Origin of the sequence: Mycolicibacterium parafortuitum (assembly GCF_002086815.1) — a bacterium.
GTDB lineage: Bacteria > Actinomycetota > Actinomycetes > Mycobacteriales > Mycobacteriaceae > Mycobacterium > Mycobacterium parafortuitum.
On the sequence record NZ_MVID01000008.1, the window covers coordinates 54,330 to 112,000 of the forward strand.

Annotated in this window: 41 protein-coding genes (2 of these 41 cut by a window edge); 21 read left to right on the forward strand and 20 right to left on the reverse strand. The window is 69.9% G+C overall.

The window, feature by feature from the left end; all coding sequences use genetic code 11:
- A protein-coding gene (locus BST38_RS11640) for a rhodanese-like domain-containing protein (protein ID WP_083143451.1) crosses the window boundary here: on the forward strand, positions 1 to 409 show its 3' portion. It extends 8 nt beyond the left edge of the window; the window shows 409 of its 417 coding nt (coding positions 9-417); the start codon falls outside the window, past its left edge; the stop codon is at positions 407 to 409.
- A 58-nt stretch (positions 410 to 467) separates the two neighbouring features.
- Positions 468 to 629, forward strand: coding sequence for a hypothetical protein (locus BST38_RS29005; protein ID WP_104864526.1), 162 nt, complete (start codon positions 468 to 470; stop codon positions 627 to 629).
- 33 nt (positions 630 to 662) lie between these two features.
- On the opposite strand, the gene BST38_RS11645 is transcribed toward BST38_RS29005, so the two are convergent.
- A complete protein-coding gene (locus BST38_RS11645; RefSeq protein ID WP_083143452.1) occupies positions 663 to 1,163 on the reverse strand; it encodes a flavin reductase family protein in 501 nt (166 codons plus the stop codon).
- Positions 1,160 to 2,131: an isopenicillin N synthase family dioxygenase gene (locus BST38_RS11650; protein WP_237160761.1), complete on the reverse strand. Its 972-nt coding sequence runs from the start codon at positions 2,129 to 2,131 to the stop codon at positions 1,160 to 1,162. Before BST38_RS11650 ends, BST38_RS11645 begins: the two co-directional genes overlap by 4 nt.
- 100 nt (positions 2,132 to 2,231) lie before the next feature.
- On the opposite strand from BST38_RS11650, the gene BST38_RS11655 reads away from it, so the two are divergent.
- On the forward strand, positions 2,232 to 2,888 hold the full coding sequence (locus tag BST38_RS11655) for a GAP family protein (protein WP_083143454.1): 657 nt from the start codon (positions 2,232 to 2,234) through the stop codon (positions 2,886 to 2,888).
- 12 nt (positions 2,889 to 2,900) lie between these two features.
- On the opposite strand, the gene pe is transcribed toward BST38_RS11655, so the two are convergent.
- The 4 genes from pe to BST38_RS11675 form a co-directional block, all read right to left on the reverse strand.
- Positions 2,901 to 4,031, reverse strand: a complete 1,131-nt coding sequence (gene pe / locus BST38_RS11660; RefSeq protein WP_083143455.1) for an acyltransferase PE — start codon at positions 4,029 to 4,031, stop codon at positions 2,901 to 2,903.
- 24 nt (positions 4,032 to 4,055) lie between these two features.
- Complete coding sequence (locus BST38_RS11665; protein WP_083143456.1) at positions 4,056 to 5,801, reverse strand: AMP-binding protein; 1,746 nt, start codon at positions 5,799 to 5,801, stop codon at positions 4,056 to 4,058.
- Positions 5,802 to 5,878: 77 nt separating this feature from the next.
- Positions 5,879 to 8,884 carry an MMPL/RND family transporter gene (locus BST38_RS11670; RefSeq protein ID WP_083143457.1) on the reverse strand — a complete coding sequence of 1,002 codons (3,006 nt, stop codon included), beginning with the start codon at positions 8,882 to 8,884 and terminating at the stop codon, positions 5,879 to 5,881.
- 78 nt (positions 8,885 to 8,962) lie between these two features.
- On the reverse strand, positions 8,963 to 10,384 hold the full coding sequence (locus tag BST38_RS11675) for a condensation domain-containing protein (protein ID WP_083143458.1): 1,422 nt from the start codon (positions 10,382 to 10,384) through the stop codon (positions 8,963 to 8,965).
- 240 nt (positions 10,385 to 10,624) lie between these two features.
- On the opposite strand from BST38_RS11675, the gene BST38_RS11680 reads away from it, so the two are divergent.
- Together BST38_RS11680 and BST38_RS11685 are read left to right on the forward strand one after the other, a co-directional pair.
- Entirely contained in the window at positions 10,625 to 21,652 is an 11,028-nt protein-coding gene (locus BST38_RS11680) for a type I polyketide synthase (RefSeq protein WP_083143459.1), read from the forward strand.
- Between the two features lie 50 nt (positions 21,653 to 21,702).
- On the forward strand, positions 21,703 to 22,191 hold the full coding sequence (locus BST38_RS11685; RefSeq protein ID WP_083143460.1) for a TspO/MBR family protein: 489 nt from the start codon (positions 21,703 to 21,705) through the stop codon (positions 22,189 to 22,191).
- Between the two features lie 4 nt (positions 22,192 to 22,195).
- On the opposite strand, the gene BST38_RS11690 is transcribed toward BST38_RS11685, so the two are convergent.
- The gene (locus BST38_RS11690) at positions 22,196 to 23,272 is read right to left on the reverse strand and encodes an NAD(P)H-dependent amine dehydrogenase family protein (RefSeq protein ID WP_110781728.1); all 1,077 of its coding nucleotides are present in this window, start codon (positions 23,270 to 23,272) and stop codon (positions 22,196 to 22,198) included.
- Between the two features lie 251 nt (positions 23,273 to 23,523).
- Here BST38_RS11690 and BST38_RS11695 point away from each other — a divergent pair, with 251 nt between their 5' ends.
- Positions 23,524 to 25,359, forward strand: a complete 1,836-nt coding sequence (locus BST38_RS11695) for an acyl-CoA dehydrogenase (RefSeq protein ID WP_083143462.1) — start codon at positions 23,524 to 23,526, stop codon at positions 25,357 to 25,359.
- A 322-nt stretch (positions 25,360 to 25,681) separates the two neighbouring features.
- Here BST38_RS11695 and BST38_RS11700 read toward each other — a convergent pair whose 3' ends face one another.
- Together BST38_RS11700 and BST38_RS11705 are read right to left on the reverse strand one after the other, a co-directional pair.
- Positions 25,682 to 26,602: a TIGR03564 family F420-dependent LLM class oxidoreductase gene (locus BST38_RS11700; RefSeq protein ID WP_083143565.1), complete on the reverse strand. Its 921-nt coding sequence runs from the start codon at positions 26,600 to 26,602 to the stop codon at positions 25,682 to 25,684.
- A 185-nt stretch (positions 26,603 to 26,787) separates the two neighbouring features.
- Positions 26,788 to 28,089: an acetyl-CoA C-acetyltransferase gene (locus BST38_RS11705; protein ID WP_083143463.1), complete on the reverse strand. Its 1,302-nt coding sequence runs from the start codon at positions 28,087 to 28,089 to the stop codon at positions 26,788 to 26,790.
- A gap of 111 nt (positions 28,090 to 28,200) precedes the next feature.
- Here BST38_RS11705 and BST38_RS11710 point away from each other — a divergent pair, with 111 nt between their 5' ends.
- From BST38_RS11710 to BST38_RS11720, 3 genes are all read left to right on the forward strand, one after another.
- Entirely contained in the window at positions 28,201 to 29,610 is a 1,410-nt protein-coding gene (locus tag BST38_RS11710) for a 3-oxoacyl-ACP reductase (protein WP_181791986.1), read from the forward strand.
- Positions 29,611 to 29,612: 2 nt separating this feature from the next.
- A complete protein-coding gene (locus BST38_RS11715) occupies positions 29,613 to 30,461 on the forward strand; it encodes a MaoC/PaaZ C-terminal domain-containing protein (protein WP_083143464.1) in 849 nt (282 codons plus the stop codon).
- Positions 30,462 to 30,659: 198 nt separating this feature from the next.
- On the forward strand, positions 30,660 to 31,163 hold the full coding sequence (locus BST38_RS11720) for a PepSY domain-containing protein (RefSeq protein WP_165761582.1): 504 nt from the start codon (positions 30,660 to 30,662) through the stop codon (positions 31,161 to 31,163).
- Here BST38_RS11720 and BST38_RS11725 read toward each other — a convergent pair whose 3' ends face one another.
- On the reverse strand, positions 31,164 to 31,793 hold the full coding sequence (locus BST38_RS11725; protein ID WP_083143466.1) for a TetR/AcrR family transcriptional regulator: 630 nt from the start codon (positions 31,791 to 31,793) through the stop codon (positions 31,164 to 31,166). It abuts the gene before it with no gap.
- Between the two features lie 67 nt (positions 31,794 to 31,860).
- Complete coding sequence (locus tag BST38_RS11730) at positions 31,861 to 33,075, reverse strand: glycoside hydrolase family 3 N-terminal domain-containing protein (protein ID WP_083143467.1); 1,215 nt, start codon at positions 33,073 to 33,075, stop codon at positions 31,861 to 31,863.
- 148 nt (positions 33,076 to 33,223) lie between these two features.
- Between BST38_RS11730 and BST38_RS11735 the strand changes: the two genes are divergently transcribed.
- The 4 genes from BST38_RS11735 to BST38_RS11750 are packed head-to-tail and all read left to right on the forward strand — an operon-like array spanning position 33,224 to position 39,651.
- The gene (locus BST38_RS11735; protein WP_083143567.1) at positions 33,224 to 33,709 is read left to right on the forward strand and encodes a universal stress protein; all 486 of its coding nucleotides are present in this window, start codon (positions 33,224 to 33,226) and stop codon (positions 33,707 to 33,709) included.
- A gap of 24 nt (positions 33,710 to 33,733) precedes the next feature.
- On the forward strand, positions 33,734 to 33,907 hold the full coding sequence (locus BST38_RS11740; protein WP_003933939.1) for a DUF2613 domain-containing protein: 174 nt from the start codon (positions 33,734 to 33,736) through the stop codon (positions 33,905 to 33,907).
- Positions 33,908 to 33,938: 31 nt separating this feature from the next.
- Complete coding sequence (locus BST38_RS11745) at positions 33,939 to 38,168, forward strand: DUF3367 domain-containing protein (protein WP_083143468.1); 4,230 nt, start codon at positions 33,939 to 33,941, stop codon at positions 38,166 to 38,168.
- Position 38,169: 1 nt separating this feature from the next.
- The gene (locus BST38_RS11750) at positions 38,170 to 39,651 is read left to right on the forward strand and encodes an AMP-binding protein (RefSeq protein WP_083143568.1); all 1,482 of its coding nucleotides are present in this window, start codon (positions 38,170 to 38,172) and stop codon (positions 39,649 to 39,651) included.
- An 88-nt stretch (positions 39,652 to 39,739) separates the two neighbouring features.
- Here BST38_RS11750 and BST38_RS11755 read toward each other — a convergent pair whose 3' ends face one another.
- Positions 39,740 to 40,849: an acyltransferase family protein gene (locus tag BST38_RS11755; RefSeq protein WP_083143569.1), complete on the reverse strand. Its 1,110-nt coding sequence runs from the start codon at positions 40,847 to 40,849 to the stop codon at positions 39,740 to 39,742.
- A gap of 246 nt (positions 40,850 to 41,095) precedes the next feature.
- Between BST38_RS11755 and pgfA the strand changes: the two genes are divergently transcribed.
- Together pgfA and BST38_RS11765 are read left to right on the forward strand one after the other, a co-directional pair.
- Positions 41,096 to 42,301: a cell envelope lipid trafficking protein PgfA gene (gene pgfA / locus BST38_RS11760; protein WP_083143469.1), complete on the forward strand. Its 1,206-nt coding sequence runs from the start codon at positions 41,096 to 41,098 to the stop codon at positions 42,299 to 42,301.
- 23 nt (positions 42,302 to 42,324) lie between these two features.
- The gene (locus BST38_RS11765; RefSeq protein ID WP_237160747.1) at positions 42,325 to 44,025 is read left to right on the forward strand and encodes an MmpA family trehalose lipid delivery protein; all 1,701 of its coding nucleotides are present in this window, start codon (positions 42,325 to 42,327) and stop codon (positions 44,023 to 44,025) included.
- Here the strand turns inward: BST38_RS11765 and BST38_RS11770 are convergent.
- From BST38_RS11770 to BST38_RS11780, 3 genes are read right to left on the reverse strand one after another with little or no spacing between them, the layout of a single operon-like run.
- The gene (locus tag BST38_RS11770; RefSeq protein WP_336385741.1) at positions 43,966 to 44,235 is read right to left on the reverse strand and encodes a hypothetical protein; all 270 of its coding nucleotides are present in this window, start codon (positions 44,233 to 44,235) and stop codon (positions 43,966 to 43,968) included. The genes BST38_RS11765 and BST38_RS11770 overlap by 60 nt on opposite strands.
- Complete coding sequence (locus BST38_RS11775) at positions 44,232 to 45,089, reverse strand: oxygenase MpaB family protein (RefSeq protein ID WP_083143571.1); 858 nt, start codon at positions 45,087 to 45,089, stop codon at positions 44,232 to 44,234. The genes BST38_RS11770 and BST38_RS11775 overlap by 4 nt, the downstream gene beginning before the upstream one ends.
- The gene (locus BST38_RS11780) at positions 45,086 to 45,310 is read right to left on the reverse strand and encodes a hypothetical protein (RefSeq protein WP_237160748.1); all 225 of its coding nucleotides are present in this window, start codon (positions 45,308 to 45,310) and stop codon (positions 45,086 to 45,088) included. The genes BST38_RS11775 and BST38_RS11780 overlap by 4 nt, the downstream gene beginning before the upstream one ends.
- A gap of 106 nt (positions 45,311 to 45,416) precedes the next feature.
- Between BST38_RS11780 and BST38_RS11785 the strand changes: the two genes are divergently transcribed.
- On the forward strand, positions 45,417 to 46,634 hold the full coding sequence (locus BST38_RS11785; RefSeq protein WP_083143472.1) for a cytochrome P450: 1,218 nt from the start codon (positions 45,417 to 45,419) through the stop codon (positions 46,632 to 46,634).
- A gap of 4 nt (positions 46,635 to 46,638) precedes the next feature.
- Here the strand turns inward: BST38_RS11785 and BST38_RS11790 are convergent, their stop codons facing one another.
- Positions 46,639 to 47,820: a glycosyltransferase family 4 protein gene (locus BST38_RS11790; protein WP_083143473.1), complete on the reverse strand. Its 1,182-nt coding sequence runs from the start codon at positions 47,818 to 47,820 to the stop codon at positions 46,639 to 46,641.
- 38 nt (positions 47,821 to 47,858) lie between these two features.
- On the opposite strand from BST38_RS11790, the gene BST38_RS11795 reads away from it, so the two are divergent.
- Both BST38_RS11795 and BST38_RS11800 read left to right on the forward strand, forming a co-directional pair.
- Complete coding sequence (locus BST38_RS11795; protein ID WP_083143474.1) at positions 47,859 to 48,626, forward strand: class I SAM-dependent methyltransferase; 768 nt, start codon at positions 47,859 to 47,861, stop codon at positions 48,624 to 48,626.
- 54 nt (positions 48,627 to 48,680) lie between these two features.
- The gene (locus BST38_RS11800) at positions 48,681 to 50,159 is read left to right on the forward strand and encodes an aldehyde dehydrogenase (protein WP_083143475.1); all 1,479 of its coding nucleotides are present in this window, start codon (positions 48,681 to 48,683) and stop codon (positions 50,157 to 50,159) included.
- 152 nt (positions 50,160 to 50,311) lie between these two features.
- Here BST38_RS11800 and BST38_RS11805 read toward each other — a convergent pair whose 3' ends face one another.
- The 4 genes from BST38_RS11805 to BST38_RS11820 form a co-directional block, all read right to left on the reverse strand.
- On the reverse strand, positions 50,312 to 50,710 hold the full coding sequence (locus tag BST38_RS11805; protein WP_083143476.1) for a YybH family protein: 399 nt from the start codon (positions 50,708 to 50,710) through the stop codon (positions 50,312 to 50,314).
- A 112-nt stretch (positions 50,711 to 50,822) separates the two neighbouring features.
- The gene (locus BST38_RS11810) at positions 50,823 to 52,658 is read right to left on the reverse strand and encodes an acyl-CoA dehydrogenase (protein WP_083143477.1); all 1,836 of its coding nucleotides are present in this window, start codon (positions 52,656 to 52,658) and stop codon (positions 50,823 to 50,825) included.
- A 68-nt stretch (positions 52,659 to 52,726) separates the two neighbouring features.
- Entirely contained in the window at positions 52,727 to 53,248 is a 522-nt protein-coding gene (locus BST38_RS11815) for a dihydrofolate reductase family protein (protein WP_083143478.1), read from the reverse strand.
- The gene (locus BST38_RS11820) at positions 53,248 to 54,171 is read right to left on the reverse strand and encodes a helix-turn-helix domain-containing protein (protein ID WP_083143479.1); all 924 of its coding nucleotides are present in this window, start codon (positions 54,169 to 54,171) and stop codon (positions 53,248 to 53,250) included. The genes BST38_RS11815 and BST38_RS11820 overlap by 1 nt, the downstream gene beginning before the upstream one ends.
- A gap of 253 nt (positions 54,172 to 54,424) precedes the next feature.
- Here BST38_RS11820 and BST38_RS11825 point away from each other — a divergent pair, with 253 nt between their 5' ends.
- From BST38_RS11825 to fadD12, 3 genes are all read left to right on the forward strand, one after another.
- Entirely contained in the window at positions 54,425 to 55,123 is a 699-nt protein-coding gene (locus tag BST38_RS11825; protein ID WP_083143480.1) for an SDR family oxidoreductase, read from the forward strand.
- A 144-nt stretch (positions 55,124 to 55,267) separates the two neighbouring features.
- Positions 55,268 to 56,077: a 1-acyl-sn-glycerol-3-phosphate acyltransferase gene (locus BST38_RS11830; protein ID WP_083143481.1), complete on the forward strand. Its 810-nt coding sequence runs from the start codon at positions 55,268 to 55,270 to the stop codon at positions 56,075 to 56,077.
- A 4-nt stretch (positions 56,078 to 56,081) separates the two neighbouring features.
- A protein-coding gene (gene fadD12, locus BST38_RS11835; RefSeq protein WP_083143482.1) for an acyl-CoA ligase FadD12 crosses the window boundary here: on the forward strand, positions 56,082 to 57,671 show its 5' portion. 45 nt of this gene lie beyond the right edge of the window; 1,590 of the gene's 1,635 nt are visible here — the first part of the coding sequence; its start codon is at positions 56,082 to 56,084; the stop codon falls past the right edge of the window.

The following is a 57,671-nucleotide window of genomic DNA, read 5'->3' on the forward strand; positions in this document are numbered from 1 at the left end:
AGCCCGGGACTTCTTCGCCGCCAAACTCGCCTACGAGATCGACCCCGCCGACCTCGCCGCGGCCCGCGCGGCGGGACACTCCCCGATCGTCGTCGACACCCGCTCCGCCGAGGCCTTCGACCAGGGGCACCTGCCCGGCGCGCTGCACCTTCCCGGCGGCGAGCTCGCACAGCGTGCCCGCCGCGAACTGCCTGACCGCACCGCCGACGTCGTCGTCTACTGCTGGGGGCCGGGCTGCAACGGCGCGACCAAGGCCGCATACACGCTGAGCGACATGGGATATGACCGGGTCCGCGAACTTCTCGGCGGCTTCGAGTACTGGGCCAGGGAAGGACTGTCCGTCGTCACCGGAGACGGCCGGCGTCACCGCAGGCCGGCCGACGAACTGACCGCGGTCCGGCTCCCGTAGCCGTGCGCAGGCGTACGCTCGGACCCAGCAGCCAAGCCCGTGACGAAAGGCAGCTTTCATGGCGCTTCGACAGCCCCTCAGCATCAACGACATCCGCAGCGCTATCCGTGAATTGAGCGCACGCGCCGACCTGGCCCGCAAGGAGGGCAGGCCGGAGGATGCCGCCGAACTGGAGCAGCGAATCCGCGGCTACCGGGAAGAACTCACCGCCAGGCCCTAGCTTCTGCGGTCTCGCGAGGCGTCCGTCGGCGCGTCAGGCGCCGAGGCGGCGGAATGTGCTGCGATGGAACACGATCGGTGCGACATCCGGATGCACGGTGATATCGGTGACCCGCAGCACCACGATGGTGTGGTCACCGGCCGGCACCAGCTGTTCGATGCTGCTCTCCAGCCACACGCTGGTGCCGTGGATGAACACCGCCCCGCGCTCCGAGGAGGCGGTCTCCAGTCCCGCGAACCGGTCACCGGTCTTGGCGGCCAGTGTGCGCGCGGCCTCGTCGTGCGCCTCGCCGAGGACGCTGATCCCCAGGTACGGCAGGTCCTTCAGGCGCGGCCAGGTCGTCGACGAGTTCTGCACACAGAACGACACCAGCGGCGGATCCAGGGACACCGGGACGAACGTGCTGGCGGCCAGCCCGACGCGGGTGCCGTCCACCTCCGCCGCGATCGCGATGACGCCGGACGGGAAGTGCCCGAAGGCCTCCCGCAACGACGACGGCTCGAGGTTGATCCGCTGGCCCGCTGATCCGCTCATCGTCGCAATCCTTCCACGTACCCGTGTGCGGCGGCCACGTCCGGATGTGCCCGCAGCCTGCTCTTCCATGCGTTGCGACCGTACACGGGGAAGATCTGTTCGTTCGCAGGGTCCGTGCTGATCCCGCGGGCGTCGGCGGCGAGCTCGGCGGGCAGCGTCAGCACCGGCAGCCGCGCGTCCAGCCGGGGATTGAAGAAGTACGGCACCGAGATCCGTTCCCCGGCGTCGGCGAGGTTGACGCGGTGTTCGGTGGCGCGCAGGTAGCCGCCGGTCGCGATCTCCAGCATCTCGCCGATGTTGACGATGAACGCGCCGTCCACCGGGGGTACCTCGACCCATCCGGCGCCGGGGTCGCGCACTTCCAGCCCGTGGCTGCCCGGTTCGGCCAGCAGCAGCGTCAGCACGCCGGCGTCGCGGTGCGCGCCGACACCCTGCGGGCTCTGCGCGTGCCGCGGATACCGCACGACCTTGATCAGGGTGGCCGGTACCTCGGCGAACGCCGCGTCGAACACGTCTTCGGCGCTGCCCAGCGCTGCGGCCCACTGCCGCAACAGCTTCCGTCCGACCTGGGCCAGCGCGGCGTCCCACTCCGCGATGATCGCGGGAAGCTCGGGCAGGGCCGGCGGCCACTGGTTCGGCCCCTGCAGCCGCAGGTAGGGCTCCGCCGGGTCGGGAATCGGGGTGCGCTCGGGGCCGATGTCGATCTGCTCGCGCCAGTCGACCTGTCCGCCGGTCAGCTCGCCACCGAGGCGGGTGTAGCCGCGGAAGTGCGGGCTGCCCACCATCGCGACGGCGTCCTTGTCGGGCTGGGGCAGCGCGAAGAACCGGCGGGCCGCGTCGAGCAGCCGCCCGGTGAGGTCGTCGGAGACGCCGTGCCCGGTCAGGTAGAAGAACCCGACGTCCCGGGCGACCCGGCGCAGCCGGTCGCGTAACGCGGCCGGCTCCTCGCGGAGGTCGATGACGGGCAGCGCCGTCTGCACAGTGCTCACCGGGCCATCTTCGTCCCGCGGCTCTGATCCGGCCAGCGTCCGGATCGGCGTGAACCAAAGCCGGTAACGTGTCGCCATCATGTGGTTCACGCTCCTGGCCATGGCCGTGGCGGTCAGCCTGGAGCCGTTCCGGATCGGGATGACCGCGCTGATGGTCAACCGGCCCCGTCCCGCACTGCAGCTTTTCGCGTTCCTGTCCGGCGGCCTCGCGATGGGACTCGTGGTCGGCATGGTGGTGTTGTTCGCGCTGCGTCCTGCGCTGTCATCGGCACATTTCACGCTGCCCCGGGTGCAGATCGTGGTCGGGCTGGTGGTGTTGTGCACCGCGGCCGTCGTGGGTTCCGGGCTGGTGGGCCGTCCCCGTGACCCGGACCGCGGGCCGGGTTTCGTCGCGACGCACGCGCGGCGCCTCGTCGAGGGCCGATCCTTGTGGACCGCCGCGGCGGTGGGCCTGGGGACCGCGCTGCCGTCCGTCGACTACCTCGCCGCGCTGGCGCTGATCGCGGCCTCCGGAGCGGCGGCCGCCACGCAGTTCGGCGCGCTGCTGGCGTTCAACGCGGTGGCGTTCGCGCTGATCGAGATCCCGCTGCTGTGCTATCTGGTGAGCCCGGACCGGACCCGCACGGCGCTGGCGTCGCTGAACGCCTGGATCCGGGCGCGCGGCCGCTACGGCGTGTGCGCGCTGATGGCCGTGGTCGGCGCGGTGCTGCTGGCCATCGGCCTCGCCGGCCTGTAGCGCCCGGCGGGCTCAGCTCGGCGGGTTGTTCAGCACGTACTGCAGACCCGCGAGCAACTGCGACACCGGGTCGGTGCCACCGCCGAAGGCGGCCTGGGTGGCCGGCGCGGTGACCTCGGCCGGGTCGTAGCCGATGACGTGGTCGACGGTGACCGGCGCGGTGGCCGGATCGTCGTTGCGCGAGTACCCGGCGTCGACGTAGGGCTGCAGCACCCGGTCGAGTTCGATCAGCGTGTCCTTCGGAACCCCGAGGTATTTGAACGGCAGCACCAGCGGCAGATGCTCCTCGGGGATCATCACCGTCGTCGTCTTCGCGCCCCGCGAGTTCACGGTGGTGCGGATGTTGCCCGGTGGGACCATGCTCGGGTTGGTGAACGCGACGGCGGTGTGCCCGGTCGCGAGCCCGACGATCGCGTTGGCGACCGACAGCCAGTTGTCCGGGCGGTCCGGCCAGTCGGCGATGCTGTCGTAGGCCGAGACGAACTGATAGGTGTCGTACTGGCTTTCCACCGGCGCCGGGATGCGGTAGTCCAGCGACGGTACGACGCTGCCGACCGGGAAGTTCTGGGTCAGGAAGCTCTCGCCGAACGCGTGCTTGCCGACGGGGTTGCCGTAGGTGGCGAAGCTCAGCTGATCCGGTGGTGGCGCCGCCGGGTCGTAGGCCAGCCGGGCCTGCACCTCGTCGAGCACCGACGCACCCTCGGACAGGCCGATCGCGGTACCGCGGCCGCCCCGGCGGATCGCATCGATCAGGTTCGGGGCGCCGACGTCGATGGATTCGCCGTAGCTGGGGCCGTCGAGTCCGAGCCCGGGCATGATGCGGTCACCGAACGCCCCGATCCCCGGGAACAGCCGCTCCAGGGTGTGGCCCTGCACCTGACCGGCCGGATAGTCGACGATCTCGCGGTCCAGGCCGGGGAACCAGTCCGCGCCGGTGCGCATGATGTATTCGTCGTACGGGATGCCCAGCACGTGGGCGCCGCCGAGCGCGTACCCGCGGCCCGGGGTGCCCATCGGCATCGGCTGCTCCCCCGGGGTGACCGGGGGTGCGGGCTCGGGTTGGGCCGCGGCGACGCCGAATCCCAGCAGGCCCGCGGCGCCGAGTGTGCCCAGCGCGGTGGCGAATGCGATGTGCCGCCTCATGGTGTTGTCCTGCCTGCCATCTGATCAGGCGTCCAGCCGGTCGAACTGATCTTGGCGGTAGTGGTCGACGCAGGCGGAGCGGCGCACCTTGCCGCTCGTGGTGGTCGGGATCGAGCCGGGCGGCACGAGCACCAGGTCCTCGACGTTGAGACCGTGCGCGTTCGAGATCGCCGAGGTGACGTCGCTTTTCACCTCGTGGAGCCAGCGCGTCGCGTCCTCCCCGGAGTTCTTCTTCAACTCGATGACGGTGACGAGCTTCTCGGTGCTGTTCTCCGGCACCGAGATCGCGGCGACGCGGCCGCGGGTGATGCCGGAGACGGTGGCCTCGATGTCCTCGGGGTAGTGGTTGCGGCCTCGGATGATCAGCAGGTCCTTGATGCGCCCGACGATGAACAACTCGCCGTCGTGGACGAAGCCGAGATCACCGGTGCGCAGCCACGGGCCGTCGGGGGTGCCCGGGGACGGGTCGACGATGGACGCCCCGAAGCACTGCTGCTCATCCGCCGGCCTGCTCCAGTACCCGGACGCGACGTTCTCGCCGTGCACCCAGATCTCGCCGACCGCGTCGGGCGGGCATTCGGTGCGGGCATCCACGTCCACGATGCGCACCAGCGGGGACTGCGGCAGCGTGTAGCGGACCAGCGCGGTGCCCGACGCAGCGGTGCACGGCTTCACCCGGCGCGCGGACAGCTCGTCGCTGTCGAAGCGGGGCTGCGGGGCCGACTCGTCGTAGATGCCGCTGGCCACGAACACCGTCGCCTCGGCGAGCCCGTAGGACGGGCGCAGCATGTTGTCGCGGAAGTTGAAGTGCGCGAAGCGGTCTGCGAAGCGCTCCAGCGTCGCCGGGTTCACCCGCTCGGCGCCGTTGATGATGCCGAGCACGTCACCGAGGTCGAGGCCGGCCAGATCGCTGTCGGTGGTCTTGCGGGCCGCCAGCTCGAACGCGAAGTTCGGCGCCGCCGAGAACGCCTGCGGGTTCTGGGCCAGCGCCCTGACCCAGCGCGACGGTTTCTCCAGGAACGCGACCGGGCTGGTCAGCTTCGCCGGGTGGCCGCCGAGGATCGGCGCGCACACCCCGAGCACCAACCCCATGTCGTGGTAGAAGGGCAGCCACGACACGATCGTCAGGTTCGCCGTCGACTTGATGTGCGGCACCGCGAAGAAGCTGCGCATCAGCTGCTCGTAGTTCGACTGCAGGTTGCGGTGCGAGATCATCACGCCGGTGGGCAGCCGGGTCGACCCCGAGCTGTACTGCAGGTACGCGATGTCGGGTGCCTCGCCGCGCGGCAGCGGCTCGCCGGATGTCTGCGCGTCCAGATCCAGCGAATTCATCTGCAGGATCTTCGGCGCGACCTCCATGCGGGCCTGGTCGACGTAGTCGCCGACGTCCTGGGCGACCGCAGAGGCGGTCAGCACGACCGACGGGGTGGTGTCGGTGAACACCGCGCTGACCCGGTCGTGGTTGGAGCCGCGGTGCGGCAGCGGAAGCGGGACCGCGATCAGCCCGGCCTCCATCGCGCCGAGGAACGCGAGAATGTAGTCGAGACCCTGCGGAGCCAGGATCACCGCACGATCGCCGACGGCGCCGTGTTCGCGAATTGCGCGCGCCACGTTGATCGTTCGCCGGGACAGCTGCGACCAGGTCACGTCCTCGGCGACACCGGCCGGGTCGTCGGCGTATTCGGTGAACGTGAACGCGACGTCGTCGGGGCGCATGCTGGCGCGGCCGTGCAGCATCGAGAGAATCGTCGACTGGGGCGTAGCTGTCACATCACGTCCGTACTGAATCCTGGGAGGAACCCGCTGACCATTGCTCCTGACCCGCTCGTGTCGAAGTTTTGCATAGATCAGGTGTCCGCGCTAACCCGTTCGCGAGCCGGCGCCGCGACCCGCGACGGCCACCAGTTCGCCCGCCCCAGCAACGTCGCGACCGCGGGCACCAGGATGGTGCGCACGACGAAGGTGTCCAGCAGGATGCCGACGCCGATCACGAATCCGCCCTGCACGACGATCCCGATGCTGGAGAACAGCAGACCGGCCATCGACGCGGCGAAGATCAATCCGGCCGCGGTGATCACGCCGCCGGTCGAGCCGAGCGCGCGGATGATGCCGAACCGCACGCTGTGCGGGGAGTCGTCGCGCATCCGCGACACGAACAACATGTTGTAGTCGGCGCCGACGGCGACCAGCACCACGAACGCCAGCGGCGGCACACTCCAGTGCAGCTGCTGACCGAGCATCAGCTGGAACACCAGCACCCCGACACCGATCGCGGCGAAATAGGACACCACTACCGAACCGACCAGGTACAGCGGCGCGATCAGCGAGCGCAGCAACAGCATCAGCACCAGCGTCACGATGATCAGCGTCACGACGATGATGAACCGGATGTCGTGCTCGTAGTAGTCGCGGGTGTCGCGCAGCGCGGCGGGGAAGCCGCCCATCGAGATCGTCGCATCGGACAGCATGGTGTTGGGCTGCGCGCCGCGGGCGATGTCGCTGATCGTGTTGACCTGGTTCATCGCCTCCGGGCTGAACGGGTTGAGCTTGGTCTGCACCAGGTAGCGCACCGAATGCCCGTCCGGCGAGATGAACGCCTCGGCGGCCTTCTGGAACTCGACGGCGCCCAGCACCTCGGCCGGGATGCTGAAGCCCGCCATGTTCGAGCTCGCCGCGTCGTTGCGCATGGTCAGCAGGAACGCCGCGGCCTGGTCCAACCCGGCGGCCATCACCTTGATCTGCTCGACGAGCTGATCGACGCCGCCGGCGACCTGACGGCTGCCGTCGGCGAGCCGGTCGGCGCCGTCCTCAAGGTCGGCCAGGCCGGCCCGGGCCCCGGACGGGGTGTCGAGCCCCATCGCCGAGATCGCGTTGGTCAGCTTGGCCAGCGCGGAGTTCAGCTGGTTGACCGTCGCGGTCAGGCTCTGCCGGTCGTCGACGCCCTGGAGCTGGCCGGCGAGCTGGTTGATCTCGTCCACCCGGCCGTCCTCGCGGGCCGTCATCAGCTTCTCGAACTGCATCCGGGTGTCCACGCACGACGGATTGGCGTCGCAGACCCGGTTGCCCTGCAGCGCGGCCAGCACCGGGCCGATCCAGGCGAACATGTCCTTGACCGCGCGGAAGTTCAGGCCCATCGACAGCCCGAGTTTGTTGACGCTGTCGACGAGCTTGGCGGCGGTCGCGACGTCGCGCACCAGTTTGTCGCCGCCGTACTCGGTGCGCACCGACGAGAACGTCTCGATCAGCCCGCGCAGGCTCGGCGCGATCTCGTTGACCTGGGTGCGCACATCGCCGAGGCTGTCCGCCAACTCCGTCGCGCCGTCGGCCAGCGTGTTCAGGTCACCACGGCGTTCACCGATCTGGGCGGAGCCGGCGGCCAGCCGGTCCCCGACGATGCCGGCCTGGAAGGTGGCCCGGAACTCGGCCGGAACCTCCCCCAGCGGCCGGGTCACGCCGCTGACCAGCGCGACGTCCGGCAGCTGCGCGATCCGCGACGCCATCTGCTCCAGGTCGGCGAGGGCCTGCGGGTTGCGCAGATCCCTGGGCGACTGCACCAGGATGTACTGCGGGATCGACTGGCTGACCGGGAAATGCCGTTCCAGCGCGGCGTACCCGACCGAACTCGGCGCCGACGCCGACACGGCCTTGCGGTCGTCGTAGTTGTAGTTCGCGACGATCGCGAGGCTGCCGAGCAGCACCAGCACCAGCGCGCTGGCCACCAGATGCGGCACCGGCCGGCGCACGATCCGGATCCCGGAGCGCCGCCAGAACAGCGCGGTCAGCTCGCGGCGCGGTTTGATCCAGCCGCGCGGGCCCGCCAGCGTCAGGATCGCCGGCAGCAGCGTGATGCCGGCCAGGTAGGCGACGCCGATGCCGATCGCGGCCGACACCCCGATCGTGCGGAACACGCCCATCTTCGCGAAGCTCATCGCCAGGAACGTGATGCCGACGGTGGTCGCCGATGCGGTGATGACCTTGCCGATCGAGACCATCGCCGCCCGCACCGCGTCGTCCGACTGCGAGCCCTGCCGCAGATAGTCGTGATACCGGCTGATCAGGAACACCGCGTAGTCGGTGCCGGCACCGGCCAGGATCGCGCTGAGGAACACGATGGACTGATTCGACACCCCCGAGCCGGTCAGCTCGGAATACGCCGCGACCACCCCCTGGGCGATCAGCACCGACGATCCGATGGTGATCAGCGGCAACAGCATCGTGACCACGTTGCGGTACACCAGCAGCAGCACCCCGAGCACCAGCACGGCGATCGCGATCTCGATGGGCAGCCGGTCCTGCTCACCCGCCACGGTCAGGTCCGCGACGGTCGCGGCGGGGCCGGTGATGTAGACGTGCAGCGAGTCTCCGGCCGGCCCGGGATCGGGCACCTCGTGCCGGATGACCTCGGCGACCCGGTTGAACGATTCGTAGGCCCGCGGCGTGCCCAGCTCCCCGACCAGGCTGACCGGCAGCACCCAGGTGGTCTTGTCCTCGCTGGTCAGGAACTGCCGCAGTTGCGGGGTGCTGACGAAGTCCTGCACCGACACCACGTCGGCGACGTCGTCGCGCAGCGCGTCGACGACGTTGCGGTAGGTGACCTCGTTCTGCGGGCGCAGTCCGGATTCGTTGATGAACGCGACGACGAGCAGGTTGTCGGACCCGGACTCGTCGAACGCGACGGCCATCCTCTGGGCGGTGACGCTCGACGGTGCGTCGGCGGGCAGGATCTGCAGTGGATGCTTGGCGGCCATCTCGCCGAGCGACGGGAACGACAGCGGCAGCGCCACGGCCAGCGCGATCCACATCGCGATGACCACCCACGGCCGGCGCACCACGACATCGGCTAGCCGTCGCATATCGGCCGCACCTCCGCCCTGCACCGCCGCAATCGCAGGACTGCGGTGGGATGGCCAAACCCTGCGACGGTTTTCACGCTACGCGACGCGTCCCCAGTTGCCCGTGTCCGCGACGAGCGCGGCCACCGACCTCATGGTCCGCATATATCGTTCGACCGATTTCTTCGCGACCGGATTGTCGGGATGCATGATCGCCATCTCGACGCCCTGGTCGTACCGGAAGATGTAAATGGTGAGCTGATAGGAGTACCGGCCGTCCGGATAGATGCCGATGTTGTCGGCCAATCCCATTTCGGCCGCCGCCAGAATGGCGTTCATCGGTGCGGCACCGCCGTGGAAGAAATTCGACACCGGGAAATTCGGCCGCGGCCAGCGCAGCCACGGCGCCAATTCCAGCACCCGGTAATACGGCACCTTCGCCATGTTCAGGCCCGAGTCGAACGAATTCTGCGCGGCCCACGCGGCATCGCCGAATGATGCCGCGCCGATCGGCACGGTGATCGGAATGAGGCCGGTGAACCAGCCTTGGGTCATGAAATTGTCCGATCCGCTGCGCGAATCCCGTGGCGTCAGCCCGTAATAGGTCAGCGCACCGGTCAATTCGTGTTCGACCTGCGCCAGGCAGGCGAACAGGCCGCCGACGAACCGCGCGCCCGCCGCCCCGCACGCCGCGTCGAACCGTTCCGTCTGCGCCGCGTCCAGCAGCGGTTCGGAGGTCATCACGCTGCGGGTCGAATCCTGCGGATTGCCCAGCGGTAGCGGGAATTCGGGAAATCCGTCGGCGTTGTTCTCGGCGTAGTCGATCCAGGCGCGCACCCCGGGGGAATCCTCGGTCAGCTCCGCGGTGAACTCTCGTTCGCGGACGCAGAATTCGTCGAAACTGCCGGCGTCGGGAAGTGTCAGCGCCTGCCCGCCGCCGCTGAGCGCCGAATACATGCCGTTGGCTTCCATCATGGTGGTGCCGATCAGGGTCGCGTCACCGTGCACGTGATCCATCGACGCGAAGAAACTGAAATGGTCGTCGCCCTGAATGACGCCGAACGTGAAACAACCCCACTCGAGCGGGCTCGGGATCGCGATCACGTGCTGGTGGATCTCATCGACGGTCATATGGCCGTGTTCGACCGGCACGAATTCGATGTCGGCGGGGTCTTCGAGGGCGTGCCGGACGAATTTCCCGTCGGGCCCCTCGGCGAACCAGCTGCGGAATGTGTCGTGCCGTCGCAGATAGGCGTTGACGGCGTGATCCATCGCGGCGATATCGCATCGGCCGGCCACATCGCAGCTCGCGATGATCTGCCGGGAGAAGTTCAAACCGGCCGTCGTGCGTTCACAGTAGTTACGCAGATGCTGGCCCTGCATGAAGCTGACCGGAACCGTGCTGACCGGGGCCTGGCGGGCCTTCTCGATTGACGCCTCCGTCGGATGCCAGGAGATGACGTTTCCGGGCCGAAGCGACCATTCCTCAAGTGCGCCAACCGTGATCTTGCCGATGCGCAATGCGTGGTCCTCCCCCAGTACTGCTCTGTCGTGCCGGTTCGGTGATCCCGCCGCAGCCGTGTTCGCTGGACAACATACCCAACGACCGGGCCCCGCCGGTGACGCCCGGTCGAAGAGGCAGCAACTTCCCCATGGCCCCCGCCCCCGTGCAATAGTGTCCGCGGGGGAGTTGGTTCTTGGGCGTGTCAGCTGTGCCGCGGGGCGGTGTTGCGACCGTCGATTCATGGGAGGACACACGGCATGGGATCCGCCGCACCATCGGGCGAGCCGACCCCTCGCTTCGCGATCGTCGGCTACGCCGCCAGGCTTCCGGGCGCCGCTGACGCCGGCGAGTACTGGGAGCTGCTGAGCGCGGGCCGCGACGCGATCTCCGAGGTCCCCGCGGACCGCTGGGACGTCGACGCGTTCTTCGACCCGGATCCGGCGGCTCCCGGCAAGGTGGTGACCCGGCGCGCCGGCTTCGTCGACGACGCGACAGGGTTCGACGCCCCGTTCTTCGGGATGTCGACCCGCGAGGTCCAGATGATGGATCCGCAGCACCGGCTGTTGTTGGAGACGGCCTGGCGCGCGGTGGAGCACTCGGGCACCGCACCGTCGGCGCTGGCGAACACCCGCACCGGCGTGTTCGTCGGCCTGGCCACGCACGACTACCTGGGCATGGCCTCCGACGGGCTGACCTACCCGGAGATCGAGGCCTACCTGGCCATCGGGACGTCGAACGCCGCCGCGGCGGGCCGGATCAGCTACCGGCTGGGCCTGCAGGGGCCCGCCGTCGCCGTCGACACCGCGTGCAGTTCGTCGCTGGTCGCCATCCACCAGGCGTGCCAGGCGCTGCAGCTGGGCGAATGCGACGTCGCACTGGCCGGCGGCGCGAACGTGATGCTCACCCCGGCCACGATGATCACGTTCTCCAACGCGCACATGCTGGCCCCCGACGGCCGCTGTAAGACCTTCGACGCCGCCGCCGACGGCTACGTCCGCGGCGAGGGCTGCGGCATCATCGTCGTCAAACGCCTCGAGGACGCGGTCCGCGACGGGAACCGGATCCGCGCGGTGATCCGCGGCAGCGCGATCAACCAGGACGGCGCCTCGGGCGGCCTGACCGTCCCCAACGGTGTTGCCCAGCAACGGGTTATCGCCGACGCGCTGAAGCGTGCCGGGCTGGCCCCCGCCGACGTCGACTACCTGGAGGCGCACGGCACCGGCACCTCGCTGGGCGACCCGATCGAGGCGCAGGCCGCGGGCGCGGCGCTGGGCGCGGGCCGGGATCCGAACCGCCCGCTGCTGATCGGCTCGGCCAAGACCAACATCGGGCATCTGGAGGCCGCGGCCGGCATCGCCGGTGTCCTCAAGGTCGTGCTGGCGCTCGAACACGAGACCCTGCCCAAGCACCTGAACTTCGAGACCCCGTCACCGCACATCCCGTGGGACCGGCTGCCGGTCGAGGTCGTCAAGGAGGCCGTTCCCTGGAGGCGCGGGAAGCGCGGCGACCGGCCCCGCATCGCCGGGGTCAGCTCGTTCGGCTTCGCGGGCACCAACGCCCACGTGATCCTCGAAGAGGCCCCCGTGGCGCCCGAGCCGGCACAGCCCGGCGCCGATGGACGCTTCGACCTGCTGCCGGTCTCCGCACGGACCCCGGGCGCGCTCGCGCGACTGGCCGCCGACTACCGCACCTGGCTGACCGAGCATCCGGACGCGACGCTGGCCGATGCGTGTCTGACCGCAGGCACCGCGCGCTCGCATCTGGAACACCGCGCCGCGATCGTGGTCAACTCCAGGGACTCCGCGATCGAGTTGCTCGGGGCCCTCGCCGACGACCGTCCCGCGCCGGGCCTGGTGCGCGGCGAGTCCTACGACACCCCAAAGACCGCGTGGCTGTTCACCGGGCAGGGCAGCCAGTACCCGGGTATGGCCCGGGAGCTCTTCGACACCGAACCGGTGTTCGCCGAGACGGTGCGCCGGTGCGCCGACGCGGTCGCCGGTCTCCTCGAAAAGCCGCTGCTGGACGTCATTTTCGATGTCGACGACGAGGATGCGCTGCGGCACACGACCTATGCGCAGCCGGCACTGTTCGCCGTGGAGATGGGTCTGGCCCGGTTGTGGCAGTCGTGGGGCTTCGAACCCGACGTGGTGCTCGGCCACAGCGTCGGCCAATACGCGGCGGCTTGTGTGGCCGGGGTGTTCAGCCTCGAGGACGGCGCCCGGTTGATGGCCGAACGGGGCCGGCTGTTCGGCAGCCTGCCCGCCGGCGGACGCATGGTCGCGATCTTCGCGCCGGCCGAGCGCGTCGAGAGCCTGACCGACGACTTCCCGGCGCTGTCGGTGGCCGCCTACAACGGCGCTAACACCGTACTGTCCGGCCCGGCAGAAGATCTGGAGAACGCGGTGGCCGGGCTGGTCGCCGACGGGGTGCGCTGCGACTGGCTGGAGACCAGCCACGCGTTCCACTCGGCGCTGCTCGACCCGATCCTCGACGACTTCGAGGCGTCCGCCGACAAGCTCGACGTCCATGCGCCGCAACGGATCCTGATCGACAACCGGACCGGTGCCGCGATCGGCAGGAGCGTCCGCCTGGACGGGGCGTACTGGCGCCGGCACGCCCGCCAGCCGGTCGAGTTCGCCAAGAGCGTGCGCACGCTCGCCGAGATGAACTGCAAGCTGCTGGTCGAGATCGGCCCGCGGCCGGTGCTGACCGCCGCGGCGTTGAGCGCATGGCCGGACCCGGCGACCACCCCGCGGGTGATCGCGTCGCTGCGCCGCACCACCGCCGACCAACGCCAGATCACCGAGGCCGTCGCCGACGCGTACGTGTTCGGGCACCTGCCCGCATTCGGCGCGTTCGGACGGCCGGGGGCCCGCAAGCTCGATCTGCCGACCTACCCGTTCGAGCATCGCCGGTACTGGTTCACCGACAAACAGGACCAGGGTTCTGCCGCCCCGGCTCCCGCTTCGCGCCCCGGGCAGGGCCGCACCGAGACGGTGCGCCTGCTCGAGGACGGCCGGATCGAGGAACTCGCCGCACTCCTCGGCGGCACCGAGACCGATCCCCAGACCCTCGACGTACTGAACCGTCTTGCCGCACAGCACAATCAGCAGCGCTCGACGGAGTCCATCGCCGACGACCGCTACCGGTTCCGGTGGGAGCCCTCGACCGCGGGCCCGCTCGGTGCGGACGCCGGCGAGGACATCACCTGGGTGGTGGTCGGTGACGACACCGACGCGACGCGCCCGCTCGTCGACGTGCTGGCCGCGCGCGGCAGCCGGTACCGCATCGTCGGGTTGCCGAAATCGGACGGCGAGGAGGCCGAGCTCGCCGGCGCGCTGCGTGCCGTCGCGGCCGAGGCCGACGCGCTACGGCTGGTACACGTCGCGGCGCTCGACGGCGCCGAGGCCGGCGTCTCGATGCGCTCGCTGCTGCGGATGCAGCACCGGATTCTCGGCGGAACCCGCCGGCTGTTCCGCGCAGCGGTGGCCGCCGAACTGCGCGCCCCGCTCTGGTTGGTGACCCGCGGCGCACAGCACGTCACCGACACCGACACCGTCGCGCCCGATCAGAGCTGCCTGTGGGGCTTCGGCCGGGCCGCGTCACTGGAACATCCGCAGCTGTGGGGAGGTCTCGCCGACCTGTCCCCCGTCGGCACCGAAGAATGGTCGCGGCTGCTCAATCGCATTGCGGCACCGCATGACCCGACGGTCCGCGAGGACCAGATCGCACTGCGCGACCAGACCGTCTACGTGCCCCGGCTGGTGCGCCGCGACGAGCTGCCCAGCGGCCGACCGCTCGGCCTGCGCGACGACGCCAGCTACCTGGTGACCGGCGGGCTCGGCTCGATCGGCCTCGAGGTCGCCGGATACCTTGCCGCACAGGGCGCCCGGAACCTGGTGCTGACCAGTCGTCGCACCCCCGGCGACGCCGCACAACAGCGCATCGACGCGTTGCGCGCCCAGTACGGCTGTCAGGTGCGGGTCGTGGCCGCCGACGTCGCCGACGCGCACGACGTGGCCCGGCTGCTGGCGACGGTGCAGGCCGAGCTGCCGCCGCTGGCGGGCATCGTGCACGCCGCCGGCGAGATCGGCACCACCCCGCTGGCCGAACTCGACGACGCCGAGGTGGACCGGGTGTTCGCCGGGAAGGTCTGGGGCGCCTGGCATCTGAGCGAAGCGGCGACGGATCTACAGCTCGACTTCTTCATCGGGACATCGTCGATCGCGTCGGTGTGGGGTGGCTACGGCCAGACCGCGTACGGCGCCGCCAACGCATTCCTCGACGGCCTGGCATGGCGGCTGCGCGAACAGGGCATCCCCGGCGTCAGCGTCAACTTCGGCCCGTGGGCGGCCGGGATGGCCGACGCGCAGTCACGCGCCCGGCTCGAGCAGCGCGGGATCAAGACGCTGTCGCCCGCCGACGCGCTGGCGGGACTGTCCGACGTGGTCACCGGCGCGGCGGCCGACGGCGTGGTGGCCCGGATCGACTGGGAGCGCTTCCTGCCGCTCTACCAGCAGGCCGGCCGCCGCGGGTTCCTCGCCGACCTGGAGCGCGAGGTGCCCGCCGCGGTCGTGGCCGCGACACCGTCGGGCCGGACCGCGCTGGTCGAACGGCTCACCAACGCTCCACTGCAGCAACGTAAGCGGATGCTGACCGACTATCTGCGCGACGCCGTCGCCGAGGTGACCCGCGTCGACGCCGCCGAGATCCGCGAGGACGCCGGGTTCTTCGATCTCGGCATGGACTCGCTGATGGCCGTCGAACTGCGCAGGCGCATCGAGCAGGGCATCGGCAAGGAAGTGCCCGTCACACTGGTGATGGACCAGCCGCGGCTGTCCGACGCCGCCGACTACCTGCTCGGCGACGTGCTCGGGCTGCGCGAGCCGGCGCAGACACGCGCGGTCGCTTCCGTCGTCTCCGGTGCCGCCGACGAGCCGATCGCGATCGTCGCGGTGTCCTGCCGGTTCCCCGGCGCCCCGGACCCGGATGCGTTCTGGGACCTGCTGGCCGGCGGTGTCGACGCGATACGCGAGGTACCCGAAGACCGGTTCGACATCGACGAGTTCTACGACCCGGACCCCGACGCCGCCGGCAAGACGTACACCCGCTACGGCGGATTCCTGGACGGCATCGACGAATTCGATCCCGAGTTCTTCGGGATCTCCCCGCGCGAGGCCGTCTGGATCGAACCCCAGCAGCGGCTGATGCTCGAAACCGTGTGGGAGGGTCTGGAACGCGCCGGGTACGCGCCGTCGGCGCTGCGCGGCAGCCGCACCGGGGTGTTCGTCGGCGTCGCCGCCAACGAGTACGCCCATCTGCTCTCGGCCGAATCCATCGACAAGATCGAACCGCACTTCATCACCGGCAACGCGCTCAACGCGATCTCCGGCCGGGTCTCGTTCGCGCTCGGGCTGGAGGGCCCGGCCGTGGCGGTGGACACCGCGTGCAGTTCGTCGCTGGTGGCCGTTCACCAGGCCACCCAGGCGCTGCGCTCCGGGGACTGCGACATGGCGCTGGCCGGTGGCGTGAACGTGCTGCTGAGCCCGGTCACCGTGGTCGCCGCGTCGCGGGCCCGGATGCTCTCGCCGGTCGGGCGGTGCAAGACCTTCGACGCGTCCGCCGACGGGTACGTGCGCAGCGAGGGCTGCGGTGTGCTGGTGCTCAAGCGCCTGAGCGACGCGGTCCGCGACGGCGACCGGGTGTGCGCGGTGATCGCCAGCAGCGCGGTCAACCAGGACGGCGCGTCCAGCGGCCTGACCGTACCCAACGGCGGTGCGCAGCAACGGCTCATCGGCAGCGTGCTGGCCCGGGCCGGGCTGACCGGTGCCGATGTCGACTACCTGGAGGCGCACGGCACCGGCACCCCGCTCGGCGACCCGATCGAGGTGCAGGCCGCCGCGGCGGCGTACGGCGGATCCCGCGATCCCTCCCAGCCGCTGCTGATGGGATCGGTGAAGACCAACATCGGCCACACCGAATCCGCCTCGGGCGCAGCGGGTCTGATCAAGGTGGTGCTGGCACTGCAGCACGGTACGTTGCCGCAGAGCCTGCACTTCGACACGCCGTCCCCGCACATCCCGTGGGATTCGTTGCCGGTTCGGGTGGTGGACAAGGCGATTCCGTGGCAGGCCAATGGCAGGCCGCGGCGCGCCGGAGTGAGTTCGTTCGGGTTCACCGGCACCAATGCGCACGTGCTGATCGAGGAGGCCCCTGACGAGCTGGCGGCGCGTGAGCCCGCCGATCCGGTCGAGCCCGCCGACGACGAGCCCGCCGCCCTCGAGCAGGCGCACGTGCTGGCGTTGTCGGCACGCTCGCCGGAAGCGTTGGTGGAGCTCGCGAACCGGTACGACGCGTGGCTTGCCGCGCATCCGGACGCCGCCCTCGCCGACGTGTGCCTGACGGCCGGAACCGGCCGTTCGCACTTCGAGCACCGTGCCGCTCTGGTCGTGGACTCGGTCGACGGCGCCCGCATCGGCCTATCCGATCTGGCCCAGAACCGGCTGCGGCCCGGGGTGGTGCGCGGGGAACACACCCAGCGCCCGACCACCGCGTGGCTGTTCACCGGACAGGGCAGCCAGTACCCCGGCATGGCCCGCGAATTGTTCGACAGCGAACCCGTTTTCGCCGAAACCGTGACGCGCTGTGCGGACGCCGTCGCCGACCTGCTGCCGCGCCCGCTGCTCGACGTGCTGTTCGCGAGCGGGCGCGAGGCCGGGGTACCCGCGTCCGAGACACTGAGGCACACCTCGTTCGCCCAGCCCGCGCTGTTCGCCGTCGAGATGGGGCTGGCCCGGCTGTGGCAGTCCTGGGGGATCGAACCCGACGTGGTGCTCGGGCACAGCGTCGGCCAGTACGCGGCCGCCTGCGTGGCCGGGGTGTTCAGCCTGGAGGACGGCGCCCGGTTGATGGCCCAGCGCGGCCGGTTGTTCGGCAGCCTGCCCGAGGGCGGGCGGATGGTCGCGGTGTTCGCCGACGCCAAGCGTGTCGAAGAGGTCGCAGGCGGCTTCCCCCGGGTCTCGGTCGGCGCGTACAACGGCCCGAACACGGTGCTGTCCGGTCCCGGTGACGATCTCGAGCAGATCGTCGCAGTCTTCGGCGAGGACGGGATCCGCTGCACGTGGCTGGAGACCAGCCACGCGTTCCACTCCGAACTGCTCGAGCCGGTGCTCGACGAGTTCGAGTCGTGCGCCGCGCAGTTGGAGTTCGCCGCACCCACCCTGCCGCTGGTGTGCAACCGCACCGGCGCGGTGCTGACCGGGCAGGCCAACCTGGACGCCCCGTACTGGCGGCGGCATTCGCGCCAGCCCGTGCAGTTCGCCGAGAGCGTGCGCACCGTCGCCGCGCTGGGCGCTTCGGTGCTGATGGAGATCGGCCCGCAGCCGGTGCTGACCGGCGCCGCGGTGCAGGTCTGGCCCGAGCATCTGCCCGCGCCGCGCGCGGTCGCGTCGCTGCGCAAGGGCGTCGCCGACCGGCGCCAGATCGCCGACGCACTGGCCGCCGCCTACATCGGCGGACACCAGCCCGATTTCGCCGCACTGCACCGCGAGCACGGCCACCGGCTGGAGATGCCGACCTACCCGTTCCAGCGGCGGCGCTTCTGGCCGAAATCGGCCGGGATGTCCCTCGACGGCGGTGGCGCCTCGGTCGGCTCCGGAATCCTGGGCAGCGGCAAGGATCTGGCCTCCGGCGATTCGGTCTACACCAGCCGGCTGTCGGTCAAATCGCAGCCGTGGCTGTCCGACCACGTCATCTACGGCACCGTCGTCGTCCCCGGTGCGACCTACGCGGCGATGGCGCTGGCCGCCGTCGGCACCCCGGCGCACGCGAAGGACGTGTTCTTCTACGAGCCGATCATCCTGCCCGAGAAGAGCTCTCGCGAGGTGCAGCTGACTCTGCATCCGGTGGGTGAGGGCGAGCACAAGTTCCAGGTGCACAGCCGTCCGTACGGTGAGCGCGGAGCGGAGTGGTCGCTCAACGCCGAAGGTGTGGTGGCCGGCGGAGCCGGCAATGCAGCCGGAGCCGGCGGAGCCGGAGAAGCAGCCGGGGCCGGCGGCCCGGTCGACGAGGCGACCGAGCGGCTGAACCGGATGCGCCCGCAGGACCTGTTCGAGACTTTCGCCGACCTGGAGCTGGCGTGGGGCCCGACCTGGTCGGGTTCGCTGAAGTCGCTGTGGCTCGGCGACGGTGAGGCGATCGGCGACATCCTGGTCGGCGCGGAACTGGCCGAGCAACTCGGCACCGAGCCGATGCACCCGGTGCTGATGGACTTGTGCACCGGCGTCGCGTTCCCGGCGTTCCCGGCGCTGCTGGCCGCCGAGCAGGGCGTCAACGACCTGTACCTGCCGCTGCGGTACGGGCAGGTCAGCCTTCAGGAGAAGATGCCGCGCCGGTTCTACTGCCGGGCACGCTGGCACGAGGGCCCGCTCGACAGCGAGACGCAGGTCTTCGACATCGACTACCTGGACCGCGACGGCCACCGGCTCGGCGGGATCACGGAGTTCACGGTCAAACGCGCACCCCGCGAAGCGCTGCTGCGCGGACTCGGCGGTGACGCCACCCGGCTGCTGTACACGCTGGGGTGGCACGAGGTGCCGGTCCAGGAAGGCCCCGAGGACGGCTCGGAGGCGGGCCCGACCGGCACCTGGCTGGTCGGCGGCTTCGCCGAGCTGGCCGCCGCGGTTCCGGGCTGCATCGCGGCCGAGCGCTCCGGTGACCGGGAACCGTTGGGACAGCTGTTGATCGATGCCCACGAGCGGGGACTGCCGTTCTCCGGCGTGGTGTGGCGCGCCGCACAGGCACCGGCGCTCGAGTCCGGCACCGAGACGGCCGCACGACTCGAGGCCGAGATCGCCGACCTGCTCAGCGCCGTCCACGCACTGCAGGGCGGCGATGTGAAACTGCCCGGCGGGCTGTGGATCGTCACCGAGCGGGCCGTCGCCACCGAGTCGGCCGAGCCCGTCGACCCGGTGCAGGCCGCGCTGTGGGGCTTCGGCCGCACCACGATCAACGAAGAACCTGCGCTGCGCTGCCGGCTGATCGACAGCGACGGTTCCGCCGAGGCCGTGCAGGCGCTGGCCGGCCTGCTCGCCGCACCTGTCGACGAGCCGGAACTGGCAGTGCGCCAAGGGAAGCTGCTGGCCTCCCGGTTGCTGCCGTGGTCGCGCAGCGGGCATCTGACGGTGCCCCGCGGCGGTGACTTCGTGCTGGCGCCCACCGAGCGCGGCGCGATCGACAACCTGCGGCTCACCGAGACGGAGGTGCCACCGCCCGACCAGGGTTATGTGCAGGTTCGGGTCGAGGCAGCGGGGCTGAACTTCCGTGACGTCCTCAACGTGCTGGGTCTCTACCCCGGCGATCCCGGGCCGATCGGCGGGGACTTCGCCGGCGTGATCACGCAATTGGGCGACGGCGTCACCGGGCTCGAAGTGGGCCAGCGGGTCTACGGATCGATGCAGGGCGCGTTCGCGAGCCGGTTCAACGTTCCGGAGCAGTTCGTCGCGCCGATCCCCGACGGGGTGACCGCGGTGGAGGCCGCGACGATCCCCGCCGCCGCGCTCACGGTGCGACTGTCGTTCGACTGGGCCGCACTCAAGCCGGGTGACAAGGTGCTCATCCACGCCGCCAGCGGTGGCGTGGGCCTGGCCGCGGTCCAGATGGCGCAGCGATGCGGCGCGACGGTGTTCGCGACCGCGAGCACCTTCAAGCGCGCGACACTGCGCAAGCTGGGCGTGGAGCATGTCTACGATTCGCGCACAACGGAATTCGCGGACCAGATCCTCGCCGACACCGACGGTGCCGGCGTCGACGTGGTGCTCAACAGCCTGACCGGTGAGGGGTTCATCGAAGCGACGCTGCGGGCCACCGCCCAGGGCGGCCGCTTCGCCGAGATCGCCAAACGCGACATCTGGCCGGTCGAGCGGATGGCCGAGGCGCGCCCCGACCTCGCCTACGAGATCGTGGCACTGGACACGGTGATGTTCACCGAACCGGAGCGAATCCGGGATCTGCTGACCGAGGTTTCAGAGGGCCTTGCCGGAACGGAGTGGACCCCGCTGCCCGCCGAGGTCTACCCGCTGACCGAGGCCAGGGCCGCGTTCCGGCGTATGCAGCAGGCGCGCCACATCGGCAAGATCGTCGTACAGATCCCGAATCCGCTGCAGCCGCAGCAGGATCGCAGTTATCTGGTGACCGGCGGGCTCGGCGCGATCGGTCTGCACACCGCCGCGTATCTGGCCCAGCTCGGCGCCGGCGCCATCGTGCTGACCAGCAGGCGGGCCGCGGACGCGCATGCCGAACAGGTCATCGCCGACATCGCGGAGCGCTACAAGACCCGAGTGCACGTGTTCACCGCGGACGTCGGCGACGAGGACGATGTCGCCCGACTGCTGACGCGCATCCGCGCCGAGCTGCCCCCGCTGGCCGGGGTGGTACACCTGGCCGGGGTGCTCGACGACGCACTGCTGTCGCAGCAGAGCCTAGACCGGTTCCGGACCACGTTGGCCCCCAAGGCGTTCGGCGCCTGCCACCTGGACCGGCTGACCCGTGACGACGACCTGGACTTCTTCATCGTGTCGTCGTCGGTGTCGAGCCTGTTCGGCTCACCCGGCCAATCGAACTACGCGACCGCCAACGCGCTGCTCGACGGTCTGGTCGCGGCGCGGCGGGCCCAGGGCCTGCCCGCGACCGGGGTGAACTTCGGGCCGTGGGCGCAGGGCGGCATGGCGTCGTCGGAGGCCGCGGCGGCCAACATCACCGCCCAGGGCCTGATCCCGCTGGAACCGTCGGCGGCCCTGGCCGCGCTGGCCGAGGTCGTCGCGAACGGGACGGCGCAGGCCACCGTGCTGAAGGCGAACTGGGCTCGCGCGGCGAAGGTGCTGGGCAGTTCACGCCCGCCCCTGCTGGACCTGGTCCTGCCGAGCGCCGCGGGCGAGGTGTCCGGGGACAGCGAGCTGCTCAAGCAGCTGCAGGAGATCCCGGTGCCGCAGCGGGCCGGCTTCGTCACCGAGTTCCTCCAGCGCGAGGTGCAGAACTTCCTGCGGCTGGCGCAGCCGCCGGCGGCGACCGCACGCTTCCTGGACCTGGGCACCGACTCGCTGATGGCGATCGAGCTGCGCAACCGGCTGCACAGCCAGTTCGGTGGCGCGTTCACGATCAACGCCACCGCGGTGTTCGACTACCCCACCATCGGGGGGCTCGCCGAGTACCTCGTCGGTCAGCTACCCGACGCCGAGGCGCCGGCCGAGGCGCCCCCGCAGGAAACCGGTTCCGACGTCACCGAATGACCACATTCGGGGGCGTCTGAGGACGCGGCCTGCCGGGTAGCCTGCCGGCCATGGTGACCGACACGCGTACCCGCCCGAAACCGTGGCTCGCGCTGGCAATCTCCGTGCTGGCCGTGCTGCTGGCGTCGGGGCTCGGCGGACTGGCCGCGAACAGCGCGGAGCGGTATGCGCGGCTGCGTCAGCCCGGTTTCGCGCCGCCGTCGTGGGTGTTCGGATCGACGTGGACGCTGCTGTACGCGCTGATGGCGATCGCCGCGTGGCTGGTGTGGCGGACCGGCCCGTCGCCGGAGACCCGCCGCGCGCTGGTGTTGTACGGCGTGCAGTTGGTGCTCAACGCGGCGTGGACGCCGCTGTTCTTCGGGCTCGGCTGGCGCGGGATCGCGTTCGTCGAGCTGGCCGTGCTGCTGGTGGTGCTGATCGTCACCGTGGTCGCGTTCTGGCGGCGCAGCGCCGTCGCGGGCGCGCTGCTGCTGCCCTACGTGGCGTGGTCGACGTTCGCGCTGTGCCTCAATTTCGCTGTGTGGCAACTGAACAACTGAAACGTCACGCCCAGCGGGTGACTTCGGCGTCGGAGGGCAGCGCCGACCGCAGCGGCACCTGTAGCCCGTCGTAGATCCCCGGCTTCTGTTCCACGAGCCAGTTCAGCGCACCGAGCAACCGGTTGGCCGCGGTGGTGTTGCCGCCGTCGGCACGGGTGCCGCCGGGTGCGTCCGCGCGGGTGGTGATGGTCAGCTGCGGATCACCGTCGACGATCACCCGGTGATCACCGGCACCCTGGTCCGGCTGGGGCCAGTGCGGCGCGCACGACGGATGGATGCGGGTGATGTGGTCGATGACCACCCGTTGCGTACCGCTCGACCACCCGATCACCTTGAGCCAGAACGCGCCCTGGGTTCCCTTCTCGAACGTCCCGAGCACGGTCTCGACCGTCTCCTCCAGCGGGAGCCGCTCCAGTTCCTCGGTGATCTCGTCGATCTCCATGCCGAGCCCGCGGCCGACGAGCCGGATGTTGCCGCCCCACACCATCGTCGGGATGGTCGGCAGCAGCATCATCGGCGTCTCCTCCATCGGCCCGCCGAACCCGCAGGACACCCGCACCGCGAACGGCTGGTTGTAGGTCGAGTAGTCGAAGATCTCCTGGCAGGTGATGGTGCGGATCCGGGTGCACAGGCTCGCGGCGGTCACCGCCAGCGCGTCGTTGCCCCACCCCGGGTCGACGCCGCTGACCAGCAGCGTCGCGCCGCCCTCCTCGGCGGCCGCCGTCAGGCGCCGCACCCATTCGACGGGCGCGGATACCGGGTCGTACAGCGAGTACAGCGACGGCGTGACCACATGCTTGCCTGCGCGCAGGCACCGTTCGATGTCGGCGACGGCCTCCTCGGGGCGGATGTCGCCGGAGGCCATATAGGCGACGGCGTCGGAGGCGACCAGCGCCTCGTCAATATCGGTGGTCGCGGTGATCCCGGTGGGCTGGTCGAGGCCGGCGAACGTCGCGGCGTCGCGCCCGGCCTTGTCCGGCGAGGACGTGATCACCGCCGCCAGCCGCAGCCCCGGAAACCCCGTGACCGACCGGATCGAGACCGAGCCCATATTGCCGGTGCCCCATACCGCGACACCCATTGCCGTCCTCACGGGACACACCCTATCCGGCCAAACGTGACTATCATCACAGATCGACTAAATAGCTGGTCAGCGGGGTAATCCGGGTCAAAGGCAGGCCCCGGCCAACCACCCGGTTGGGATGTGACCGGAAATTGCCCACACTCGTCTTGCGTTGAAGTTACCGGCCGGTATAGTTACGCGCAGTTACTGGTGGGTAACTTATCCGACGAGTACCCAACCGCATGTGGCGTTCTCATCGAGGAGGAATCGTGGGCCACTACAAGAGCAATGTCCGTGATCAGGTGTTCAACCTGTTCGAGGTACTCGGAGTCGACAAGGCTCTGGGTCAGGGCGCATACGCCGACCTGGACGTCGAGACCGTCACCGAGATGCTGGGCGAAATGGCCAAGCTCGCCGAGGGCCCCGTCGCCGACTCCTTCGAAGAGGGCGACCGCAACCCGCCGGTCTTCGACCCCAAGACCCACACCGTGACGCTGCCCGAGGCGTTCAAGAAGTCCGTGCGCTCGGTCATCGACGGTGGCTGGGACAAGCTGACGATCAGCGAGGAGCTCGGCGGCACGCCGATGCCGAGCGCGATCTCGTGGGCCCTGCAGGAGCACATCCTCGGCGCCAACCCGGCCGTGTACATGTACGCGATGGGCGCCGCGTTCGCCGGCATCTTCCACAACCTCGGTACCGAGGAGCAGAAGAAGTGGGCGAAGCTGGCCGCCGACCGCGGTTGGGGCTCGACCATGGTCCTGACCGAGCCGGACGCCGGCTCCGACGTCGGCGCCGGCCGCACCAAGGCCGTCCAGCAGCCCGACGGCACCTGGCACATCGACGGCGTGAAGCGCTTCATCACCTCGGCCGACTCGGACGACCTGTTCGAGAACATCATGCATCTGGTGCTGGCCCGCCCCGAAGGCGCCGGCCCGGGCACCAAGGGTCTGTCGCTGTTCTTCGTGCCGAAGTACCACTTCGATCCCGAGACCGGTGAGCCCGGCGAGCGCAACGGCGTGTTCGTCACCAACGTCGAGCACAAGATGGGCCTGAAGGTCTCCGCGACGTGTGAGCTGTCGCTGGGTCAGCACGGCGTACCCGCCGTCGGCTGGCTGGTCGGCGAGGTGCACGACGGCATCGCGCAGATGTTCGACGTGATCGAACAGGCTCGAATGATGGTGGGCACCAAGGCCATCGCCACCCTGTCGACGGGTTACCTGAACGCGCTGGAGTACGCCAAGGAGCGCATCCAGGGCGCCGACATGACCCAGATGACCGACAAGACCGCACCGCGCGTGTCCATCACGCACCACCCGGACGTGCGCCGGTCGCTGATGACCCAGAAGGCCTACGCCGAGGGTCTGCGCGCGCTGTACCTGTACACCGCGACGCACCAGAACGCCGAGGTCGCCCAGGCCGTGCACGGCATCGATGCCGATCTGGCGGTCCGGATCAACGACCTGCTGCTGCCGATCGTCAAGGGTGTGGGTTCGGAGCAGGCGTACGCCAAGCTCACCGAATCGCTGCAGACCTTCGGCGGATCCGGCTTCCTCCAGGACTACCCGGTCGAGCAGTACATCCGTGACGCCAAGATCGATTCGCTCTACGAGGGCACCACGGCGATCCAGGCGCAGGACTTCTTCTTCCGCAAGATCGTCCGCGACAAGGGTGTGGCACTGGGCCACGTCGCCGGCCAGATCGAGCAATTCGTCAAGTCCGAGACCGGCAACGGCCGGCTCAAGACCGAGCGGGCGCTGCTCGCCACCGCGCTGGCGGACGTCCAGGGCATGGCCGCGTCGCTGACCGGCTATCTGATGGCCTCGCAGGAGGATCCGGCCAGCATCTACAAGGTGGGCCTCGGTTCGGTCCGCTTCCTGATGAGCGTCGGCGACCTGGTCCTCGGCTGGCTGCTGCAGCAGCAGGCTGCCGTGGCGATCGAGAAGCTCGACGCCGGTGTGGAGGGTGCCGACCGCGCCTTCTACGAGGGCAAGATCGCGGTCGCGTCGTTCTTCGCGAAGAACTTCCTGCCGCTGCTGACCAGCACCCGCACCATCGTGGAGAACCTCGACAACGAGGTCATGGAACTGGACGAAGCCAGCTTCTAAACGGTTCCAGGATTTCCCGAACCCGAGACGCCCCCGGACTCTTCCCGGGGGCGTCTTGCGTTGCGGGGGCTCGGCAATCTGCGCGAGCAGACACACACTCCGGCGTGTTCATGCGGACTCGCCGGAGTTTGTGTCTGCTCGGCCACGATCGGCTCCGGACATAAGGGCGGGTTCGGGAGGACTTGTGGGTGCGTCTTTCATATGGGTCGCGCGGTCGGCTTTCATCCCTTGCCGACTCTTTGATTCAGTCACTCCCGAACCCGTCGTGCGATCGATGCTACGCCTGGGTGCAGCACCGTGGAAGAGGGCGAAACGGGATTTTTCAGCCCAGTTCCCGCAGCAGTGCGCGGGTGCGATCACGCCCTTCCGGCGAGCGGTCGAACACCGCCGCGACGTACTCGTCGACGCCCGCTGCCCGCAGCTCGGCGAGCCGGTCGCGCACCGTGGCCTCGTCGCCGATGATCGCGGCATCCTCGGGTCCGGCATAGCCTTCGCGGTCCAGCATGGCCCGATAGGACGGCAGCGTGCCGTAGACCGCGAACTGCTCGGCCGCCTGTTTACGCGCGCCGTCGACGTCGTCGGTCACCGCCACCGGTAGCGACGACACCACCCGCACGGCGCCGTCGGGTCGGCCCGCGTCGGCGGCGGCCTGGCGCAGGGTCGGGCTGACGTGGTCGCGCAGGGTCGTCGGCCCGGTCATCCACGTCACCGTGCCCTGCGTGCGCCGGCCCGCCAGCCGGAGCAGTTGCGGACCCAGTGCCGCGATGTACACATCGGGTCTCGGGGCCCCGGGGATCTGCAGGGCGCCGCGGGTCGTCACCGTCTCCCCCGTCGCGTTGGCGGGCTCACCGGCCAGCAGCGGCAGCAGCCCGTCGAGGTACTCGTTGAGGCGGCGCACCGGCCTGTCCCACGGGATACCCCACATGCCCTCGGTGACCGCGGCATGCGTCATGCCGAGCCCGAGGAGAAACCGGCCACCGGAGGCCAGGCTGACGGTCAGCGCGCGCTGCGCCAGCTGCATTGGGTGCTGGTTCTGGATCGGGACGACGCCGCTGCCCACCTCGATGGTGTCGACCTCGCGCAACGCCACCGCGAGGATGGTCAACAGGTCCGGCTCGTAGGGCAGCTGACTCATCCAGACGCGGGCGAATCCTTCGTCACGCAGCTGGGCGAGGTAGGCGATCGTGCCGTCGATCTGATTGGGGGCCAAGTCGAGGACCTGCCCGAACATGCTGATCTGCATGCCGTCCAAAGTAAGAGCCCCGTGTTGCCGTCGGGTCGGGGGGTCAGACGGCAACACGGAGCTATCCCGTGTATCGACGGCGGTACGACGGGCGTTACAGCGTGCTGAGAAGTTCCCCGCGAAATTGCATTCCAGCAGGCGCCGACTCGACTTTTCCCTGCTGGAACGCAGTTTCGGCGCAGAACTCAGGCCTCCAGGATGGCCGTGACGCCTTGGCCGCCGGCAGCGCAGACCGAGATCAGGCCGCGGACTGGTTGACCGGTTTGGGCCTTCTTCTCGGCGAGCTGCTTGGCCAGCTGGGCGACGATTCGCCCGCCGGTCGCGGCGAACGGGTGCCCGGCGGCCAACGAAGAGCCGTTGACGTTGAGCTTGGACCGGTCGATCGAGCCGAGCGCGGCGTCGAGGCCCAGGCGTTCCTTGCAGTACTCGTCGGACTCCCACGCCGCCAACGTCGCCAGCACCACCGATGCGAACGCCTCGTGGATCTCGTAGTAGTCGAAGTCCTGCAGCGTCAGCCCGTTGCGGGCCAACAGCCGTGGCACCGCGTAGGTCGGCGCCATCAACAGGCCGTCGCGCCCGTTGACGTAGTCGACCGCGGCGGTCTCGCCGTCGACGAAGTATGCGAGCACCGGGATCGAGTGCTGGGCGGCCCACTCCTCGGAGGACAGCAGCGCCACCGACGCGCCGTCGGTCAGCGGGGTGGAATTGCCCGCCGTCATCGTCGCGTCGCCGTTGCGCACCCCGAACACCGGTTTGAGCTTGGCCAGCTTCTCCGGCGACGAGTCCGGGCGCAGGTTGTTGTCCCGGTACAGCCCGAGAAACGGGGTGACGAGGTCGTCGAAGAAGCCGCGGTCGTACGCGGCGGCCATGTTGCGGTGGCTCGCGGCGGCGAGCTCGTCCTGGTCGACGCGCTTGACGCCCATCTCCTTGGCGGTGATCGCGGCGTGCTCGCCCATCGACATGCCGGTGCGGGGTTCGCTGTTGACCGGGATCTCGACGCCAAGGGACGCGGGCAGCTTGCCCACCAGCTTGAGGCGGTCCACGGCGGACTTGGCGCGACGCAGCCCGAGCAGCACCTTGCGCAGGTCGTCGCCGAACGCGATCGGCGCGTCGGAGGCGGTGTCCACCCCACCCGCCGCGGCGACCTCGTAGCGGCCCAGCGCGATGCCGTCCGCGGCGGCGATCGCCGACTGCAGGCCCGTGCCGCAGGCCTGCTGCAGGTCGAACGCCGGCGTATACGACGACAGCGAGCTGCCCAGCACGCACTCGCGCATCAGGTTGAAGTCCCGGCTGTGTTTGAGGACGGCACCGCCGATCACCGCATCGAGCCGCTCCCCCTTCAGGTTGAAGCGGTCGGCCAACCCGTCCAGCACGGCGGTGAACATGTCCTGGTTGGACGCGCTGGCATAGGCGCCGTCGGACCGTGCGAACGGAATCCGGTTGCCTCCGAGGATCGCTACCCGGCGCGCTGTCTTGCTGTCTGCCACGTCTGCCTCCCGGCGTGCTATGGGGTGTCCAGGGTCATACTACCCACCGTTCTTACTCTGGAGTAAGTTCGTGAGGGACACGACAGTGCTGGGTAACCCAGCACGAGTCGCATGACGGTTTACCCCGATCTCACACAAGTCACCAGAAAGGGCAGCACCGTGGCTTCCGATCTTCTCTCCCAGATCGTCAACTCCGGACCGGGCTCGTTCCTGGCCAAACAGCTCGGCGTGCCGCAGCCTGAGCAGCTGCGCCGCTACAAGCAGGGCGAGCCTCCGCTGGTGGGTTCGCTGCTGATCGGCGGCGAGGGCCGCGTGGTCGAACCGCTGCGGGCGGCGCTGGCCGACGACTACGACGTCGTCGCCAACAACCTCGGCGGCCGCTGGGCCGATTCTTTCGGCGGGCTGGTTTACGACGCCACCGGCATCACCGAGCCCGAGGGCCTCAAGGGCCTCTACGAGTTCTTCACCCCCCTGATGCGCAACCTCGGCCATTCCGGCCGCGTCGTCGTCATCGGCACCACGCCCGAGGAGACCGGCAGCGTCCACGAGCGCACCGTGCAGCGCGCGCTGGAGGGCTTCACCCGGTCACTGGCCAAAGAACTGCGCAACGGTTCGACCGCGGCGCTGGTGTACCTGTCGGCCGACGCCAAGCCGGCCGCGACGGGGTTGGAGTCGACGCTGCGATTCCTGTTGTCGGGCAAATCGGCCTACGTCGACGGGCAGGTCTTCTACGTCGGCGCGGCCGACGCGACCCCGCCCGCCGACTGGGACAAGCCGCTCGACGGCAAGGTCGCGGTGGTGACCGGCGCCGCCCGCGGCATCGGCGCGACGATCGCCGAGGTGTTCGCGCGCGACGGCGCCAAGGTCATCGCGGTCGACGTCGAGCAGGCAGCAGACGCGCTGGCCGAAACCGCGAAGAAGGTCGGCGGCACCGCGCTGACGCTGGACGTGACGGCCGCCGACGCCGTCGACCAGATCGCCGAGCACGTCCGGGAGCACTACTCGGATTTCGGCGGCAAGGTCGACATCCTGGTCAACAACGCCGGAATCACCCGCGACAAGCTGCTGGCCAACATGGACGAATCGCGCTGGGACTCCGTGATCGCGGTGAATCTCATTGCACCGCTTCGGCTTGCCGAGGGCCTTGTGGACAGCGGGCTGATCGGTGACGGCGGCCGGATCATCGGGCTCTCGTCGATGGCCGGTATCGCGGGCAATCGCGGCCAGACCAACTACGCGACGACGAAGGCCGGCATGATCGGGCTGACCGACGCACTGGCGCCGCTGTTCGCCGACAAGAACATCACGATCAACGCGGTCGCCCCCGGTTTCATCGAGACCAAGATGACCGAGGCGATCCCGCTGGCCACCCGCGAGGTGGGCCGCCGGCTGAACTCGCTGTTCCAGGGTGGCCACCCCGTCGACGTCGCCGAGGCGATCGCGTTCTTCGCCAGCCCGGCGTCGAATGCGGTGACGGGCAACACCATTCGGGTGTGCGGCCAAGCCATGCTGGGGGCTTGAGCGTGAGCGACAAACAACCGTCGGGGCTGAAGAACCTGGCGCTCGCCGCGGCGGGCGCACTGCCGTTCGTGCCGCGCGGCGACACCTTGCCGACCCGCCCGCTGACCGTCGAGGACCTGCGCATCGACGCGGACAACGTCGCCGACTACGCCGCGGTGACCGGCCTGCGCTTCGACAACGCGGTGCCGCTGACGTATCCGTTCGCGCTGACGTTCCCGACCGTGATGCAGTTGATCACCGGGTTCGACTTCCCTTTCGCGGCAATGGGTTCGGTACACCTGGAGAACCACATCACGCAGTACCGGCCGATCGCGGTGTCCGACACGGTGTCGGTGTCGGTGCGCGCGGACAACATGCGCGAGCACCGCAGGGGCCTTCTGGTCGACATCCTCACCGACGTCAAGGTCGGCAACGACCTGGCCTGGCAGCAGGTCACCACGTTCCTGCACCAGCAGCGCACCAGCCTGTCCGGTGAGCCGAAGCCGCCGCCGCAGAAACAACCGAAACTGCCGCCGCCCAACGCGATCCTGAAGATCACGCCGGGCCAGATCCGGCACTACGCGTCCGTCGGCGGGGACCACAACCCGATCCACACCAACGCCGTCGCGGCGAAGCTGTTCGGGTTCCCGACGGTGATCGCCCACGGGATGTTCAGCGCCGCAGCGGTTCTGGCGAACATCGAGGGCCAGCTGCCGGACGCGGTCAAATACTCGGTGCGGTTCGCCAAGCCGGTGGTGCTGCCCGCGCGGGCCGGGCTGTACGTCGACCGCAACGCCGACGGCTGGGAGCTGACGCTACGTCACCTGACGAAGGGCTACCCGCATCTGACGGGGACGATCACGCCGGCCTGACATCGGCACGTTTACCGACCGACGGAGTCGGCTACTGCTGTGACCATGGTCACACATCGTCGGTTCGGTACTTCTCTGGCATGCGCCGCGGCGCTGGGCACCCTCGCACTGGCGGGGTGTTCGTCGGGGGGTGGGGGTGATGCGGCGTCCCCCTCCGCCGCGACATCCCCCTCCTCCGCGACGGGCCAACCACAAACGATGGCGACCACCGCCATGAGTCCCACGGGCGCGCCGACCCCAGCCCCGGCGCCGGCGGCCGGCCCTGGGCCGGACGCCGACCTCGCCACCACGACCTTCCCGGTCGGGCTGGACCAAGCCCTCGCGGTCGCCGATCAGACCGTGCCCGGCGGGATCGTCACCAAGATCGAGCTGACCTTCGAGCGCCCCGCGAACGCATGGGTGTGGAAGATCGACACACAGCAGAACACCGACCAGCACGAGATCACGATCGACGCCCAGTCGGCCCAGGTGATCGCCGACGACCGAGACCAGGAGCTGTCGGCGCCCGTCGCGGTGGATCCGCGGAAGTTGACGCCCGCGGACGCGGCGGCGCGGGCGACCGCCCTGTTACCGGGATCGGTGGCCGAATGGACCCTGGAGTACGACGACGGTGTGCAGCGCTACTCCGTCGACATCCGCACCGGCAACACCACCGAGGACGTCAACGTGGACGTCAACTCCGGTACGGCCTACCGCGACTAGCTAGCTGGAGATGACCGCGGTCGCGTCCACGTCCTGACTCGACGGCGCGCCCTTGAGGCCCCGCCAGAACAGGTTGATCATCAGCTCCGATGCCTCCTGGACGTCGGCGTCGCCGGTGCTGACCCGCGACGCGATCGCCTCGCCCGCGCCGACGAGCGCCACGGCCATCAACTCGAAGTCGATGTCCGGGTCCGGATTCTTGGTGCCCGAGCGCAGCAGCCGCCCGACGATCTCGATGATGCGTTCCCGGCCCTCGCGCACGGTGTGGGCGAACGCCTGCGAGCTCGTGGCCTGGGTGTAGAGCACCATCCACGACGCCCGGTTCGCGTCGATGTAGTTCAGGAATGCCAGCACCGCGGTGCGCAGGAGTTCCTTCGGGGCCGCGGTGAAGTCGATGTTGCTGTTGACCTCGTCGACGAACCGGGTCAGCTCACGGTCCAGGCACGCCCCGAACAACTCCTCCTTGGAGCCGTAGTAGAGGTACAGCATCGGCTTGCTGATCTGCGCCTCGGCCGCGATCGCGTCCATCGAGGTCTCGTGGTAACCGTTGACCGAGAAGATCTCCACGGCCGCGTCCAGCATCTGTTGCTCACGCACAGCACGCGGCAACCGCTTGGTTCCACCTGCCATGTGTGTACCTTCCTGACCGATCAGCGATGCTCGCGTGCTCAGACCAGGGTAAGCAATCGCGGGCCGATCAGCCGCCGCACCGCGGCGACGGACCCTTCATCGCGACGATCCGGGACACCGCGGCGTCGACCCCGGACATCGTCAACTCACCGTCGCCGACCGCCTTCTCCAGCCGGTCCAGCACCGCGGGCACCTCCCCGGTCGACAGCCACAGCGCGACGTCGGCACCGGCCTGCAGCGCGCGCAGCACCGCGTCGGGGACGCCGAGTCGGGCCGAGATCGCCTGCATCCCGGACAGGTCGTCGGTGAAGACCACCCCGCCGAACGGCGGACCGCCGTAGCCGCCGGAGCGCAGCAGTGCGTAGGCCTGCGGGCTGAGGCTGGCCGGCTCGTTGCCGGTCAGGCCGGGCACCTCGATGTGGCCGACCATCACGCCGACCGGCGCCTGCGTGGTCAGGGTCCGGTACGGGACCAGGTCGTGGTTCTTGAGTGCCTCGATCGACGGCGTGGATGCGCTGCCGGTGTGGGTGTCGCCCGACCCCGAACCATGGCCAGGGAAGTGCTTGAGCACCGGCAGCACCCCGGCGTCCCGCAGGCCACGGGCGTACGCACCGGCGTAGTCGGTCACGGTGGTCGGGTCGGCACCGAACGAGCGGTCGCCGATGACGCTGTTGTCGGGGGCGTCGGTGACATCCACGACGGGCGCGAAGTCGATGGTGATGCCGAGGCCGCGCATCTTCGCGCCACGGTCCCGGGCGATCGCGTAGACCTCGTCGGGCGTCTTGGTCTGGGCCAGCACCCGCGCGGACGGCTGGCTGCCGATCAGCCCGGACAGCCGGGACACCCGGCCGCCCTCCTCGTCGACGCTGACCGCCAGCGGCAGCGGGCCGGAGTTGGCGATGTCGGGCAGGGATCCGTCGGTCAGCATCGACTGATCGGTCCAGCTGCCGACCATGATGCCGCCGACGCGGTACTCGGCGGCTGCGGTGCGGGCGTCGGCCGCCCCGGTCACCCCGACCATCAACAGCTGCGCGAGCTTGTCGCGCGTCGACATCGCCGCGACGGCCGCGGCCGGGTCACCGCACACCGGTGCGGCGGGCGGGACGGGTGCGGGAGCCTCGGGCAGACCCTGGGCGGTGCCCGCGGTCAGAGACGGGCCCTGCACGGCCTCGACGGATGGTTCATGCTGGTCAGCCCCGGTCGACGAGGTACATCCGACCAGCAGTGCCGACGCCGCCAGCACTCCGATCAGGGCGTTCGGAACGGTCCTTGGTGCGGGCATACGTTCTGACACTAATAGGAGCGCAGGTCGTGTCCTAGCCCGTCCCCGGCGCGCCGGGGCCCCTAACCGGGGCCTGAAAACGGCGCTGAACTTCGGCCGCGACCAAATATCCTGGTCGTCAGTGGTGGACAGCGAACAGGAGCGGTCGATGGCGAGCCCCGTGCCCAAGGACAAGAAGACGGTGCTGCTGATCGCGTTCGACGGCTCCCGCACGGCACGGCGCGCGGTGCAGTACGCCGGCCGCTTCCTGACCGCCGACCGGGCCGTGGTGCTGACCGTGTGGTCCCCGATGGACCGCGGATCCGACCCCGGGAACTACGACTACGACCTCGACGGGCCACCCGATCCGCGCGACGACGAACTCGACATCGCGCTCGCGGAGGCGCAACGGATCAACGACGAAGGGGTGGAGCTCGCGGTCGGCGCCGGCCTGCCTGCCGAGCCGATGCGCCGGGCCGTCACCTACACCGTCTGGCAGTCGATCATCGAGGCCGCCGACGAACTCGACGCCGATCTGATCATCACCGGCACCCGCGCCACCACCGGTTTCCGGTCGCTGCTGCAGTCCAGCGTGGCCGACCACGTGATGCGCCGCGGCCACCGCCCGGTGCTCATCGTGCCGCCGGAACCGTAGCTCCCGCATGCTAGGTTGGGCCGCATGGATCGGTTCCTCGTACCCGCCGCGGCCAGCATTGTCGTCGGCCTGCTGCTGGGCGCGGCAGCCGTGTTCGGGGTGACGTTGATGGTGCAGCAGGACACGAAGCCGCCGCTGCAAGCGGGCGACCCGGCGTCATCGGTGCTCAACAGGGTCGAGTACGGCGACCGCACCTAATCCGGCCATCGAGCGTCCCACCGCCCAGCCGCTGTCGCGGCGCTGGCTCTGGGTAGCCGCCGCGGCGGCCCTGGTCCTGACTTTCGCCCAGTCTCCGGGCCAGATCTCCCCTGACACCAAGCTCGATCTCACCGCCAATCCGCTGCGCTTCCTCGCGCGCGCGTTCAACCTGTGGAACAGCGAGCTGCCGTTCGGGCAGGCGCAGAACCAGGCCTACGGTTACCTGTTCCCGCACGGCACGTTCTTCCTCGCCGGTGACGTCCTCGGCGTTCCTGGCTGGGTCACCCAGCGGCTCTGGTGGGCGCTGCTGCTGGTCGTCGGGTTCTGGGGTGTGCTGCGCGTGGCCGAGGCACTCGGCATCGGGACCACGCCGTCGCGGGTGATCGGCGCGCTCGCGTACGCGTTGTCGCCGCGTGTGCTGACCACCCTCGGCGCGATCTCCTCGGAGACGCTGCCGATGATGCTGGCGCCGTGGGTGCTGTTGCCGGTGGTGCTGGCTTTGCAGGGACGCAAGGACGGGGCAGGCGACGGGCACGGCGACAGCCGTGTCCGGATGCTGGCGGCCCGTTCGGCGCTGGCGATCGCACTGATGGGGGCGGTCAACGCGGTCGCGACGCTGACCGCATGCCTGTGCGCGGCGGTGTGGCTGCTGTGCCACCGGCCGAACCGGACGTGGTGGCGGTTCGTGGCGTGGTGGCTGCCGTGCGTCGCGCTCGCGGTGGCGTGGTGGGTGGTCGCGCTGCTGCATCTGGGCCGCATCAGCCCGCCGTTCCTCGACTTCATCGAATCCTCGGGCGTCACCACGCAGTGGATGTCGCTGACCGAGATGCTGCGCGGCACCGGGGCGTGGACGCCGTACGTCGCGCCGAGCGCGACCGCGGGCGCGCCGCTGGTGACGGGCACGGTCGCGGTGCTGGCCACCTCCCTGGTCGCGGCGGCGGGGCTGGCCGGGCTGGCGATGACGCGGATGCCCGGCCGCGGCCGGCTGATCACCATGCTGATGGTCGGCGTCGTCCTGCTGGCGGCGACCTACTCCGGTGGGCTGGGGTCCCCGTTCGCGCACGCGATCCAGATGTTCCTCGACGCCGACGGCACCCCGCTGCGCAATCTGCACAAGCTCGACCCGATGTTGCGGCTGCCGCTGGCGCTGGGGCTCGCGCACCTGCTGGGGCGGGTGCCGTTACCGGGCAGTGTGCCGCGCCCGGTGTGGCGTCGGGCGTTCGCGCATCCGGAGAACGACAAGCGGGTCGCCGTCGGCATCGTGGTGCTGTCGGCGCTGACCGCCGCGACGGCACTGGCCTGGGCCGGACGGTTGACACCCCCCGGGGCGTTCGACGCGATCCCGCAGTACTGGCACGACACCGCGAACTGGCTGGACGAGAACAACACCGACGGCCGGGTGCTGGTCGCCCCGGGTGCCCCGTTCGCCACCCAGGTGTGGGGCAACAGCCACGACGAGCCGCTGCAGGTGCTCGGCGCCAGCGCGTGGGGGGTACGGGACTCGATCCCGCTGAACCCGCCGGAGACCATCCGCGCGCTGGATTCGGTGCAGCGGCTCTTCGCGGCGGGCCGCCCGTCCGCCGGACTGGCCGACACCCTTGCCCGGCAGGGCATCTCGTATGTCGTGGTGCGCAACGACCTGGATCCGGAGACGTCGCGCTCGGCGCGGCCGATCCTGGTGCACCGCGCCGTCGACGGCTCACCCGGCCTGACCAGGGTCGCCTCGTTCGGCGACCCGGTCGGGCCGGGAACACTGGAGGGATTCGTCGCCGACAGCGGCCTGCGGCCCCGCTACCCGGCGGTGGAGATCTACCGCGTCGATGCCCCCGGGTCGATGAAACCGTATGTGGCCGAAGCGGATACGCTGGCGCGTGTCGACGGTGGGCCCGAATCGCTCCTGCGCCTCGACGAGCGGCGGCGGCTGACCGGGAAGCCGCCGCTGGGACCGATGCTGCTGACCCAGGACGCGCTGCGCGCCGGCCTGGACGCACCGCTGGTCACCGTCACCGACACCCCGACCGCACGCGAGACCGACTACGGCCGTGTCGACGACCACTCGTCGGCGATCCGCGGGCCCGACGACGCGCGTCACACCTTCAACCGGGTGCCCGACTACCCGTCCGACGGCGCCGAGTTGGTGTACGGGCGATGGGGCGGTGGCCGCGTCACCGTGTCCAGTGCGGCATCGGATTCCACGGCGCTGCCCAATGTCTCGCCGTCGTCGGGGCCCGCGGCCGCCGTCGACGGGGACGCGTCGACCAGCTGGGTGTCCAACGCGCTGCAGACCGCCGTCGGCCAATGGCTGCAGGTCGATTTCGACCATCCGGTCACCAACGCCACCCTGACGATCACCCCGAGCGCGACCGCGGTCGGCGCGCAGGTGCGCAGGCTTGAGGTCTCGACCGTCAACGGCACCACGTCGGTCCGGTTCGACCAGGCCGGTAAGCCGTTGACCGTCGCACTTCCCTACGGCGAGTCACCGTGGGTGCGCATCACCGCCACCGGGACCGACGACGGGTCGCCCGGGGTGCAGTTCGGCATCACAGACATCAACGTCACGCAGTACGACGCCAACGGGTTCGCCCATCCGGTGGCTCTGCGCCACACCGTCGTCGTGCCGCCGCCCGATCCGAATTCGGCGGTGGCGCTGTGGGATCTCGGGTCCGAGTTGCTCGGCCGCGCCGGATGCGCCGACAGTCCCACCGGGACGCGGTGTGCGGCGGCGATGGCCCTGGCTTCGGAGGAACCGGTGAACCTGAGCCGGACGCTGAACGTGCCGGCGCCGACGGCGGTGACGCCGACGGTGTGGGTGCGGGCCCGGCAGGGGCCCGCACTGGCCGATCTGGTGGCCCAACCGGGCGCGACGCGGGCCGTGGGCGACGCCGACCCGATCGACGTGCTCGGCTCCGCCTACGCCGCCGCCGACGGCGACCCCGGCACGTCCTGGACCGCGCCGCAGCGCACAGTGCAGCCGCCGACCGCGCCGGCGCTGACGCTACGCCTGCCCGGCCCGCGCACGGTGTCCGCGATCGAGGTGACGCCGAGCGCGTCGCCGCTGCCGGCCCGCCCGACGCTGATCGCCGTCGACCTCGGCGACGGCCCCCAGGTCCGCCGCCTGGACGCCTCCTCGGACGGCACGACCGAGACGCTGCGGCTGCATCCCCGGCGGACCGACACCGTCACCGTGTGGCTGATGGACTGGGACGACGTGATCGACCGCACCGCACTGGGATTCGATCAGCTCAAGCCTCCGGGTCTGGCCGAGGTGACCGCGCTCGACGATCGCGGTGAGCCGATCGGCGCCGCGGACGCCGAGGCCAACAGGGCGCGCACCGTCATCCTGGAATGCGGGCGCGGTCCGGTGATCGGCGTCGCCGGCGAATTCGTGCAGACATCGGTCACCACCACCGTCGGCGCACTGTTGAGCGGCGAGCCGATCGCCGCGCGGCCGTGCCGCGACCAGCCGATCCAGCTTCCGGCAGGCGAACAGGAGCTCGTGGTGGGCCCCGGCGCCGGGCTGATCGTCGACGGTGTCCAGCTGGCGACCCCGAGGTCCGACGAGATCCGCTCTGCGACAACGACATCAGTGGACGTCGACCGGTGGGAGCCCGCGCACCGGGAGGTCACGGTCGCGGCGTCGGACACCTCGCGCGTGCTCGTCGTCCCGGAGAGCGTGAACCCGGGCTGGGTGGCCCGGGACGCGGCAGGCACCGCACTGACCCCGATCACGGTGAACGGCTGGCAACAGGGCTGGGTACTGCCCGCAGGCACCGACGGGCCGGTGGCACTGGACTTCTCGTCGAACACGACCTACCGGGCCGGCCTGATCGGCGGCCTGGCACTGCTACCGCTGCTGCTGGTACTGGCGTTCGCGCCGGTGCGCCGCCCCACCCGCACGACCCCCGCCGCGCAGCCGTGGCAGATCGGCGCGCCCGGTGTCGGCGTCGCGACAGTGGCTGCGGCCGCGGTCATCTCAGGATGGTTCGGCGCGATCGTCGGTGCCGTCGCCGTCGGGATCCGCTATCTGTTGCGCCGCCGTACCCGGCTGCTGGACCGGATCACGGTGGTCACCGCGGCATTCGGGCTGATCCTGGCCGGTGCGGTGCTCAGCGGCGACCCGTGGCGTTCGGTCGACGGGTATGTCGGACATTCGCCCGGCGTGCAATTCCTCGCGCTGCTGTCGGTGGTCGCGGTGGTGACCTCGACGATGCGGTTCACCGATTCCGGCCGTCCGCCGTCCGGCGACGACGAGGATGGGTGACATGACCGACGTCGCCGCCGCACTCGTCCCCCCGATCAGCACCCAGGTCTCGGCGCTGGCCGGGCGGGCACCCGAGGCACCGGCGATCACCTGTGACGGGCAAACCGTGACCCGCGGCGAGCTGGATGCGGTCACCAACCGGATCGCGCACGGGTTCGCGGCCAGGGGTGTCCGGGCCGGCGATTACGTGACAATCGTGGCGCCCAACTCACTGGACTGGGCGTACGCGGTCCTGGCCTGCTGGAAGCTCGGCGCGGTGCCGCAACCGCTGTCGGCACGTCTGCCCGACACCGAACTGGGCGCGCTACTGGAGCTGCGCAGACCGGCGCTGTTGGTGGGCCGGACCGATCCGACCGGCGTCACCGCCTGCACGACAACAGATCTGGCCGCCGAGTTCACCACCGAGTCCGACGGCGCGCTGCCGGAGGCGGTGTCCCCGGTGTGGAAGTCGATGGCCTCGGGCGGAAGCACCGGCCGCCCCAAGCTGATCGAGGCGGGCGGGAACAGCCGGGTGCCACCGGCGATCGGGTATCCGCTGGGCGCGCAGGAGGGCGACGTGACCCTGCTGTCGGTGCCGCTGAGCCACAACACCGGTTTCACGACGTTCGCGATCGGCCTGCTGCAGGGCCATCACCTGGTGGTGATGCCGCGTTTCGAACCGCACGAGTTCCTGCGGCTGATCACCGAACACCAGGTCACGTTCCTGACCACGGTGCCGACGATCATGCAGCGGCTGCTGCCGGTGTACCGGGCCGACCCGGACGCCTACGACCTGTCCTCGATCCGCCGGTTCTGGCATGTCGCGTCGGCGTGCCCGCCCGCGGTGAAGCGGGCATGGATCGACATCGTCGGCCCCGATGCGCTCTGGGAGCTGTACGGCGGCACCGAGTTACAGGCGCTGACGTTCATCTCCGGGGCACAGTGGCTGACGCACCCCGGCTCGGTCGGTGTCGTGGTGGCCGGTGAGATGAAGGTGCTCGACGACGACGGCAACGAATGCCCGCCCGGTGTGCCCGGGGAGATCTACATGCGCCCGGCGCCCGGGTCCTCGCCGACCTACCGCTACATCGGCAGTTCGGCGAAGAGCCGCGACGGCTGGGACTCGCTGGGCGATCTCGGCTACTTCGACGAGGACGGATTCCTGTACCTCAACGACCGCCGCGTCGACATGTTCACCGTCGGCGGGCGCAACGTGTACCCGGCCGAGACCGAGTCGGCGCTCGCCGAACATCCCGGCGTGCTGTCGAGCCTGGTGGTCGGGTTGCCCGACGACGACCTCGGGCACGTCCCGCACGCGCTGGTGCAGGCCGGCGGGCTGACCCAGGACGACGTGGTCGCGTTCCTGGCCGAGCGGATCGCGTCGTACAAGGTGCCGCGCTCGGTGGAGTTCACCGAGCGGCCGCTGCGCGACGATGCGGGGAAGGCGCGGAGGTCGTCGGTCCGCGACGAGGTGATCGCGCGGCGAGCCGCGCGAGGGTCCTGACCTCGTCGAGATTGCATCCAGGCAGCAAAAGTGCGAGTGGAGTCCTGCCGGAATGCAATTTCGGCGACCGAATCAGCGCGCGACGGCATCAGCGCGCGACGGCGGGCTCGATCTCCTCGGTGATCGACGAGTCCAGCGGGGTCGGGTCGTTGCGCCGCTCCCAGCGCCGCAGCGCATTGCGGCACGGCGCCTCCACCAGCGCATAGCTGACCGCGGCGATCGCGAAGCCGAACAGCGTCGTCAGCACGAGCACGATCGTGAAATGCCCGCTGAACGGGAATTCGCCGATGATCGGGAAAACCATCGCCAGCGCGGCGAGGTGCCATACGAACAGCCCGTAGGACCAGCGCCCCAGCGTCACCATCAGCGGGCTGCCGAGGATCCGGTGTGGTGTGTCGACGCGGTCGAGTACCAGCGGCGCCAGCAGCGCCCCGGCGACGATCGCGCCCATCGCGGTCTTGAGCGTCACCTGGATCACCGAGCCGGGGTGCAGGCCTTCCTTGCCGGCCAGCGGGGACGCCGCGATCGCGAACGCCGTCACCGCGATCAACGCCATCAGCACCCGTCGCCGCGCCAGCCGGTGTGCCCAGCCGACCGGGCTGACCGTCAGCTCCGCGAGCACCATGCCCGCGGCGAACCACGAGAAGAAGGCCGGCGGCCAGTTCCACAGGTTGTGCCCGGAGTCCCTGTCGAACGGGATGTGCACCCACAGCAGGCTGGCCGCCGCGACCACGACGATCACCGGGATCCTGGCCCGCACCGGCAGATAGCGGGCCAGCAGCGCCAGCAGCGGCAGCGCCAGGTAGAAGCTCATCTCCACCGACAGGCTCCACATCTGCGTCAACCCCGCGGTCAGGGTCAGCGGAACATAGATCTGGGTCAGCGTCAGATTCGCGAGCCACACCGTGAAGTCGGCCCTCGCCTCCGGCAGCAGGGTCAGGATCACCACGACCGCGACGAGGTAGCCGGGCATGATGCGCACGATGCGCGACCGCAGATAGTGGCCGGTCCGCGGCCGGGACCGCAGCCCGCGCGCGGCGGCGGCGTGACCGCGCCACAGCAGGAACCCGGACAGCGCGAAGAACACCGCGACCGCGAGGTCGAAGCGGCCCAGGATGCGTCCGGCGACGCCGGCGTTGATTCCGGTCTGGAACGCGACGTGGGTGACGACGACGCCGATGGCGGCGCACGCGCGCATGCCCTCGACGGCGGGAAGGAAGCTGCGCGTCCCGCCGACGGTCTCACCGACGGCTGTAGTCACGACGACCAGTCTGCCCGGTGACGCATGAGACGGGCGAAACCGGGGAAGTAAGGCACGTGCGCTCAGGCGCCGGAGTAAGCGACGACCTTAAGCAGTGCTGTTAGGGTCAAACGGGCTTTCAGGCGTCCGACTGGGCGCCGCCTCCGCCATGCCCCGTGGCGGCGCGCGAAGGGAGACACGGTATTGAACCGCGCAGTTGCGCTGAGGATCGCCGCGTGCGGAATCATGGGCCTCGGAGCGGCCTTGCTCATCGCCGCTCTGCTCTTGTCCACCTACACCAAGGGCAAGATCGCCAAGATCCCGCTGAACATCGACGCCACCCTCGTCAGCGACGGCACGGCGACGGCCTTCGATCCGGCGTCGCTGCTCGGTGAGCGCTTCGTCGTCAACGAAGACGTTCCCGTCGTGCAGCAGCAGCAACTGAGTGTGGAGTCGCCGGCCAACGCCGACGTCGTGACGCTGCAGGTCGGCACGTCGCTGCGGCGCACCGATCAGCAGCAGGACAACGGTCTGCTACTGGCGATGGTGGACACCGTGACGGTCAACCGCCAGACCGCGGAAGCGGTGTCCAGCGAGACCAATCCCGGCGGTTCGGTGCAGAAGCCGCGCGCGATCGAGGACGAGACCCCGCCGACCAGCATCGCGCTGCCGCACGAGGGCCTGAGCTACCGGTTCCCGTTCGACACCGAGAAGAAGACCTATCAGCTGTTCGATCCGATCGCGCAGCGTCCGTTCGACGTGAACTACTCCGGCGAGGAGGACGTCAACGGCCTGACGACGCTGCGGTTCACCCAGAACGTCGGATTCGACAACGACGGCGAACTCGTCGAGCCGGTGAAGTTCGCGTCGCTCTACGACGACGACGCCGACAGCCAGGTGACCGCGCGCGCGTCGCTGTGGGGCCTGGAGGGCGATCCGGAGGAAGAGATCACGATGACGCGGTACTACGCCGCGCAGCGCACCTTCTGGGTCGACCAGGTGTCGGGCACCATCGTCAAGGAGACCGACCGCGCCTACCACTACTACGCCCGCGACGCGCTCAAGCCCGAGATGACCTACGTCGACTACACCGTCACCTCCGACGAGGAGACGATCGAGGCCCAGGTCGCCGCCGCGCAGGACGAGCGCGACCGGGTGGCGCTGTGGGGCCGCATCCTGCCGATCACATTCACCGCGCTGGGTCTGGTGCTGCTCGTCGGCGGCGCGCTGCTCGGCACGTTCAGCCTGCGCGCGGAGTCCATGCTGGCCGATCCGGGTCTCGACGACACCGGTGACCGGTTCTACGGCAAGCGGGGCGAGGAAGGCGAGCCGGTCCCGGGCGCCGAGGCGATGACCGAGAAGCTCCCGGCGCAGCGGCCGACCGATCTGCCACCGGACCGACCGGTCTGATCGCTCGTCTCCGCGCGCCGGCGGTGCCGGCCTACGCGCTGGCGCTGACGCTGGCGGTCACCGCACCGCTGCTCGGTCCCGGTCATCTGCTGCTGCGCGACGCGGTGTCGACCCCGCGCTCGTATCTGACCGACGCCGCACTGGGCCTGTCCCAGGCCGCGCCGAGGGCACTGCCTCAGGACTTCTTCGTCGCGCTGGCCTCGACCGTCGTCGACGGCGGTGTGGTGGTCAAGGCGCTGCTGATCCTCGGGCTGTTCCTGGCGGGCTGGGGCGCGGCGCGGCTGGTCGCCGTCGTGTTGCCGGACGCGGGGACGGCCGGGCAGTGCGTGGCGGTGACGGTCGCGATCTGGAATCCCTATGTCGCCGAGCGGCTCCTTCAGGGCCACTGGAGCCTGCTGGTCGGCTACGGCTGCCTGCCGTGGGTGGCCGCGTCGGTGCTGTCACTGCGGGTCTCGGCGCGCGGCGGTGTCGCGGCGCTGGTGTTCTGGCCGGCGCTGGCCGGCCTGACCCCGACGGGGTTGCTGCTGGCCGTGGTGGTCGCTGTGGCGGCGGCGCTGGCGCCGGGCACCGGACGGCCGCGCTGGTGGTGCGCGACGGTCAGCCTGGCGGCGTCGCTGACGGCGGCGCTGCCGTGGCTCGTCGCGTCCGTGCTCGGCACCGGCTGGGCCGATCAGGACGCGGGGCTGCGCGCGGGCATCGACGCGTTCGCCGCGCGTGCCGAACCGGGGTTGTCCACGCTGTTCAGCCTCGCCAGCCTGGGCGGGATCTGGAACTCCGAGGCGGTCCCCGCGTCCCGCACAACGCTTTTCGCGGTCGCATCCGCGGTGGTGCTGCTCGGCATCGTCGCCGTCGGCGTGCCGCGGCTGATCCGCGGCCGCACCGCGGTCCCGCTGCTGGTGCTGGCCGCGCTGGCCGTCGTCGGGCCCGCGCTGATGGCGACCGGGCCTGGCCTTGCGGCGCTGGAGGCGCTGAGCCGCGCCGTCCCCGGGCTCGGGGTGCTGCGCGACGGCCAGAAATGGGTGGCGCTGGCCATGCCCGCGTACGCACTGGCCGGTGCCGCGGCCGTGGTGACACTGCGCCCGCGGCTGCCCGCGCTGGCCACCGCCACGGTGTGCTGTGCGGCGCTGATCGCGACGCTGCCGGATCTGGTCTGGGGCGTCGGCGGCCGCGTCGCGCCGGTGCGCTACCCGCCGGGCTGGGCCGCGGCCGCCGCCGTGGTCAATGCCGAGCCGGCGCCGGTCGCGGTGCTGCCCGTCGACAGTATGCGCCGATTCTCTTGGGGCCCAGACGCACCTGTACTCGACCCGCTGCCGCGGTGGCTGCGCGCCGAGGTGCTCAGCACCGGCGACCTGACCGTGGCGGGCCACACCGTGCTCGGCGAGGGGGCCCATGCCCGCGACGTCCAGCGCATGCTGACCGCGGGCGCGGGCCGCGACGAACTCGCCGCGGCCGGGGTCGGGTGGGTCGTCACCGAGGGCCCGGTTCCCGCGCTCCCGCTGCCGGTCGCCTATCGCGACGACGACATCGCCGTCTACGCCGTCGGCGGCGACTCCGCCGGCTCGCCGCACCGGCCGGTGATGATCGCCGCGCATGCGGTGTGGCTGGGTCAGTTGGGCCTGGGGATAGGCCTTTGTCTGGCCGGGTTGGTCATCGGGCGGCTGCGGTCACGGCACGCACACCGACGGGACGAGGACGAACAGCGGCCACAGACCGGCCATCAGTAGGTAGGCCGCGATCCCGCCCCCGGCCGGGAACGCGGTCTGCAGCAGGTCCTCGACATGGCGGACCTTCTCGACGTTGAAGAACGCCCACGCGAGCCCGATCACCACGTACGGGATCGCCATCCACAGGCCGAACTCGATCATGCCCGCGACCGAGACACGCTTGCTCAGCAGGCTTCGGGTGCGGGTGCGCATCGACATCACCGTCCTCACACCAACTGCCGGTGTCGGCGCACCCGCATCCGGACGTCGGCCAGCAGCACGTAACTGCCGCCCTGCCGCAGGAATCCGGGGATGAAGCGGTTGACGAACGCGACGAACAGGAACAGCTGCTCGAACATCCGCTGCCGGCCCGGCCCCCAGGACAGGCGGAGCTGTTCGCGGAACACCGGCGCCAGGAATCCTGTGGTGAGGAACTTCAGCAACGGCCGGAACGGAAGTCCCAGCAGCGGGTTGATCATCCGCAGGTCGATCAGGTCGAGCAGATAGCCGCGGACGGTGTCGTCGACCGCGACGTGCTCGCAGGCGGTGTCCCAGTAGCGGTCGAAGTCCGCGCGGGTGGCGGGCCACTGGTCCTCGGTGACCTGCAGCGTGGTGCCCAGCGTCCAGGCCGACCGGTAGAACTGCTCGGCCTGTTCCGGGGTCATCTCGCCGCGCAGCAGCTGATAGGTGTCCTCCAGCCCGACGAACAGGCAGGCGGCCACCCACATCTGCAGGTCACGGTTGAATGCGTTGTAGCGCACCGGGCTTGACGGCGTGGACTTGACGTGCCGGTGCGCCCCGTTGACGGCCTCACGGTACGCGGCGCGGTCGCCGTCGGTGCCGAAGATCGCGACGGCCAGGTATTGGAACGTGGTGCGTGCCCGCTTCCACGGATGCTTCATCAGGTTGCCGGAGTCGACCTTGCTCTCCACCACGCCGTAGCCGACGCCGGGCCGGGACAGCTGCATGATCACGTTGGCGGCACCGGCGGCGAAGGACCAGAAGTCCATCGCGTCACCGACTTTCACCGGTTCGTCGCTCCAGCGGGCGGTCCGGCGGGTGATCGTGATCCGGTTCCCGGTCATGGCGGGCACACGTCGGCGAACAGCAGCAGCGGCCAGAACAGCACGGTCCCGACGAACACCGGGACCTTCACCAGGCCGTCGACGGCGGTGACGAAGTCGGGGCGCAGCACCGCGAACACCAGCCCGATCGCACCGTACGGCGCCAGCAGCAGCACCGCGGTGCCGAACCATTCCGCCAGGGTCATCTCGTAGCTCAGGAGTCGGCGCAGGTCGCTGAGCATGCTCATTATGTTAATGGCTGTTCGTCGTGGTGTCTGCAATACCGCGGGTGAATCATCTTGATCAATCGCCACTTCCACGCCGAGGCACCCGGCTACAGTGCGCCCTATGGCCACGGACGCGATCACCGTCGGCGGGGTCGATCTCACCGAACCGGACGTCTACCTGGCCGGGATGCCGTACGACGCGTTCCGCGAACTGCGCCACCGGGCGCCGGTGGCGTGGCACCCGCACGGCGACACGGGTTTCTGGGCGCTGACCCGCTACGACGACATCTACGCGGTGTCCAGGGACAGCGAGACGTGGTCGTCGCAGGCGACCGGGGTTTTCTTCGACGTCCCGGCGCCCGAGGACGCCTATCAGCTGGAGCTGATGATGCTGACGATGGACCCGCCGCGGCACACCGCGCTGCGGGCGCTGGTCAGCCGCGGCTTCACCCCGCGCCATGTCGCCCGGCTGGGCGCGCGCACCGCGGACATGGCCCGCGAGATCGTCGACGACGCGCTGGAGCGCGGCGAATGCGAGTTCGTCAACGACGTGGCAGGCGCGCTGCCGTCCTACGTGATCGCCGAATTGCTGGGCATCCCAACCGAAGACGGCCGCCGGCTGTACGCGCTGACCGACATCATGAACACCCGGCCACTGCACGACCCCGAACTCGTGCAGGCCCAGACGGAGATGTTCGAGTACGCGAGCGCGCTCGCCGCGCTGAAACGGGCCTCGCCGGGCGACGACATCGCGACCGCGCTGCTGCACGCCGAGGTCGACGGGCAGCGGCTGACCGACCTCGAGTTCAACCTGTTCTTCCTGCTGCTGATCAACGCGGGCGGGGACACCACCCGAAACCTCGTCGCAGCAGGAACTCTCGCACTGATCGACCACCCCGAGCAGCGGCTGCGGCTGACCGCCGACCCGTCGCTGATGCCCACCGCGATCGAGGAGATGTTGCGCTGGACCAGCCCGGTCACCGTGTTCACCCGCACCGCGACCCGCGACACCGAGGTGGGCGGGGTGCGGATGCGTTCCGGTGAGCGGGTGGCGATGTTCTACCCGTCGGCCAACCGGGACGAGGCGCACTTCGCCGACCCGGACCGCTTCGACGTCGGGCGCACCCCGAACCAGCACCTGGCGTTCGGCGGCGGAGGCACGCACTTCTGCCTCGGCGCCAGCCTGGCGCGGGCCGAGGCTGCCGCGATCTTCCGCGAGATCCTCACCCGCACAACGGACATCGAGCCGATCGGCCCGGTCGAGCGGGTCCGATCGGTGCTGATGAACGGCATCCGGTCGATGCCGGTGCGCCTGGTGCCCGCGGCTGTGCCCGCCTGACGCGTCAGAGGACGCCGCTGGTGATGCGCCCCGCGTGCACCGATTCCAGCACCGCGCGCATCGCGTCGGCGCTCTGCCGCCAGGAGAACTCACCGCTGCGCACCTGCGCCTTGGTGCCCAGCTGCTCACGCAGCACATCGTCGGTGAGCAGCCGCTCCAGCCCGTCGACCAGGTCGCTGTAGCCGTCGACCAGCATGCCGGTGACACCGTCGACGATCGAGTCGGTCAGACCGCCCGAGGACCTGTAGCCGATGGTCGGCACCCCGTGCTGGGCGGCCTCGACCACCGCCAGCCCCCAGCCCTCCTTGCGCGACGGCAGCACCTGAACCCAGCTGCGCTGCAGCACAGTGTGTTTGGTGGCGTCGTCGACGTGGCCGTGGAAGGTGACCGCGTCGGAGATGCCCAGCTGCGCAGCATGGTCGGTCAGCTTCTGCGCCCACCAACCGTCGCCGAGCACGTCGAGATGCAGGCCGGGAATCCTGGGACGCAGCGCGGCGATCACGTCGAGCGCGTCCTCGATCTGCTTGTGCGGCACCAGCCGGGACAGCACCACCACCCGCGGGGTCGCCGAGCGGGGCACGGTCAGCGACTCGGCGGGCGCCGCGTCGACGCCGTTGCGCACCACCGCGACATGTTCGGGGTGCACGCCCAGCACCGCGAGGTCGCGCGCCGATGGCAGCGACACCGTCACGTACTGGTTTCCCCGGTACAGCCGCGGCGCGATCCGCGACTCGACGAACCAGCCGATGCGGCTCATCACCGGCCCGGCCACCGGCCACTGCTCGCGGTGGCAGTGGTGCACCAGCACCACCGCGCGGCGGCCGTGCACCAGCCGGGACAGGAACGGCAAACCGTTCTGGGTGTCGACGACGACGTCGGGCCGGACCCGGCGCAGCGGGCCGAGACCGATCTTGGCCGCGGCCATCGCCAGCCCGGCCCACACGTAGACCGTGTAGGCGCCGCCGCGGCGCTGGATGTGCACCCCGTCGACGACCTCGCGGCGCGCCGAGCCCGGGTAGCGCGCGGTGCGCAGCGTCACCCTGGTCCCCGAGGCGGCCAGCTGCGCGCCGATGCGCTGCAGATAGGTCTCGGAACCGCCGCCCTGCGGGTGCCCGGTGTCGCGCCAGCACAGCAGCAGCACGGAGCCCACGGGCGCGGGCTGGTCGCGTTCTGGCCGGGGTGACATAACCGTGCCAGCCTAACCGCCCTGCGTAGGGTGTCCGGGTGGCCGCTACGGATCTGCTCGCCCGGCGGGCGACGCTGTCGCGTTCACTGCGGCTGCTCTCGGCGTTCCGGTTCGAGCAGAGCGACCCGGACCGGTTCTACGGCGCGCTGGCCGCCGACACCGTCGCGATGGTCGAGGACCTGTGGCGTTCGGCCGTCGGCAGCTCCATCCGGGGCCTGACGCTGCTCGACGTCGGCGGCGGCCCGGGCTACTTCGCGTCGGCGTTCACCGCGGCCGGGGTGCGCTACATCGGTGTCGAACCCGACCCCCGCGAGATGCACGCGGCGTCTCCGCGCACCCACGACCCCGCCGGGACGTTCCTGCGGGCCTCGGGCACCGCGTTGCCGATCGCCGACGACAGCGTGGACATCTGCCTGTCGTCGAACGTCGCCGAGCACGTCGCGCAGCCGTGGCGCCTCGGCGACGAGATGCTGCGCGTGACCCGCCCCGGCGGGCTCGCGGTGCTGTCCTACACGGTGTGGCTGGGCCCGTTCGGCGGTCACGAGATGGGCCTGACGCACTATCTCGGCGGGTATCGCGCGGCCGAGCGCTACACCCGCAAACACGGCCACCGGCCGAAGAACGACTACGGCTCGTCGTTGTTCGCCGTCTCCGCGGCCGACGGACTGCGCTGGGCGCGCGGCACCGGGGCGCTCGTCGCCGCATTCCCTCGCTACCACCCGCGATGGGCATGGGGTCTGACGGGTGTGCCCGGGGTCAGGGAATTCCTGGTGAGCAATCTGGTGCTGGTGTTGCAGCCCTCTTGACGGCTGTCTTGCAACAGGTTCTCGTTTCGCGATCCGGTCGGTAGTGTGACCGGTATGACACAGAGCACGGCCTTCAGGACCGAATGGGACAAGCTGTTCATCGGCGGCAAATGGGTCGAGCCGGCGACCTCGGATGTGATCGAGGTTCATTCGCCGGCCACCGGAGAACTCGTCGGCAAGGTGCCGCTGGCCTCGGCGGCCGACGTCGACGCCGCCTGCGCCGCCGCGCGTGAGGCGTTCGACAACGGGCCGTGGCCGCAGCTGTCGCCCGCCGAGCGCGCCGAGGTGCTGGGCCGTGCGGTCAAGCTCATGGAGGAGCGCGCCGACGAACTGAAGTTCCTGCTGGCCGCCGAGACCGGTCAGCCGCCGACGATCGTCGACATGATGCAGTACGGCGCCGCGATGTCGTCGTTCCAGTTCTATGCCGGCGCGGCCGACAAGTTCACCTGGCAGGACATCCGCGACGGCGTGTACGGGCAGACGCTGGTGGTGCGTGAGCCGGTCGGCGTCGTCGGCGCCGTCACCGCGTGGAACGTGCCGTTCTTCCTGGCCGCCAACAAGCTCGGTCCCGCGCTGCTGGCCGGCTGCACCGTCGTGCTCAAGCCGGCCGCCGAGACCCCGCTGTCGGTGTTCGCGATGGCCGAGATGTTCGTCGAGGCGGGCCTGCCCGAGGGCGTGCTGTCGATCGTGCCGGGCGGCCCGGAGACCGGTCAGGCGCTGACCGCGAACCCGAACCTGGACAAGTACACGTTCACCGGCTCGTCGGGCGTCGGCAAGGAGATCGCGAAGATCGCGGCCGACAAGCTCAAGCCGTGCACGCTGGAACTCGGCGGCAAGTCCGCGGCGATCATCCTCGACGACGCCGATCTGGACTCGACGCTGCCGATGCTGGTGTTCTCGGGCCTGATGAATTCGGGCCAGGCATGCGTCGGGCAGACCCGCATCCTGGCGCCGCGCTCGCGCTACGACGAGGTCGTCGAGAAGTTGTCGGCCGCCGCGGCCGGCATGGCCCCCGGGCTGCCGGACAACCCGGCCGCCATGATCGGCCCGCTGATCAGCGAGAAGCAGCGCGAGCGTGTCGAGGGCTACATCAAGAAGGGCATCGAGGAAGGCGCGCGGGTGGTCACCGGCGGCGGCCGCCCGGAGGGCCTGGACAGCGGCTGGTTCGTCCAGCCGACGGTGTTCGCCGACGTCGACAACTCGATGACCATCGCGCAGGAGGAGATCTTCGGCCCGGTGCTCGCGGTGATCCCCTACGAGGACGAGGACGACGCGGTGCGCATCGCCAACGACTCGGTCTACGGGCTGGCGGGTTCGGTGTACACCACCGACAACGACCGGGCGCTCAAGATCGCGCGGCGGATCCGCACCGGCACCTACGCGGTGAACATGTACGCGTTCGACCCGTGCGCCCCGTTCGGCGGTTACAAGAACTCGGGCATCGGCCGGGAGAACGGCTGGGAGGGCATCGAGGCGTACTGCGAGCAGAAGAGCATCCTGCTGCCGTTCGGATACACGCCGCCGGCTTCCTGACGAGCAGACACAAAATCGCACGCTCACCGCGGTGGGCGTGCGATTTTGCGTCTGGTGGGTGTCTGGTGGGGCACGGGTCGCCGACTGCACGGAATATGCCGGGAAATCACCGGAAATCGGTCATAAAGCGTGCGTTCGGCGCACCCGGGGACTCAGTTCTCGATTGGGAACGAGTGGTGCTCGTGGGCGATCAGCCACTGCCCGTCCGCTTTCCGCAGTCCCATGGTGATGCGCAGCCGTTCGCCGGGCTTGGCTTCCAGGTGCTCGGGAAGCCCGCAGCGCAGCAGCGCGTACGCGAAACCGACGTCGTCCCCGGCGACCACGTCGAGTTCGACGAGCTCGAACAGCGCGCCGCCGGCCAGGAAGTCGAAGAATGGCGGCCACGAGTCGCGGTAGGCGGCGGTGCCCCGGACCCCGTCGTAAGGCGGGGTCGCGTCGAACATCACGAGGTCTTCGGTGTGGGCGGCGAGCACGCCGTCGAGGTCGCGGGCGCGGATCGCCTCGATCCACCGCTCGACGGTGTCCCGGATCTGTCGCTGGTTGTCGGTCACGGGTGTACCGACCTCCGCACGCCCCGAAACTCACCGCCGAGAAGACACACACTCGCACCGACACGCCGGAAAGGGTGCGAGTTCACGACTGCTCGCGAGGGGACCCGCGCGCTCAGAACGCGGCTTCGGCCAGGTCCATCGCGGTCAGGTCGACGGCCTGCAGAATCGTCCGCTGCGCGGTGAGCCGCGGAAGCACGTTGCGGGCGAAGAACTTTCCGGTCGCGACCTTGCCGGCGTAGAACGCCCGGTCGCGCTCGGCGATGTCGCCGTCGAGGGCGTTCAGCGCGATCTCGGCCTGCTGCAGCAGCAGCCAGCCCAGCAGCAGGTCGCCGACGGCGAGCAGGAACGGGACCGACTCCAGGCCGAGGCGATACAGCTCGCGCGGATTCTCCTGCGAGTCGACCAGGAACTTCGTCATCGCGGCGACCATCTCCTGCACGTCACCGACGGCGGTGGCCAGCAGCGAGCGCTCGGTGGCCAGTTCCGGGCGGGCCGCGGGATCGTCGAGGAACTTCCGCAGCTGGCCGACCACGTGCAGCAGCGCGCCGCCCTGATCCCTGGCGATCTTGCGGAAGAAGAAGTCCTGCGCCTGGATCGCGGTGGTGCCCTCGTAGAGCGAGTCGATCTTCGCGTCGCGGATGTACTGCTCGATCGGATAGTCCTGCAGGAAGCCCGATCCGCCGAACGTCTGCAGCGACTCGGTCAGGCACTGGTAGGCCCGTTCGGAGCCGACGCCCTTGACGATCGGCAGCAGCAGATCGTTGACGCGCCCGGCCATCGCCTCGTCGGCGCCGGAGACGATCGCGGCGACCCCGGTGTCCTGGTGCGCGGCGGTGTAGAGGTACAGCGCCCGCAGCCCTTCGGCGTAGGCCTTCTGCGTCATCAGCGCGCGACGCACGTCGGGGTGGTGGATGATCGTGACGCGCGGGGCCGTCTTGTCGGTCATCTGGGTCATGTCGGCGCCCTGCACGCGGGTCTTGGCGTATTCGAGGGCGTTCAAGTATCCGGTCGACAGTGTCGCGATCGCCTTGGTGCCCACCATCATTCGCGCGTACTCGATGACCTTGAACATCTGCGCGATGCCGTTGTGGGTGTCGTTGACCAGCCAGCCGACCGCGGGTGTCCCGTGCTGGCCGAACGTCAGCTCGCAGGTCGCCGACGCCTTCAGCCCCATCTTGTGCTCGAGGCCGGTGACGAACACGCCGTTGCGTTCACCGAGGTCGCCGGTCTGCGGATCGAAGTGGAACTTCGGCACGATGAACAGCGACAGCCCCTTGGTACCGGGTCCGGCGCCCTCCGGGCGGGCCAGCACGACGTGCACGATGTTCTCGAACAGGTCGTCGGTGTCGCCGTTGGTGATGAACCGCTTCACGCCGTCGATGTGCCAGGTGCCGTCGGCCTGCTGGACCGCCTTGGTGCGACCGGCGCCGACGTCGGAGCCGGCGTCGGGTTCGGTCAGAACCATGGTGGCGCCCCAGTTGCGGTCGATCATCAGCTTGGCCCAGTGCCGCTGCTGCTCGTTGCCGATGGAGTCGATGATGTGGGCCATCTTCGGACCCGCGGCGTACATGAACGCGGCCGGCTGCGCGCCGAGCGCGAGCTCGTTGATCGCCCACTCCAGCATCGACGGCGCGGGCACGCCGCCGATGGCCTCGGCCATGCCGACGCGGAACCATTCGCCGTCATACCAGGCCCGGAACGACTTCTTGAACGCCGCCGGAATGGTCACGACGTGGGTCGACGGGTCGAACGACGGCGGGGTGCGATCGGTCTCGGCGAACGCCTCCGCGACCGGGCCCTCGGCCAGTTCGGCGGCCTGGGCGAGCATCTCGTGGGCCGACTGCAGATCGAGGTCACCGAAGTCGCCGGTGGCGAGCGCCTTCTCCAGCGCGAGCACCTCGAAGAGGTTGAACTCCAGGTCGCGGACGTTGCTCTTGTAGTGCCCCATGCTGCATCCTCCGGTCCGCCCCCGCTGAACGAGTTTGCTGCCAGCCTACGTCCGGATGTGGTCGCGACCTAACTCCGACGCCAGTGCGCGCACACGAAATCGCCGTTGACGGCCGAGGACACCAGCGACCATTCCGAGCGCATCGGCAGCACCCGGGAACCGGCGCCGAGCGTGCACGGCGCGTAGGACACGATCATGTCGTCGACCAGGCCGGCGTCGACGAACTGCCTGGCGACCTCGCCGCCACCGACCACCCAGACGTTCTTACCCGCCGCGGCCTCGCCCAGGCGAGGGTGCAGCTCGGCGACGGGCCCGGCGTACGTCTGCACGGGGTGCTCGGCGGCGACGATCCCGGGCCGGTGGGTCATCACCCACGACGGCTGGGAGTACATCCACTCCCCCGGGTGGTTGGCGAGGATCCACTCGTAGGTGTCGGCACCCATCACCAGGGAGCCGACGCCGGCCATGAATTCCTCGATCGCGAACGGCCCGTCCTCGCGGATGTCGCGGGTCACCAGCCAGTCCAGGCTGCCGTTCTCGTCGACGATGTAGCCGTCCAGGCTGGAGGCGGTGTAGTAGATCGTGCTCATCAGGTGCTCCTCATCCAGTCCAGGGGATCCCCGCGCCGGGTGCTGACACCGTGCTCGGCGAGCATGGCGCGGGCGAGTTCGCGGCGGTGCGCCGAATAGGTCAGAACGTGCGCGACGATGCCGTACAGCTGGAAGGATTCCGGCGGATCACACAGCGCGTCGATCACGGTGTCCCCGAGCCGGCCCGCCGCCGAATATTCGGAAACCATTGCGCGCCAACGCTTCGCGATGTCGTCGTGGTGGACGGCGAGCGCGTCGGCGTCGACGAACGCGGGTTGCGTCGAGGTGCGGGCAGGGAAGTCGTCGCCGCCGATCGTCGCGAGCCACACCTCTTTGCTCCACACGATCGTGCCCAGCACGGCCCCGACGCTCGGTTCCGGGCCGTCCCATTCCAGCACCGTCTGCGCCGGCCGGATCTCGGCGACCCACTGGTCGGCGGTCAGCTCGGTGGCCCGTGCCAGCAGATGCGCGGTGTCGTCGATGTCGTGCACGATCATCAGCTCGGCGATGCCCGCGACGGCGGGATCCTGATCGCGGTCGCTGTCGAGCCACAGCGACTGCGGCGGATGGAAGTGCAGGCCGTTCGGGGCGGGCAGCCGGAACGGCACGTCGCCGGCCTGCGACGGCGGCACCCCGTAGGTGCGACGGAAGGCTCGGGAGAACACCTCGGGCGACGACCATCCCTCGTCGGCGGCGACCGCCGAGACCGGTTCGCCGCGCTGCAACCGCCACGCGGCGCGTTCGAGCATCACGCGCCGCCGCAGCGTCGCGGGTGGTTCCCCGGTCAGACGCCGGACCTCGCGGGAGAAGTGGAACTCCGACGCGTAGCTGCTGCGCGCCATGTCGGCGACGTCGGTGTTGGCGGCGTCGGTGACGGCGTCGAGGAGCTCGCGCAGCCTGTCCCTATCAGCAGGATCGCTCACGGTGTCCGAGTATCGTCGGCCGCCTCCACGCAGAACATGGCAATTCCTGCTGCGCTTCAGATGTCGATCATCACGAGCCCCGAAACGCACTATGGCGGAATCCCCCGACCGGGTCCCGCCATAGTGGTTAGACCCTATAACGGTCGACGGGCACCGCGCCGGATTTCGGCGGAGTTGCCGGTGCCGATACCCGCTAGCTGCAAAATCCGGCCGGCGCGGGACGCGTGGACGGGTCGCCGGTGTTGAGCCGGACATGACGAACAACGAACACACCGAACACACCGTGGCTCTGGTCACCGGAGCCAACCGCGGACTGGGCAAGCGCTTCGCCGAGGAGCTTGTCGCCCGAGGCGCGAAGGTCTACGCGGGCGCACGGCGCCCCGAGACCGTCGACATCGCAGGCGTCATCCCGATCGCGCTGGACATCACCGATCCCGAGTCGGTTCGGCGCGCCGCCGAAGAGGCCGGCGATGTCACCGTGGTGGTGAACAACGCCGGGGTGTCGACGCAGGCGAATCTGCTCGACGGCCCGATCGAGGACATCCGGCTGGAGATGGAGACGCACTACTTCGGCACGCTGGCCGTGACGCGGGCGTTCGTGCCCGTCATCGAGCGCAACATCGCCGAGAACGGGGGCACCGGCGCGATCCTGAACGTGCTCTCGGTGTTGTCGTGGCTGCATCCCGGCACCAGCGGCGCGTATTCGGCGGCCAAGGCCGCGGGGTGGGCGATGACCGACGCCGTGCGCGAGGACCTCGCGCCGCGCGGTATCCACGTCGCCGCGCTGCACGTCGGATACATGGACACCGACATGGTCATCTACATCCCGGCCGATCAGAAGACCGATCCGGCGCTGATCGCGAAGCTGGCCCTCGACGGCCTGTTCGCCGGGCAGAACGAGATCCTCGGCGATGCGCTGACCCGGACCGTGAAGGCTTCGCTGTCCGGCTAGACCCTTGACTGCTCTGCGCCGGTCCTGGATTCTTCGGTCACGTGATGCTGGTCATAGCTGGACGGACCCCCTCTCCGAAGTGGGTAGACTGGCAAAACTAGAACACGTTCCAGTCCGACGCCGACGTCTTTCGAGGGGGCCGCCGTGAGCGCGACCGACACGATCCCGTCCGAGATCACCAAATGGGATCCCGCGCTCACCGAGAAGGTGATGGGCATCCTCAAGCCGTTCCTGAAGGGATGGCACCGCGCCGAGGTGCGCGGCCTGGAGGACTTCCCCGAGGGCGGCGCGCTGGTGGTGTCCAACCATTCCGGCGGGCTGTTCCCGATGGACGTGCCGATCTTCGCCAGCGGGTTCTACGACAAGTTCGGATACGACCGGCCGGTCTACACGCTCAGCCACGACATGCTGATGGTCGGGCCGACGGGCGCGTTCTTCAAGAAGACCGGGTTCATCCCGGCCAACCACCACAACGCCGACGAGGCGCTGCGCTCGGGCGGAGTGGTGGTGGTGTTCCCCGGTGGTGACTACGACGTCTACCGCCCGTCGGCGGCGGCGAACAAGATCGACTTCGGCGGCCGCACCGGCTACGTCCGGGCCGCGCTCAACGCCGGTGTGCCGATCGTGCCGACCGTCGGCATCGGCGGCCAGGAGAGTCAGCTGTTCCTGAGCCGCGGCACCGACGTCGCCAAGGCACTCGGACCGGTCGCCAAACTGTTCCGCGCCAAGATCGTGCCGGTGTCGTTCGGGTTCCCGTTCGGCCTGTCGGTCGTCGTGCCGCCGAATGTGCCGCTGCCCGCGAAGATCACGATGAAGGCGCTGCCGCCGATCGACATCATCGAGGAGTTCGGCGAGAACCCCGACATCGACGAGGTCGACGCGCACGTGCGACGGGTGATGCAGCGCGCCCTCGACGAGCTGGCCCAGGAGCGCAAGCTCCCGATCCTCGGTTAGCCCGATGGGCCTCACCGACTCCGTGACCAACGCGCTCGGCCTGATCTCGACGATGGCGCGCGCCGGCGTGATCGCACCGCTGCGCCCCGACAAGTACCTGCGCATCGTCGGGGCCATGCAGCGCGAGAACATGGCGATCACCTCCGGTTTCGCCGCGGCCGCCCAGCGCTGCCCCGACCGCGCCGGCCTCGTCGACGAACTCGGGATCCTGACCTGGCGCCAGATCGACCGGCGCGCCGACGCGCTCGCCGCCGCGCTGCAGGCGCTGCCCGGCGGCCAGCCCGAGGTGATCGGGCTGATGGCCCGCAACCACCGCGGGTTCGTCGACGCGCTGATCGCCGCCAACCGCATCGGCGCCGATGTGCTGCTGCTCAACACGTCGTTCGCCGGTCCCGCGCTGGCCGAGGTGCTCGAGCGCGAAGGCGAGGGCCGCTCGGTCGCGGTGATCTACGACGAGGAGTTCACCGAAACGGTGGACCGCGCGGTGGCCGGGCGCCCCGACACCACCCGGATCGTCGCGTGGACCGACACCGACACCGACGCGCTGACCGTGGAATCGCTGATCGCCGAGCACGACGGCCGGGAACCGGTGCGCTCGATGGAGAAGGGGCGGGTCATCCTGCTCACCTCCGGGACCACCGGAACACCCAAGGGCGCCAAGCACTCCGGCGGTGACCCCAGCGTGCTCAAGGCGATCCTGGACCGGACCCCGTGGCGCGCCGAACAACCCGTCGTGATCGCCGCACCGATGTTCCACGCATGGGGCTTCTCGCAATTGGCGTTCGCCGCATCGATGTCGTGCACGATCATCACCCGGCGCAAGTTCGATCCCGAGGCCACCCTGGAACTGGTCGACAAGTACCGCGCCACCGGATTGTGTGTGGTGCCGGTGATGTTCGACCGCATCATGGAGCTGCCCACCGAGGTCCTCGACAAGTACAGCGGGCGCTCGCTGCGCTTCGCCGCCGCGTCGGGCTCGCGCATGCGCCCCGACGTCGTCATCAAGTTCATGGACCGCTTCGGCGACGTGATCTACAACAACTACAACGCCACCGAGGCCGGCATGATCGCCACCGCGACGCCGCGCGATCTGCGCGCCGCGCCGGACACCGCGGGCCGACCCGCCGAGGGCACCGAGATCCGGATCCTCGACACCGAGTTCAACGAGGTACCCACGGGGCAGACCGGCGGCATCTGGGTGCGCAACTCGACCCAGTTCGACGGCTACACCACGGGGACCACCAAGGATTTCCACGACGGGTTCATGTCCTCGGGCGACGTCGGCTATCTCGACGAGGACGGCCGGTTGTTCGTGGTCGGCCGCGACGACGAGATGATCGTGTCCGGTGGCGAGAACGTCTACCCGATCGAGGTCGAGAAGACGCTGACGACGCATCCCGATGTCGCCGAGGCCACGGTGCTCGGGGTCGACGACGAGAAGTTCGGGCAGCGACTGGCCGCATTCGTGGTTTTGAACCCCGGCGCCGCGGCTACCCCGGAGACGCTGAAGCAGCATGTTCGCGACCATCTCGCGAATTACAAAGTGCCAAGGGAGATCACGGTGCTCGACGAGCTGCCCCGCAGCATCACCGGC

Excerpts from the sequence above, each read along its gene's own strand:
- BST38_RS29005 (WP_104864526.1), top strand. The coding sequence starts at position 468 with ATGGCGCTTCGACAGCCCCTCAGCATCAACGACATCCGCAGCGCTATC.
- BST38_RS11645 (WP_083143452.1), bottom strand. The coding sequence starts at position 1,163 with ATGAGCGGATCAGCGGGCCAGCGGATCAACCTCGAGCCGTCGTCGTTG.
- BST38_RS11655 (WP_083143454.1), top strand. The coding sequence starts at position 2,232 with ATGTGGTTCACGCTCCTGGCCATGGCCGTGGCGGTCAGCCTGGAGCCG.
- pe (WP_083143455.1), bottom strand. The coding sequence starts at position 4,031 with ATGAGGCGGCACATCGCATTCGCCACCGCGCTGGGCACACTCGGCGCC.
- BST38_RS11670 (WP_083143457.1), bottom strand. The coding sequence starts at position 8,884 with ATGCGACGGCTAGCCGATGTCGTGGTGCGCCGGCCGTGGGTGGTCATC.
- BST38_RS11680 (WP_083143459.1), top strand. The coding sequence starts at position 10,625 with ATGGGATCCGCCGCACCATCGGGCGAGCCGACCCCTCGCTTCGCGATC.
- BST38_RS11685 (WP_083143460.1), top strand. The coding sequence starts at position 21,703 with ATGGTGACCGACACGCGTACCCGCCCGAAACCGTGGCTCGCGCTGGCA.
- BST38_RS11690 (WP_110781728.1), bottom strand. The coding sequence starts at position 23,272 with ATGGGTGTCGCGGTATGGGGCACCGGCAATATGGGCTCGGTCTCGATC.
- BST38_RS11700 (WP_083143565.1), bottom strand. The coding sequence starts at position 26,602 with ATGCAGATCAGCATGTTCGGGCAGGTCCTCGACTTGGCCCCCAATCAG.
- BST38_RS11710 (WP_181791986.1), top strand. The coding sequence starts at position 28,201 with ATGACGGTTTACCCCGATCTCACACAAGTCACCAGAAAGGGCAGCACC.
- BST38_RS11720 (WP_165761582.1), top strand. The coding sequence starts at position 30,660 with ATGGCGACCACCGCCATGAGTCCCACGGGCGCGCCGACCCCAGCCCCG.
- BST38_RS11725 (WP_083143466.1), bottom strand. The coding sequence starts at position 31,793 with ATGGCAGGTGGAACCAAGCGGTTGCCGCGTGCTGTGCGTGAGCAACAG.
- BST38_RS11730 (WP_083143467.1), bottom strand. The coding sequence starts at position 33,075 with ATGCCCGCACCAAGGACCGTTCCGAACGCCCTGATCGGAGTGCTGGCG.
- BST38_RS11735 (WP_083143567.1), top strand. The coding sequence starts at position 33,224 with ATGGCGAGCCCCGTGCCCAAGGACAAGAAGACGGTGCTGCTGATCGCG.
- BST38_RS11740 (WP_003933939.1), top strand. The coding sequence starts at position 33,734 with ATGGATCGGTTCCTCGTACCCGCCGCGGCCAGCATTGTCGTCGGCCTG.
- BST38_RS11750 (WP_083143568.1), top strand. The coding sequence starts at position 38,170 with ATGACCGACGTCGCCGCCGCACTCGTCCCCCCGATCAGCACCCAGGTC.
- BST38_RS11755 (WP_083143569.1), bottom strand. The coding sequence starts at position 40,849 with ATGCGCGCGTGCGCCGCCATCGGCGTCGTCGTCACCCACGTCGCGTTC.
- BST38_RS11775 (WP_083143571.1), bottom strand. The coding sequence starts at position 45,089 with ATGACCGGGAACCGGATCACGATCACCCGCCGGACCGCCCGCTGGAGC.
- BST38_RS11780 (WP_237160748.1), bottom strand. The coding sequence starts at position 45,310 with ATGCTCAGCGACCTGCGCCGACTCCTGAGCTACGAGATGACCCTGGCG.
- BST38_RS11785 (WP_083143472.1), top strand. The coding sequence starts at position 45,417 with ATGGCCACGGACGCGATCACCGTCGGCGGGGTCGATCTCACCGAACCG.
- BST38_RS11790 (WP_083143473.1), bottom strand. The coding sequence starts at position 47,820 with ATGTCACCCCGGCCAGAACGCGACCAGCCCGCGCCCGTGGGCTCCGTG.
- BST38_RS11800 (WP_083143475.1), top strand. The coding sequence starts at position 48,681 with ATGACACAGAGCACGGCCTTCAGGACCGAATGGGACAAGCTGTTCATC.
- BST38_RS11810 (WP_083143477.1), bottom strand. The coding sequence starts at position 52,658 with ATGGGGCACTACAAGAGCAACGTCCGCGACCTGGAGTTCAACCTCTTC.
- BST38_RS11815 (WP_083143478.1), bottom strand. The coding sequence starts at position 53,248 with ATGAGCACGATCTACTACACCGCCTCCAGCCTGGACGGCTACATCGTC.
- BST38_RS11825 (WP_083143480.1), top strand. The coding sequence starts at position 54,425 with ATGACGAACAACGAACACACCGAACACACCGTGGCTCTGGTCACCGGA.